This is a genomic window from Mesorhizobium sp. M1227 (assembly GCF_040318315.1).
Taxonomy (GTDB): Bacteria; Pseudomonadota; Alphaproteobacteria; order Rhizobiales; family Rhizobiaceae; genus Mesorhizobium.
The window spans coordinates 1-53,621 of record NZ_JAMYLZ010000026.1 but is presented as its reverse complement, the minus strand read 5'-3'; the positions used below and the strand labels follow the sequence as shown (position 1 = coordinate 53,621).

Below are 53,621 nucleotides of genomic sequence, written 5' to 3'. Positions count from 1 at the left end.
CGGCGCGACCCATCGAGCCGTCTTCGAGCACGACGTCGACCTCGACGGTCGGATTTCCGCGGCTGTCCAGGATTTCACGCCCGACAATGTCGATGATGGCCGTCATTGCGATGTCCCCGATTGATCGATTGAAGCGTCGCGCACCTCTTAGCCAAAGCGCCGCAAAACGCAATCGGGGCACTTGCAAATATTGCCCGTGCGCTACGGATTCACGAAGCACGAAGCGCTGTCATCATTTGTCATACGCGGCATGCCGGTTTCTGGTTTATGGCTGTTGTCGCGCGGGGCGAAACAGGAGGAGTTTCGCCATGTCCCAGTTGAGCGGTATTGTGAGTTTGTTCCTGATCGCGGCTGCGTTCCTGACGTCGTGCGACAATCAGCAACCCCCGCAGGGATCGTCGCCTTTGCCGGCCCTGCAGATTGCGCAGTAGCATCCCGCCACATCGAAAGGCCCCCGATTTCCCGGGGGCCTTTTTGATTCCAGGAGACTTAGTCAGTGCCAGTAAGGTCAGTGCCAGTAAGGCTCGACCTTGTAGTAGTTGTATGAGGCATCACGCGCGGCCTCGCCGTCGGCGCCGGTCAACTCGTTGATCGAATAGGAAGGAGCGGCCATCAGCTGGTCTTTGGTGAACGGCACGACATAGCCGCCCTTGTTCTCGTCATAGTCAAGGCTCGCCCACGGAATGGCGTGGTATTTCTCGCCGATGCCGAGAAATCCACCAAAACCGATCACGGCAAACATGATTCCGTTCGACAGTTTGTCGAGCATGACGTCCTCGATGTCGCCGATATGCGTGCCTTCCGTATTGTAGACCGATGTGCCGATAACCCGCGAAGCGGCGATGGCTTCGGTGTGTCCCGTCTGGGTCGTCATGGTGTGCTCCTCGTCGTCGTTGACATTAGATTTTGACAATGATGGCCGCGGGCTAAGGTTCCAGGCAGGTTCGAAATTCTTCAAAGTTTTCCTGGCGGCGCTGCTGTGGCGCAACTGCTGGTTCAACCCACGCTTTTGGCAATGCGATCGAACGCCATCAGCCGTTCAAGCAATGCGGGAAGATCCTTTAGCGGCACCATGTTGGGACCGTCGGAAGGCGCGTTGTCGGGGTCCTGGTGCGTCTCGATGAAGACGCCGGCGACGCCAACCGCGACGGCCGCGCGCGCCAGCGTCTCGACAAAGCGCCGGTCGCCTCCAGACGAACCGCCCTGCCCACCCGGCTGCTGCACGGAATGGGTGGCATCGAAAATCACCGGCGCGCCGATCTCGGCCATGATCGGCAGCGCCCGCATGTCAGACACCAGGGTATTGTAACCAAAGGATGCGCCGCGCTCGGTGACCAAGACATTGGCATTGCCGGAGCCAATGATTTTGGCGACGACGTTCTTCATGTCCCACGGCGCGAGGAATTGCCCCTTCTTCACATTGACCACCTTGCCGGTTTTTGCCGCAGCAATCAGCAAATCGGTCTGGCGGCTGAGGAAGGCAGGAATCTGCAGGATATCGGCATGAAGCGCGACGATCGCGCATTGTTCCTCAGTGTGGACGTCGGTCAGGATCGGCAAGGCAAAATTCTTGCGCAAGTCGTCGAAGATCGGCATTGCCGCTTCAAGTCCCGCGCCGCGCGTGCCGCCAAGCGAGGTGCGATTGGCCTTGTCGTAGCTGGTCTTGTAGACGAGCCCAATGCCGAGCCTGTCGGTCAATTCCTTTAGCGCACCGGCCATGTCGAAAGCGTGCTGCCGCGATTCCAGCTGGCATGGACCAGTGATCAGCGATAGGGGCGCGCTGTTGCCGAAAATGACTTTGCCGACCGCAACGGAAGAGTTCGGCATCAGTGGATTGAGCTTGTTCATGCGATCTCCCGGAAAATGAAGGCTGCGCCCTGCCCTGGCGCGGCACGATGGTATCACCGCCGCGCATGTGGTGTTCCACAGAATTGGCTGCAAGCAGCTTGGCGACGGCATCGCCGTGCCTAATCGAAAAGACGATCCCAGCAAAGCGGAGTTCAGATGGTGCGCCGGCAGGAATGCCGAAGCGTGCCGAATAGGCTGCAGGATCCAGAACGGTCACGACGGCATTCGGCAGCTCATAGACAGTGCCGCCGCCCTGCGCCTCGATTCCGGCTGCGATCGAAATCAAACGGCCTTGTTCGAAAGGTTCGCCAGTGACTGCCACGACTTCGACAATGCCGGTTGCGCCATTAGCGTGGGCCTGCAACGCAGTGCGGTCGACGTTCGGCGCATTGATCCGCTCGCAGGCGAAGAGAAAAGCGTCCGCTGTCTTGCCTGTAGCCGCGAAGGCCAGTTTGAACGATGCGGTATCGCTCTTTCCCGCCGCATCGGTGAAGGCGCGCGAAAAGCTTAGCGCGTCTCCCGCCGACAGACCGGCTTCCATGTAGCGCGCGTGGTCCGCGGCGGCGCTTTCGGTGCCCAGCGCCACGGCAGAAAATCCTTCATCGCCGTTTTCTTCGCGATACGTGCGATCACGCACGACAAAGACATTGCGGTTCGCGATCGCCGTTGCCACGGCCTGCCGGTCAGCGACCGCGAGCGGCTCGAGATAGGTGCCGTCGGTGAGAAAGACACAGCAGTTTTGCGTTCCGAAAGGGTGGATACCTGTCGGCGCAACGGTAAAGCCGAGCAGGGCCAAGCGCGCCCGCGCAACATCGAGGCTTGCTGTCGGCAGCACCAGGTGATCGAGCGGATGAGGCCTTGCGGGGGTGTTTTCGGTCATGTCCCGCGCGATGTGCCTCATTCCTGAAAATGGTTCAAGGGCTTAGCCGGTGCCTCAGCGGCGATCGCAGGCCTCGGCCGCGAGGAGCCGACTTGCCGCCCGCAAAAATCATCCTAGCTCATTGCCATGGGAAGAGACCTTTTCATCGCCCTAGCCGTTATTGCGATAGCAGTTATCGCCGTGCTGATCTGGAACGCGCCAAAGCGGCCGGGCGTCGATCCGACCGAAACCTCCGCGGCTCAGACGGAGTGAAGCGGGCTACGGCGCGGAGCCCCTCCGCGACGTCAAATCTGCCTTGGGAGGCGGTCAACTTGCAACGATGTCGGCCGAATAGCGTAATTCGCGCAGAGGTTTGACCCGGCTGGTCGTCTCTGCATAGAGCGGATGCGCCTTGTAGGCGGCGAGCGCCGCTTCGTCCTCGAACTCGGCGTAGACGACCACATCGATCTCATCCGAGAGCGGGTCGACCTTGGTGTTGAGCGTTACCTCGAAATGACGCGAATGAGGTATCTTGCCAAGCGCCAGGAGGCCCGTGCGCACTGCCTCGACATCCGCTTTATGCCGTGCGCTGAAGAAAACGATATGCCGGATCAACCCAGCCTCCTCGACCGTTGGACCGGCGTTCTTTTGTGTCAGCGGCAGCGTGCCGTCAATCGGCAGGTTTGTCGCGTCTGCGAACCATAGCTGCGAAGAGAAACTACACCATGCTCGTTACATAGTGCACGATGCGGGTCACCTCCCTGACCGTCCTATCGAGGTAGCGGCCTTGGTTGTAAATGCCGTCCCAGATCAGGAAAAAGGTGACGGTCGTGATGACGATGACATAACGCATGACTAAAACTAGCGCATATGGACGGTTGCAACCATAGCGATTCCAACGCTGCTGGGGACCCTTCCCGAATTTTAATGGCCTTTGTGGTCTGTCTGCTGCGATGCTTGCTGGCCAGAATGGCGCTACCGCCACAGGGCGCCTTGGAAAGATAACCCGCTCGGCTTCGACGACCGCTCCCCGCCTCGATCGACCGACTGCCACACGATTATTCCGGCGGGATTTCGACGGACGCGCTGGATCTGGTCATGCCGCCGTCAAGCGGCGTTTCGCACCACCTGCTTGAAGAGGCCCCCTGTCTCAAACGGATTGGCCTCATCGGGGCAGTATCTTAACGCTGAGACAGTTTCGAGCCGACGTTCAAATCCTCGCCTCAAAGAGTGATGCGGTATTTTGCAAAGCCCGCTTCGCCCTCGCCCGCCGGCTCGATCTTCAGCGACGTCACTTGCGCAATAAACTCCTTCGCCTTGGCGCCGGTCTCGAATACGACGCTGGTTCCCGGCAGTGGCGCAAACGACCAGTTGGCGTCCGCCGACGGGTTGATGATGCCTTTGCTGACGATATAGCGCACGATCACATCGCGGTTGGTATCGGGCGCTTCGTAGATGATCTTCGAGGCATTGATCTCCGGGAAATTGCCCCCGCCGCCGGCTCGGTAGTTGTTGGTGGCGACGACGAATTTCCGCTTGGGATCAATCGGTTTGCCGTCGAACATCAAGTCAATGATGCGGGTCGAGCCAGCATTCACCAGCCCGCCCTTCGAATCATATTTCGGTGGCTGCGACAGATCGATCTTGTATGTGACGCCGTCGATCACGTCGAAATTATACGATGGGAAGTCAGTGTTGATGAGCGCCTGGTCGGCTTTGCCCGGTTCGATCCGGTTGAAGATGCCGGCCGACATTTCCAGCCATTCTTTCACCTCTGCCCCGGTGATTTCAACGGCGCGCACCGTGTTTGGATAGAGGTAGAGGTCGGCGACGTTCTTGATGGCGATATCGCCCACCGCCACGTCGGTGTAATAGTCGGCGCCGTTGCGCCCGCCCGCCTTGAACGGTGCCGCCGCCGACAACAGCGGCATATCCTTCCACTCTGTGTTCTTCAGGATGTCCTTCAAGTACCAGTTCTGCGCCTGGCTGACGATCTGCACCGATGGATCATCGGCGACCAGCGCAAAATAGGAATAGAGCGGCGCCGAGGTTTTGCCGACCGGCCGGCGCACATAGGCAAGCGTCGCCTCGTGGTCCGGTTTGAGCGCGTCGATGATGCGCTGGTCGTCCGCGACGGTCGGCTTGTTCGTTTTGTCGACCCGCTCAAAGATCGGCCTGGCCTCAGAGGTCGCCGAGACGATTTTCCACGTCGATCCGTCGCGCTCCAGCAACAGATCGATCAGCCCCATGTGCGAGCCCCAGAAGCCGGCCATGACGGCGGGCTTGCCTTGCAACGTGCCTTTCGCCGTATCGACGGCTTCCAGCGACTGAAAGTCCTTCTTGCCGGGGAAGACCAGATGCTGGTGACCGGTGAACACCGCATCGATACCTTCGACACCGGCAACGAAGAAGGAGGCGTTCTCCATCGTGTCACTTTGCTTCACGTCGATGCCGGAATGGGAGAGCGCAATGACGATGTCGGCGCCTTCTTCCTTCATTTGCGGCACCCACGCCTTGGCCGCCTCGACGATGTCGCGTGTTTTGACGCTGCCCTCGAGATTTTTCAGGTCCCAGACCATGATCTGCGGCGGCACGAAGCCGATGATGCCGATCCTGATCGGTTGCTCGGCCCCCGACCCGTCTTTGATCTTCCTGTCGAGGATGACGTAAGGCTTGAGATAAAGCCTGTCGTCGCGCGGGTTCGCGGCGAGCTCCGTGCCGCGGATCAAATTCGCGCAGACAAATGGGAAATTGGCACCGGCCAGCACCTTGTCCATGAACGACAGGCCGTAGTTGAACTCGTGGTTGCCGAGGGTCGAGCATTCGTAGCCGAGCAGGTTCATGCCCTTCATGACCGGATGCAGATCGCCATCCTTCATCCCCCTCTCGTAGGCGATGTAGTCGCCCATCGGGTTGCCTTGCAGAAGGTCGCCATTATCGATCAGCATCGCGTTGGTTGCTTCCTTGCGCACGGCTTCAATCAACGATGCCGTTCGCGACAGCCCCATCGTGTCGTTAGCTTTGTCGGCGTAGTAGTCGTAAGGCAGCACATTCACGTGGATGTCGGTCGTCTCCATAATCCTCAGATGCGCCTGATTGGCTTGAGCCCGGGCGGAGAACGGGTGCAGCATGATCAGCGCTCCGCTGGCGGCGACGCCGGCGAGGAAATCGCGGCGTGAGACGAGGTGGCGCAATTGGGACATTCGTTTTCTCTTTCTTCCACGACGTGACAAGTCCTGCCCGAAGCAAAGCTTCGCGCCGAAATCCAGTCGAGTCCAGAAGCCGATTCCATCAAGAGGAGGTGACGCGCCGATGAATGTCCGGCAGCGAACAATCAGCCCTTGTCGTCGTCGCCCTGCGTGATCAGCCGCGCGCTGCGCTGACCGGTGAAGTAGATCCATAGCCAACTCAGGGAAACCGCAAGCCGGTTACGAAAGCCGATCAGGAAGTAGATATGCGCCAAGCCCCATAGCCACCAGGCAAGCCGGCCGGTAAGCTTGATCCAGCCGAAATCGATGGCCGCGGCGCGCTTGCCGATCGTCGCCAGGTCGCCGTCATGCCTGTAGCTGAAAGGACGCGGTGTCGTGTCACCGGTAAGCCTTGCCTTGATCGTCGCGGCGACATGCCGTCCCTGCTGCTTGGCGGCGGGCGCGACGCCCGGCACCAGCCGGCCATCCGGCCGCAGGACGTGCGCTGCGTCACCGATGACGAAAATCTCCGGGTTTCCCGGCACACTCAAGTCGGGCTCGACAAGCACCCTGCCCGCGCGGTCCGCTGCTGCGCCGAGCCATTCGGCGGCCGGCGAAGCGGCGACGCCCGCCGCCCACAGGATTGTCCTGGCCGGCAAATGTGTGTCGCCGAAGACGACACCCTCGGCATCGCAGCGCGTAACCGCCCGGCCGAGTTCGACGGTCACGCCGAGCCGTTCGAGCGCCTTCGTTGCATAATCGGAGAGTTCGGGAGCGAAATTGGTGAGGATGCGGTCACCGGCCTCAATCAGCACCACACGCGTCTGCCGCGTGTCGATGTTGCGGAACTCGCCGCGCAGCGTGTCGTGCGCCAGCTCGGCAATGGTGCCGGCCAGTTCCACGCCGGTCGGCCCGCCGCCGACGATCGCCAGGGTCAGCAATGCCTGGCGCTGGGCGGGATCGGTTTCCCGCTCGGCCTGCTCGAAAGCCAAAAGAATACGCCGTCGAATGGTGGTGGCGTCCTCCAGCGTCTTCAGGCCAGGGGCGAACGGTTCCCATTCGTCATGGCCGAAATAGGCGTGCCGCGCGCCGGTGGCCAGCACCAGCGTGTCGTAAGCGACCGTGCCGCCGTCCTGCAGCAGCACGCGCTTGCCGGTGCGGTCGATGCCGGTAACGGTGGCGAGCAGCGTCGTCACGTCCTTGCGCCTGCGCAGAAGATGGCGGATCGGCCAGGCGACTTCGGAGGTGGCCAGCGCCGTCGTCGCCACCTGGTAGAGCAGCGGCTGAAAAAGGTGATGATTGCGCCTGTCGATCATCGTGATACGCACCGGCGAGCCGGCTAGTGCGCGGGTGAACTCGAGGCCGCCGAAACCGGCACCTACGACGACGACGTGATGGTTGGCTGTGTTCATCTCGCTCATCCCTCTCGCCAAGGCTGATGTAAGTATCGTTGTGCAGTGCAGCAATGCCTGCGCTGCAACTACCTGGGAGTCGTCGCTTGATGTCGTGAATACGCATGCTGCGGACTCGTTCCCGGATATAGCCTGCGTCCAGGATACTACTTGGTTGGAACTGTATATTGCAGGTGAAGCATGGCTAGCGATGAAGACGAAGGCTCAGCGCAGTACGCCTCGCCGCCTTGTTTTATGCACGAGCTCGATCCGGAGTTCCAAGCGCCGCTATCCGACTGGACCGACGTAAGGCGCTGGCGCAAGGCCGAGCGCGAGCGGTTGATCGCATCCCGCCTTGCCGTTTCAGCCGACACGCGCGCAGCTATGTCGCAGCGTATTGCCGAAGGGCTCGACGCGGTGATCGGCGACATCGCCGGCCGTTTGGTCAGCCTCTACTGGCCGTTTCGCGGCGAGCCGGACCTGCGCCCTTGGATGGAAACCGTTAACGCGCGAGGCGGGCGCACGGCGTTGCCCGTCGTCGTCGAGAAAGACCGGCCGCTTGTCTTTCGCGCCTATGCCCACGGAGACCGGCTGGAGAAGGGCGTCTGGAATATCCCGATACCGGCTGACGGTGATCCGGTGTTGCCCGACGTCGTCATTTCGCCGATCGTCGGCATCGATCCCGGGCAGTTCCGCTTGGGTTATGGCGGCGGCTTCTTCGATCGCACGCTTGCCGCGATGCCGTTCAAGCCGCTGGTCATCGGCGTCGGCTACGAGTTGCAGCGCATCACCACCATCTACCCGCAGCCGCACGATATTCCGATGGACCGTGTGGTGACTGAGGCATCCAAGGCCTAGGCGAGTTCGGGGCCTAGGCGAGTTCAGGCTTCATTCCCACGGCTGTGCGATCGACGATTTCGCGCAAGGCAAAGGACGAATTGATCTTCGTCACATGCGGCATTGCCGACAGCCACTCCTTGTGGATACGTTCGTAGTCGACGAGATCCTTTGCCGCTATGCGCAGGATGTAGTCATATTCGCCCGACATCAAATGGCAGGACAAGACGTTCGGGCAGCGCTTTATCGCTGCCTCGAAATCCGACAACGTCTTCTCGAATTGCCCGGACAGCGATATATGCACGATCGCCGTCATCTGGTGCCCAAGTGCAGCGTTGGACAGCCGGGCGTGATAGCCGCGGATGGTTCCGGATTTCTCCAGATTGTCCAGCCGCCGCGAGCAGGCCGACTGGGACAGGCCGACCTTCTCGGCGAGCGCTGCGTTGGGTATCCGCCCATCCTTCTGCAACGTCTCGAGAATGGCGATATCAATCCTGTCGAGCGGCATTTTTGCGGGTTCCTGCGACAATTCTAATGTTTCGCGCAACGATTATCGAACAGTGGCTTCTCAGGCAAGCGCATTCGCAAACACTTACCGAACGATTCGTGGTTCACTATCTCTAGACAGGGAACGAGCCCCAAAGGGCCGGATCAGGAGAAGAACGATGCGCATCGGCTGCCCCCGGGAAATCAAGAATCACGAATATCGCGTCGGCCTGACGCCGGGTTCGGTCCGCGAATATGTCGCGCATGGCCATGAAGTGCTGATCGAGACCGGCGCCGGCGCCGGCATCGGCGCCGACGACAACGCGTATCGTGCCGCCGGCGCCACGATCGCCAAGACGGCAGCCGACGTTTTTGCCAAGTCCGACATGATCGTGAAGGTCAAGGAGCCGCAGCCCAACGAATGGGTTCAGCTCCGCGACGGCCAGATCCTCTATACCTATCTGCATCTTGCCCCGGATCCGGAGCAGACCAAGGGCCTGCTGGCCTCCGGCGTGACCGCGATAGCCTACGAGACCGTCACCGACGAGCGCGGCGGTCTGCCGCTCTTGGCGCCGATGTCGGAAGTTGCCGGCCGCCTGTCGATCCAGGCGGGTGCAACGGCGCTGCAAAAGGCCAATGGCGGCCGCGGGGTGCTGCTTGGCGGCGTGCCCGGCGTGCTCCCGGGCAAGGTAACCGTGCTCGGCGGCGGCGTCGTCGGCCTGCATGCTGCACGGATGGCCGCCGGCCTTGGCGCCGACGTCACCATCATTGACCGCTCGATCCCGCGCCTGCGTCAGCTCGACGACATCTTTGGCGGCCGCGTCCACACCCGCTACTCGACCGTCGAGGCGCTGGAAGAAGAATGTTTTTCGGCTGACATCGTCGTCGGCGCCGTGCTGATCCCGGGGGCAGCAGCGCCCAAGCTGGTGACGCGCGAGATGCTGTCGGGCATGAAGAAAGGCGCCGTGCTGGTCGACGTCGCCATCGACCAGGGCGGCTGCTTCGAGACCTCGCACGCCACCACCCATGCCGAGCCGACCTATGAGGTCGACGGCGTCATCCACTATTGCGTCGCCAACATGCCGGGTGCGGTGCCGGTCACCTCGGCCCACGCGCTCAATAATGCGACGCTGCATTATGGCCTGCAGCTCGCCGACAAGGGCCTCAAGGCGCTGGTAGACGACCACCATCTGCGCAACGGGCTGAACGTCCACAAGGGCAAGATCACGAATCGCGCGGTGGCCGAAGCGCTCGGTTACGAGCTGGTCGAGCCGAAGGCCGTTCTCGCCGCCTGAGCTTCCGAATCTGCCTCTCCAGTGCCCGTCGGATTCGTCCGACGGGTTTTTCTTATGTCGAAAAACTGAAAAGTGTCGGGCGCGCGGAATAACCGGACAACAAAAAAGCGGAGCCAAAGCCCCGCTTCCTCGGTTGTCGAAAATTCCCGCCGGTTCATCCGCGGTCGGCAAATCGATCGACAGTCTCTTTCTACCGCTGGTATGCGACGGGAGTACGACAGCCAAGCCGGTGCAGCCTGTCCGGTTACGCGCGGTCGATCCGGCACTGATAGCAATTGTTGCGCGCCGAGCGGATGTGGACGTAAGCGATGTCGTCGCGTTCGAACAACGTCTCTGCCCGTGCGGCAATGGCGTCGGTCGGAATGACGCCGCCGCTGCCGTAAACGATGCGGTCGTCCTTGCCATAACCGCGCACAATGTAATCGCTGCTTTCGAGCATTTCGGGAAGCATTTTCCCCTCGGCGGCGCGTTCGCATTCTTTCGCATGCAGAAAGATCGGCCCCGTTTCGGCATAAGGCTGCAGCTCCGGAAAAGGTCGATAGGCCAAAACAAGATAGGCTTCTCCCAAAGCAATATTTTTCAAGCAATGACGGCAAGGCACGCCGTCGCCATCCGAAATTTGCCGCTCTGGCTTCAAGCCATAAGCATCCGGCCCGCCGCGCTGAAGTGCCCGGACAGCATTGGTTGGCAAGGCTTTGAATTTTAGCGTCATGGCAAAATCTCCGGTGTCGTCGACCGGAAATTATGCTCGCAAGACAGCGTTTCCCACCCGATTCCTGCCGAAATGGATCAATCCATCAGCGCGTCGAGACCACGAACCAGACCTTTGATCTGCTGTACCCGTCTGATGGCGAGCAGCGTGCCCGCCACGTAAGGCGCCGCGGACGAGCCGGCGTCGTGGCGTATGGTCAGCCGCTCGTCTGGCAGACCGAACAGCGCCTCGCAGGACAGGATGTAGGACGGCAGGCGAAGCGCGTGCACTTGCACCCCCTCGCCTGCGCCGACCGCACCACCGCGTGTGGCCGGCACGCCGGAGACCTCGGAGACCGGCTTTGCCGTTGAGGCCTTGCGGATGTCGGCCAGCGCTTCAGCAAGCTCTCGTGCGGTTCCGGAGGGCGCGTCGGGCTTCTTTGCACTAGCATAATCGATGACCTCGACATCCGGCACGTATTTTGCCGCCATAAGTGCAAACCGCTTCATCAGCGTGGCGGTGATGGAAAAGTTGCCGGCGGCAACGACGCCGACGCCATTAGCGCGCGCCGCGGCGTCGATCTCGGCATAATCGGCAGCTCCCAGTCCCGACGTGCCGATCACCGTATGCCGTCCGTTGTCGATGGCGAGCAGCACATGGTCTTTCACGACAAGCGGCTTGGTGAAGTCGACCAGCACGTCCGACGGCGCCTCCAGCGCCTCGGCCAGCGAGGCCGAAACGGCAATACCATTAGCCGGCATACCAACCAGCAGACCGGAATCCTGCCCCGCGCCGCTGCGTGATACAGCCCCGGCCAGCGCCATGTCGCCCTGCGCCCCGATCGCCGGAACCAGCGCTTTGCCGACCCAGCCGGTCGCGCCGGCCATTACCACGCGTATTGCCATCGTGCGATCCTCCATCACCCATCGGTTTTTAGACGATAGCGATATGGAAAGAGCCAAGCTCATTCAAGTCGGGCTCGCCTTTGAGTGTTGATCCAGAGACTCTGGGACATTGCAAGACAAGCTGAAGCTCGGATGAACGGGCCTGAAAATCAGGGCCGCATGACGCTGGCCGCGCGCTCGGCAAAAGACATCGGATGTACGACCTCCTTTTTTTGCGCCACTGGCGTAAAGCCGAGTTTTTGATAGAGCGGCAGTGCTGCTGGGTGATCGAGGGTGCAGGTCTGCACCGTCACCCGCTTTGGCCCGTGCGACCATGCCGCGGCGATTGCCGCACCAAGGAACCAGCGGCCGATGCCTTGCCCGGTCGCGTGCTCCATCATTCCGAAATAAGCGAGTTCCACTTCCTCCGGCAAATGCGGCTTGAGGTCGAAGAAGCCGGCCGGCGCACCATCCAGATAAAGCACCCTGATGTCGCGGTCCTCGCGGTGGATGCCCGCCGCAAGCTCCTCGTCGCTCAGCCTCAGCACATTGACCCAGTGCCATTTGCGGCCCACCCGATCCATCAAATAGCGGTAGAAATGCAGCGGAATGTCTTTGGTCTTGAGCAGCGCGATCTGGCGGTTGTACGGCAGCGGCGGCGAATACGCAGGCGGCACATGCATTTCGAGAAACGTCACGGTGACGTCGATGTCTTCCAGCGATCCGTCTTCCATCCCCGTCAGTCCTTGCCCGTCACGACGGGCGTGTCGGAAAGCCCGCCCCATTCGGTCCATGAACCGTCATAAAGCCTGTTGTCGGCATGGCCAAGCGTCTCCAAAGCCAGCGTGACAGCTGCCGCGGTGACGCCCGACCCGCAGGAGGTGACGACCGGCTTCGACAGGTCGATGCCGGCTCCTTCGATCACTTTGCGCAGCCTGTCCTTCGGCAACAATTCGCCGTTTTCCGAAAGCGCCGAAAATGGCACGTTGTGCGCGCCCGGCATATGGCCGGAGCGGATGCCGGGGCGCGGCTCCGGCTCGGTGCCGGCAAAACGGCCAGGCGAGCGCGCGTCGGCGATCTGGCTCTCCCCCGTCTCGACGATCCGGCGCATGTCGGCAAGGCTGGCGACGCGGGCGGCATCGAAGTTGGCATAAAACACGCAAGGCGCGATCTTCGTCGGCTCCGCCGTCACCGGCCGTCCGGCGGCTTTCCAACGATCGAACCCGCCGTCGAGTATATAGACCTGGAACACGCCCATGACGCGAAACAACCACCAGGCGCGCGGTGCAGAAAAGAACCCTGGCCCGTCATAGACAACAATCGTGTCATCGGCCGAAATACCCATCGCGCCGACATATTGCGCGAAATGCTGCGGCGACGGCAGCGTGTGCGGCAGAGCCGCGTCGGGGTCCGAAACCGCATCCTGGTCGAGGAAGCGGGCGCCTGGAATATGCGCTACGTCGTACTCGGCGCGCGCGTCACGCTTTTGCGCCGGCAGATACCAGGACGCGTCGACAATCGTCAGGCCGGGTTCGCCGAGCCGCTTCTGTAACCAATCGGCATCGATGGTGAAAGGACTGTCGTCGGCCATCTTTTCTCTCCTGTCCCGCCCGTCGCAGTCCTATATCAGGCTGGCGGCATAGGACCAAAGCGAATGCGGAAGCGCCGGTTCTCGCGGCCCTTCTTCTCGATCTTGCCGATATGGATCTCGCCGATTTCGCTGGTGCTCTTTACATGGGTGCCGCCGCAAGGCTGGCTGTCGATCGAAGCGTTCTCGCCGATGCAGACCAATCGGATCCTTCCCGTGCCGGCCGGGGGCCGCACATTCTTGGATTTCACCAAGCCCGGATTGGATGCCAGTTCCTCGTCGGAAATGAGCCGGGTGAAGATCGGGTGGTCGGCTCGCACCAGTTCCATCAGTCTGGCCGTCACGTCTTCCTTGGTAAAGCCGGCATCCGGGATGTCGAAATCGATACGGCTGTCGTCCTCGGAAACCGCGGCGCCGGTGATCGGGAACGGACAGACGACGGTAAGCAGGTGGCAGGCAGAATGCATGCGCATCAGCAACTGCCGCCGCGGCCAGTCGATGGCGAGCCTCATGCGCTCGCCCACCTTTGGAACTGCCTGCTCCGGCGCCGGCACATGGATGATCTCGTCCTTGGTTTCGCCGGTGATCGTAGCGGCAATCGCTATGCCGGTGCCGTCGGCGCGTTCGAGGCTGCCGGTGTCGCCCGGCTGCCCGCCCGATGTGGCGTAAAACACCGTCCGGTCCAGAATGATGCCGCCGCGATCATTGACTGCGACGACGGTGGCGTCGGCCGTCCCCAGATAGGCGTCGTCACGAAACAGCGCTTCGGTCTTGTGCGCCATCACGCAACCCTTTCGAACGGTACTGAAATCGTGCTCTGTTGCTCCATCCACCCCGGCACCGGCAGCTTCTTTTCGCGCAGGAATTCAGGATTGAACAGCTTCGACTGGTAGCGCGTGCCGTAGTCGCAAAGCATGGTCACGATAGTGTGGCCGGGGCCTAGCTCGCGCGCCAGGCGAATGGCGCCGGCAATGTTGATGCCCGTCGAACCGCCAACGCAAAGCCCCTCCTCCTGGATCAGGTCGAATACGATCGGCAGCGCGTCCTCGTCGGGGATCTGGAAGGCAAAATCGGGTGTAAAGCCTTGGAGGTTGGCGGTGATCCGCCCCTGCCCGATGCCTTCGGTGATCGAACTGCCCTCGGATTTCAGCTCGCCGCTGGTGTAGAAGGAATAGAGCGCTGCCCCCAGCGGATCGGCCAGCGCGATCTTGACCTGGTTGTTTTTGGCCTTCAGCCCGAAACCGACGCCTGCCAGAGTGCCGCCGGAACCGACCGCCGACACGAAACCATCCACCTTGCCGTCGGTCTGGTTCCAGATTTCTTCGGCCGTGGTGCGGATATGGCCGTCACGGTTGGCGACATTGTCGAACTGGTTGGCCCAGATCGCGCCGTTCGGCTCGCTCTTGGCCATCTGCTCGGCCAGCCGGCCCGACAGCTTCACGTAGTTGTTCGGGTTCTTGTAAGGCACGGCGGGCACTTCGATCAACTCGGCGCCGAGCAGTTTGATCGTATCCTTCTTCTCCTGGCTCTGGGTGTCGGGAATGACGATCACCGTGCGGTAGCCGAGCGCCTTGGCAACCAGTGTCAATCCGATGCCGGTGTTGCCAGCCGTCCCCTCGACGATGACGCCGCCGGGCCGCAGCAGCCCGCGCTGTTCCGCATCGCGGATGATAAACAGGCCGGCGCGGTCCTTTACCGACTGCCCGGGATTCATGAATTCGGCCTTGCCTAGGATCTCGCAGCCGGTTGCTTCCGAGGCCTTGTTGAGGCGGATCAGGGGCGTGTTGCCGATCACGTCGATCACAGAACGGGGCATGGAGATTCCTTTGTGGGTGCGGCGAAACCCTAGAAACCCGAAGCTTCGGTTTCAAGGCAAGAATTTGCCTGGTCCAGTCGCATTTCGCACACTGCAATTCCTGCAGCCAGGAGCGCCCGACCGGTATTCATTTCAACCATGTACCGAAAAGCACTCTTTTCATTCGATTTCTTCACCGGTAGAGCACAGGCTAAGAAGAGCCGGCGGGGCGCAACATGACACTCTATCGGGCCAATCCGAAGCATGGCGTCGCCTGGATTACGGGCGGCAGCAGCGGTATCGGCCGTTCGCTGGCCAAGGATCTTGCCGCTCGGGGCTATGTCGTCGCGGTGACTGCGCCAGATGACCATCCGATCGATACGCTCATCGTCGAAACGGCGCAGATGGCGGGCCGTGTCGCAGCCTATCCTTGCGACGTGACCGACGAAAAACGCATGGCGAAGACGGTTGCAGCGATCGAGAAAGATCTCGGTCCGATCGTGTTGGCAGTGTTCAACGCTGGAAGCTATATCGCAACGCCGGGCGAGGATCTTGTGGCGCGCAATTTCCGTCGGTCTTTCGAAGTCAATTATTTTGGCATCATCAATGGCCTGCTGCCGGTCATCGAACGCATGCGCGTGCGCTCGCGCGGCCATGTCGTGCTGATCGGTTCGGTCACCGCCTATTTCGGCTGGCCCACCACCGCCGCCTATGGCGGCACCAAGGCGGCGGTCAATATCCTGGCCGAGTCGCTGAAATACGATTTCGACAAGATGAACGTCCGCATCCAGGTGATTAATCCGGGCTTTGTCGACACGCGGCTGACCGAAAAGAACTTCCTGCCGATGCCGGGCTTGATGCCGGTCAATCTGGCCTCGCGCCGCATCGCGCAAGGCATCGAATACGGCGGCTTCGAAGTCACTTTCCCACGCCGCCTGAGTTGGACGCTGAAACTGCTCAGGATGCTGCCGAGGCCGTTCTGCCGATGGGTGATCAGCACGGTCACCCGCTGGAACGCGCGGCCGCTGAATTTCGACCGCAAGCCGCCAGTCGAGTAGGATCGGTGATGGCGAGCGATCGTGCTTGCGGGTCGCTGGGGCGTCGCACATGAATTGGTGCCGGTCGACGATACCGGCGACCCGGACAACCACGTCATTGCCGGCGACGCGCTGTCGCCATCGACCACGGCTTTCCTCGCGCAGCGGATCGTCGTGTGGGTCGAGGCGGTGGTAAGTGAACCAAAGCCCCAAGCAAGAGGGCGACCGAAGCATCGCTCCGGTCGCCCTCTTCAATCGTATTCGACCAAGCCAGGCTTGGCTGACCGCAACACGGTCAGATTATGCGGCCCGCGCTGCTGGCCGCTTGCCGCCGAAGCGGCGTTTGTTATTGCCCTTGAAGGGCTTGGCGCCTTCCGGCTTGCGCTCGCCCGCAAAGGCCGGCTTGTCGCCGAACCGCTTCTTGCCGAAGCCGTTGTTTGCGCCGCTGGGCCGCCTGCCGTCGCGACGGCCATTGTGGTCGTTGCGATCATTGGCCGGTTCGAAGCTGCGCTCATTCTTCTCGGCGGGATTGCGCTGCGGATCGGGGCTGCCGAGATGGTCGGCAATGATCGGCAGCTTGGTGCGGATGATGCGCTCGACCTGACGCAGCTTGCTGTTTTCAGACGGGTCGCAGAGTGTGATGGCGATGCCGTCCATGCCGTTGCGGCCGGTGCGGCCGATCCGGTGGACATAGCTCTCCGCCTCGTCCGGCAGGTCGAAATTCACCACATGGCTGATGCCGGGCACGTCGATGCCGCGTGCCGCAATGTCGGTCGCCACGAGAATGCGCACCGAACCCTCACGGAAATCGTTGAGTGCCTTCTGACGGGCATTCTGCGACTTGTTGCCGTGGATGACGGCGGCCTTGAAGCCGTCGCGCTCGAGATCCTTGGTCACCCTGTCGGCGCCATGCTTGGTGCGCGAGAAGATGATGACGGACTTCATCGCCTCACCGGCAAGCATGTTGGCCAGCACCTGGCGCTTCTGCTTGGTGCGGGCAAAGACGACACCCTGCACGATCTCGGCTGCCGCGGTGCTGTGAGGAGCGACTTCGACGCGGATCGGGTTCTTCAGCAGGCCTTTCGCCAGTTCGGCGATCTCGGCCGGCATGGTCGCCGAGAACAGCACCGTCTGACGGTCCGGCGCCGTCGCCTTGGCGATGCGCTTCACGTCGTTGATGAAGCCCATGTCGAGCATGCGGTCGCCTTCATCGAGCACCAGCCATTTGGTGTCGGCAAGCATCAGGTCGCCTTCACGCACAAGGTCGGTCAGCCGACCGGGCGTTGCGATCAGGATGTCGACGCCGGGCGCGACCTTCTTCACCTGGCTGAAGCGCGAGACGCCGCCCAGCACGAGCGCGGTCGATACATGCGCGCCCTTGGCGAGCAGCTTGATCATCTCCTCGATCTGCACCGCAAGTTCACGTGTCGGCGCCAGGATCAGCGCTCGGGCCGTCTTCGGCCGGCGCTTGGTACCAAGTGCGATGATCTTCGACAGGATCGGCAGCGCGAACGCCGCCGTCTTGCCCGAGCCGGTCTGGGCGATGCCGAAAATGTCGCGGCCTTCGAGCTGCGGCGGGATCGCCTGGGCCTGGATCGGCTTCGGATCGGTAAAACCGGCGGCATTGGTGGCCTTGAGCAGTGCGCCGGTGATTCCAAGTGCGGCGAAACCGTTCGGTTCCGCAGTGTCCTTACCGGTCAAAGTGTTTTCATTGGTCAAAATATTCTTCTTTCATGCGGCTCCTGGCCGCAAACATCGATGGCGGCAGGGCGCAACCTGCCGTCGAAAATTGTCATGAAACGACAAGGCGGGCGGACGTCATCGTCCGCACGGCTGCGCTGTCGTGCCCGCAGGCTTCATGCCACGGGGCTTTTTCGCCACCTTGCCGATATGTCGGGAAGAGGGAAAACAGACGCAACCAGTCTCATTCATCGAGAAGGCCGGACTATCCCGGCCCAAGCGCCTATGCCGCCGCATATGGCCCAGTTCGCATCGAAATGCAAGGGGCCTGATGTTGCAGCGCAGCAAAAGCCATGAGGAAGCGGCGCTTGCGCTCTCTCGCGGGCATGATTACCACAATGCAGCTTTCCGTTTCGGGGACCGGTCATGAAGGACGTGCTGAAGGAACTCGAGCGCCGCCGCGAGATCGCCCGCATGGGCGGCGGCCAGGCCCGCATCGACGCCCAGCACAAGAAGGGCAAGCTGACCGCCCGCGAACGCATAGACGTCTTTCTCGACGAGGGCTCGTTCGAGGAGTTCGACATGTATGTCGAGCACCGCTCGACCGATTTCGGCATGGAGAAAACCAAGATCGCCGGCGACGGCGTCGTTACCGGCTGGGGCACCGTCAACGGTCGCCCGGTCTATCTTTTCGCCAAGGATTTCACCGTGTTCGGCGGCTCGCTGTCCGAGGCCCATGCCGAAAAGGTGGTCAAGGTCCAGGAGATGGCGCTGCGCAATCGCGCGCCGATCATCGGCCTTTACGACGCCGGCGGCGCCCGCATCCAGGAAGGCGTGGCGGCGCTCGGCGGCTATGCCGAGATCTTCCAGCGCAATGTACTGGCCTCCGGCGTCATCCCGCAGATTTCACTGATCATGGGCCCCTGCGCCGGCGGCGATGTCTATTCGCCGGCGATGACTGACTTCATCTTCATGGTTCGCGAAACCTCCTACATGTTCGTCACCGGGCCGGATGTGGTGAAGACCGTAACCAACGAGACGGTCACCGCCGAAAGCCTCGGCGGCGCTTCTATCCACACGACGAAGTCCTCGATCGCCGACGGAGCCTACGACAATGACGTCGAGGCGCTGCTGCAGATGCGCCGGCTGGTCGATCTGCTGCCCGCTTCCAACACGGCGGAAATTCCCGAGATCGAATGCTACCAGTCGGTCACCGATCACGATCTGTCGCTCGACAGGCTGATCCCCGACAATGCCAACAAACCCTACGACATCAAAGAGTTGATCCTTAAAGTTGCCGACGAGGGTGACTTCTTCGAGATCCAGCAGAATTTTGCGAAAAACATCGTCACCGGCTTCGGCCGTATCGAGGGCCGCACCGTCGGCTTCGTCGCCAACCAGCCGATGGTGCTGGCCGGCGTGCTCGATTCGGATGCCAGCCGCAAGGCGGCTCGTTTCGTGCGCTTCTGCGACTGCTTCTCGATCCCGATCGTCACCTTCGTCGACGTGCCGGGCTTCCTGCCCGGCACCGCGCAGGAATATGGCGGGTTGATCAAGCACGGCGCCAAGCTTCTGTTCGCCTATGCCGAAGCGACCGTGCCAAAGATCACCGTCATCACCAGAAAGGCCTATGGCGGTGCCTATGACGTCATGGCGTCAAAGCATTTGCGCGGTGACATGAACTATGCGTGGCCAACGGCGCAGATTGCGGTGATGGGCGCCAGGGGCGCAGTCGAGATCATCTATCGCAAGGATATCGGCGACGCGGAGAAAATTGCAGCGCACACAAAAGCTTACGAGGATCGCTTCCTGTCCCCCTTCGTTGCCGCCGAGCGTGGCTATGTCGACGAGGTGATCATGCCGCATTCAACCCGCCGCCGCATCGCCCGCGCGCTCAGGATGCTGCGCAACAAGGATATGCAAAACCCCTGGAAGAAGCACGACAACATTCCGCTGTGAGGGGTTGATGTCGCGCCTGGTCTTCTACATGGGAGCGCGCTTCGGCAGGTTTGCCGTCCTGCTTTTCGCTCTGCCGCTGTTCTGCCCAACAGTCTTATGGTTCTGGTTTCTCGACCGGCATCCGCTCGCCGTCATCGCGGCTGGCGTTGTTGCGATCCCAGCTGCGATGCTGGGCATGGTTCTGTTGATCGGGACATTGTTCGCCGGTTTTCGACCCAGCAAGGTGGACGGGATCACTCGGGAATCAGCCCCGAAATTATGGGCCATCTGGGAGAGTATTGCCGGCAAACACCGCGCCAGCCGGACTACCATCGTGCTGAGCCCCGATCTCAACGCTAGCATCGGTGAAGAGCGGCCGTTTGTGGGCCTGCTTGGTCGCAGGGCAATTCTCACCGTGGGCCTGCCGCTGCTCGCAGTGACCGACCAAAAGGGGTTTGCGGCGATCTTGGCCCATGAGGACGCCCATCTGAAAAATAAAGATACAAATGGCGGGCTCAACCTGGCCGAACTCGAAAAGAGCTTCGATCTAATCTTTGACTTCGCCCCACCGGGAAAAACAGTTTCGGGCAGCCTGTTCTACTGGATGCTTGGCCCGCTGTCGCGCACGCTGGAGCGCGAAGAAATACGGTTGTCGCGGCGGGCGGAAATTGACGCGGATCGTCATGCAGCGATGTCCGGCGATGCATATGAAGCGGCCCGCGCCCTGCTGCTGGTCGGTGCCGCCAGTGCGTTCTTCGATGACCAAGTGTATATTCCGCTTAAACGTGAACTGCTTGGCACCATGGTACCGCCTCGTCCACCACTCGAAAGAATTCTGGCGGCCGCCAGTCACCTGTCGAGGCTTCCCATCCTGCAAGAATATGCGCAAAAGGCCTGGGACGCGCCAGATAACGAAAGCGCGGATCATCCGCCCTGGTCCGAACGTTTGACTGCTCTTGGATTTAGCTCGGCTCCAGAGATAGAACCAATTCTGGTTTCCGCCTTGTCGAGCCTGCTGAGCGATGAGATCGTCGCCGAACATGTCCGCCATTTCGACGGCGAATGGACATCGAAGATCGCCGACTATCTCGATCGATAGCTATCCACCTGAAACTATAGCGGCTAATGCCCAGTCGGCGCAGGCTATTCCGCTTCCGCCGCTCCGAACCCGCCCCCCCTCGTCGCGCGGACAGCGCCCGACCATGGCGTGGCGTGATTGTCGATGCGCATCTGGAAGATAAAATAAGTCGGCGAGCAGAAGCCGATGCCCTTCACTTTGCCGATACCGGGTGTATCCGGCGGCAGCGACTGACACATGTAATCCTCTCGGCAGAAATGGTCGGCCGAGCAGGCAGGACGATTGCCGCGATTGACGGCGCCGCCCAGGCACTGGTCGAAATTATTGGTCGCCACGCAGGTGTCGAATTTCTTGCCGCCAACCAGCCCGCAAATCTCGTTCGGCATCGGCTTGCCCGTCTTGAAGGCGGCAAAGCTGCGATCCCGGTCATCGCAGCCGCGATAGGCGATACCCGCCGGCACACCGATCTTCGGCGGTCGGCAGGTGTAGGCGACGCGCGAAATGCCTGGCGCGAACGCGGCGAACTGACCGGTGATGGTATACCGGTCATTGAAAGGCCGTGCCGGGTTGCTGGCGATGGATCCCGTTAAACAAGGGTGGCCGGAAAACATGTCTTCGCTGTCCTTGGGCAACAGGCATTGCGCCAGCTTGGTGCGCACGCCGGACGCGGTGGTCAACGGCGTGCAGACGGTGCCGCCACCGCATTGCCATGTCGCGCCGAAGCGGGCCGCATCTTCCGGCATGAAGCACGGCATCGCCATTTCGGCCGGCGAATAGGCAATTTCGCCGGCATCGTTCCATGTCGCCGGCGGCGCGAAGGACAGCGGGCGGAAGCGGTTCGGTTCCTTGCCGTCGGCAGTCGCGTGCAGCCAGGCGACGCGGCGCGGGATGTCGGCGTGGAGATGCGGCGAGATGCCGACCTCGATGCGGTTGAGCGGCGAGGTTGTCTTGTCGTCAAGTCCGATAAAATGGAAGCCGGCGGTCGAGCCCGCCTGATGGCAGCCCTGGCAGGCGCCGTTGTCCAGCCGCTCGGCCAGTGCCTCCGGCGTGCGCACCAGCTTCAGCGCGGAGAAATCGACACCAGCGAAATCCGCGGGCTGGAACAGTGGCGTGAACGGGTGGTTGGCCTGCCTTGCACTGCCGAAGGTCGACCACGAAATGACCTTCCTTGCCAAGAATTCATCGGGGATTTGGTAGACGCCGAGATCGACCGCCGCGACATTGGGGCGGACATAGTTGGCAAGTCTTGCTTTCAGCGCAGCGTCTTCGGCGAGACGTGCCGTGTCGGGCGTGTTTTCCAGCGGCTTTTCGCTGACAGCCGCTCCGTCGATGCCGAAGATACGCATGAGATAGGCAGCCTGCCCGCCGAATTCGGTCTCCTGGCCGGAGGGGAAGCGCACCACTTGCGCATTGAGCTCGAGCTGCTTGAAGGTGAGCGCCGTCCTTTCCAGCGGCCCACCGGTCAGCCAGCCGGCATCGACGCTCTCGTCGAGTTGTGGTGCCCAGCGTCCGGCGACGCCGACACAACCGCCGTCGGCATCCGGCGCGGCATCGTAGACGGCACTGAAATTGAACGGCAGGCGCGAGGCCAGAACCTTGCCGTTCTTCTTGAAGCCGTAGGCGAGGCGATAGATGAAGCGCACTTCGCCGCAACTCGTGTCGCCTTGCAAGGCGGCGAAGTCGCGCCGGTCGAGCCGGTTGACCACGCCGACAAGGCGGAAGCGTGCGGCCTCGGTCCTCAGCCAGCGCATGTCCATGACGCGGCCAACATTGCCGTCGGTCACCTCGTAAAGCGGCCGGCCGCCGGCCTTCATCTCGGCCCGCAATGCCGCGACGTCGCTTGCAATCGTTTCGACGATCGCGTGGTAAGCGGGCGCCTTATCATAAAGCGTCTTCAAATCGCCGTTGCCATCGACGCCGAAAATGCCGGCGAACCCGTAACCGTTGCTGTCGAGAGCGGCGAGAACGGCCGGGTCGTCGACGATCGTCAGCGGAGTTTCGGCGTTCGCAGCCTGCGCCATGAATACGGCGCCGACGATCGCAACGAGCAGCGCGAACATGCGGTTCATTCGGCAGCTATCCCGCGACTTTCGATAAGCTCGCGCAGGACCGGCACCAGCGCCAGCGGCAGGTCCTCGGCGATCAGCCCCGGTCCGAAACGGCTGCCGGCCTCGGCATGGATCCAGACTGCCGCACAGGCCGCTTCAAAGGCCGGCATGCCCTGCGCCAGCAGCGCGGCGATGATACCCGACAGCACGTCGCCCGAACCGGCGGTGGCCAACCAAGGCGCGCCATTGCCGTTGATCGCTGCCCGGCCATCGGGGGCCGCAATCACAGTGTCGGCACCCTTGTAGACGAGAGTGGCGTTGGCCCGTTCGGCTGCGGCGCGTGCCTTGGCGAGTTTGGACAGGTCCTTGTCCTCGGCGATATCTGAAAAAAGCCTGGCGAATTCGCCGTCATGCGGCGTCATCACCAGAGCCGGCGCGCTCGGCCGGCTGGCGGCTTCGAACAGGGCATCCGGCGCGTCGCGAAACGAGGTGACGCCGTCGGCGTCGAGCACCAAGGCCTCAATCCCGCCGCCCTGCCCATGGGCGCCATTCAGCACGGCCAGGGCGAATTCGCGCGTCTTCTCACCAATGCCAAATCCCGGGCCGAGCACGAAGGCCGATGGCCGGCGGCTGCCGACGAATTCGTCCACATCCGCGACAGTGTCTAGCTTGCGCAGCATGATCGAGGTCAGATGCGCCGCGTTCACATGGATGGCGTTCGCCGGCGACAGCAAGGTGACGGCCCCTGCCCCGCTCCTGGCCGCGGCAAGCGCCGACAGCCGCGCAGCACCCGTCGCCGACGGCCCGCCGGAAAAGACGCCGACATGGCCGCGTTTATACTTATGGGCGTCGACGGCCGGAACCGGAAAGCGGCCAAGCCAGAGCGCCGGAATGTTCTCGAATGTTCGTGGTTCAAGCTGCGCAACAACACTGTCGCTTATGCCGATATCAGCGAGCACGATTTCGCCGCACAGCTCGCGCCCCGGTAACAAAAGATGGCCTGGCTTTTTTCGCGCAAAGGTCACGGTGATTCGGGCGTGGAAAGCCTGACCGAGGACATTGCCGCTCTCACCGGAGACGCCCGACGGCAGGTCGACCGCGACGACCGGCGAATTCAACTCCGCCACATTATCGATCGCCTTGGCGGGGTCGCCGGATAGCGGCTTGGACAGCCCCGCCCCGTAAAGCGCATCGACCACGATCGAGCCCGTCTCGGCAACGAAATCCGACAGCGGCCGAGCTTCAACCGGGCACTCCGAGGCAGCGACTGCCGCATCGCTGCCGCCTTTAGGCGATCCGGACGCCCATACCGAGACGTCGACGGCGCTCTCCCGAAGGATGCGCGCCACGACATAGCCGTCGCCGCCATTGTTGCCGGGGCCGCAAAGCACATGGACGCGCGTTGCGTTCGGGTAGCGCTTGAGTACTACGGCAGCAACCGCAGCACCGGCATTGCGCATCAGGCCGATGCCGTCGAATGGACCAGCGGCAATCGCCAGCCGGTCGGCCTCAGCCATTTCGGACGGAGACAGAAGTTCATTGCTCATGCGGGCGACATGCACATCATTTCCCCAAGCATTGTCCAGTTTTTGATCCGACGCAAACCACGAAGGTCCCCAAGCAATTTGGCGGCGTACATCGTTCGGGACGGCGCGCAGCTGCCCATGAAATACCCGATCTGCCCAATTTTTGTGCGGACGGCAGGACCGGCGGTGTGTAGGCTCGCGGCATTCATGGCGCATCCAACGCTGCGAATGACGCGAATGTACATTCCCGCGTGGCATGGTATCCAAATCATGTGAGGCCGTTCGGCGCCCCATCAATTGGCACAGTTCGTGCTTGATTGAGGCGCAAGCGGGGCTCACAACCCGTCTTTTTTGGCAGTGGAGGCCACTTTTTACATGAAAAAGATCGAAGCGATCATCAAGCCGTTCAAGCTAGACGAAGTGAAGGAAGCGCTTCAGGAGGCCGGCCTGCAAGGTATCACCGTTACCGAGGCCAAAGGGTTTGGCCGCCAGAAGGGCCATACCGAGCTTTATCGCGGCGCCGAATATGTCGTCGACTTCCTGCCGAAGGTGAAAATCGAAGTCGTGCTCGGCGACGATGCGGTCGAAGCAGCGATCGAAGCCATCCGCAAGGCGGCCCAGACTGGCCGCATCGGCGATGGCAAGATCTTCGTCTCCAATATCGAGGAAGTGGTGCGCATCCGCACCGGCGAAACCGGCATGGACGCCGTCTGAATTTTCCCGTTAAAAGGCCATGTTCAAACGTCATCACATAGGGAAGCAGGGACATGACGACAGCCAAAGACATCATGAAGCAGATCAAGGACAGCGACGTTAAGTTCGTCGATCTGCGCTTCACCGATCCGAAGGGCAAACTGCAGCACGTTACGATGGATGTCGTCGAGGTCGAGGAAGACATGTTTGCCGATGGCGTCATGTTCGACGGTTCCTCGATCGCCGGCTGGAAGGCGATCAACGAGTCCGACATGGTGCTGATGCCGGATTCCGATACGGTGCATATGGACCCGTTCTTCGCGCAGTCGACCATGGTCATCCTGTGCGACATCCTCGATCCGATCTCCGGGGAGTCCTACAATCGCGACCCGCGCGGCACCGCTAAAAAAGCCGAGGCCTACATGAAGGCCGAAGGCATCGGCGACCAGATCTTCGTCGGCCCGGAAGCCGAGTTCTTCGTCTTCGACGATGTCAAGTATAAGGCCGACCCCTACAACACCGGCTTCAGGCTGGATTCCACCGAACTGCCGTCCAATGACGATACCGACTACGAGACCGGCAACCTCGGTCACCGGCCGCGCATCAAGGGCGGTTATTTCCCGGTGCCGCCGGTCGATTCGGCACAGGACATGCGCTCGGAAATGCTCACCGTGCTCGCCGAGATGGGCGTGCGCGTTGAAAAGCACCATCACGAAGTGGCCGCCGCCCAGCACGAGCTCGGCATCAAGTTCGACACGCTGGTCCGCAACGCCGACAAGATGCTGATCTATAAATATGTCGTGCACCAGGTCGCCAACGCCTATGGGAAGACGGCCACTTTCATGCCGAAGCCGGTGTTCGGCGACAATGGCTCGGGCATGCATGTCCACCAGTCGATCTGGAAGGAAGGCAAGCCGACCTTCGCCGGCAACGAATATGCCGGCCTGTCGGAAAGCTGCCTGTTCTATATCGGCGGCATCATCAAGCATGCCAAGGCGATCAACGCCTTCACCAACCCGCTGACCAACTCCTACAAGCGCCTGGTGCCGGGCTATGAGGCGCCGGTGCTGCTCGCCTATTCGGCACGCAACCGCTCGGCCTCCTGCCGCATTCCATTCGGCTCATCGCCGAAATCCAAGCGCGTCGAGGTCCGCTTTCCCGATCCGGGCGCGAACCCCTATCTCGCCTTCGCCGCCATGCTGATGGCCGGCCTCGACGGCATCAAGAACAAGATCCACCCGGGACAGCCGATGGACAAGGATCTCTACGATCTGCCGCCGAAGGAATTGAAGAAAATCCCGACCGTCTGCGGCTCGCTGCGCGAAGCCCTGCAGAGCCTCGACAAGGACCGCGGCTTCCTGAAGGCCGGCGGCGTCTTCGACGACGACCAGATCGACAGCTACATCGAGCTCAAGATGGCCGAGGTGATGCGCTTCGAAATGACCCCGCATCCGGTCGAATACGATATGTATTATTCCGTGTGATCTGGATTGTTGCAGCCAATAGAAAAAACCCCGGCAGAGACGCCGGGGTTTTTTATTGTGATGCGATTGGAGAGAAAGTCACAGCGCAGACCTGAGGTCCACGCCGTGACGAATGCTCAAGCCGCGGCCGAAACCTCGGCGCTGGTCGGGACGGAGGCGATCGTCTTCAATATCTGCGAGGCGATCTGGTAGGGGTCGCCCTGCGAGTTCGGCCGGCGATCCTCGAGATAGCCCTTGTAGCCGTTGTTGATGAAGGAGTGCGGCACGCGGATCGAGGCGCCGCGATCGGCGATGCCGTAGCTGAACCTGTTCCACGGCGCAGTCTCGTGCTTGCCGGTCAAACGCTTGTCGTTGTCCGGCCCGTAGACGGCGATGTGATCCATCAGGTTCTTGTCGAAGGCCGCCATCAGCGCTTCGAAATAGGCCTTGCCGCCGACTTCGCGCATATAGGCTGTCGAGAAGTTGGCATGCATGCCGGACCCGTTCCAGTCGGTGTCGCCGAGCGGCTTGCAGTGGTATTCGATGTCGACGCCGTATTTCTCGGTCAGGCGCTGCATCAAATAGCGTGCCATCCACATCTGGTCGGCGGCCTTCTTGGAGCCCTTGCCGAAGATCTGGAATTCCCACTGGCCTTTGGCCACCTCGGCGTTGATGCCTTCATGGTTGATGCCGGCGGCAAGGCAAAGGTCAAGATGCTCCTCGACGATCTGCCTAGCGACGGAGCCGACATTGCTGTAGCCGACGCCGGTGTAGTACGGGCCTTGCGGCGCCGGATAGCCACTCTCGGGGAAGCCGAGCGGACGGCCGTCCTTGTAGAAGAAATATTCCTGCTCGAAGCCGAACCAGGCGCCCTCGTCGTCGAGAATGGTGGCGCGCTTGTTGGACGCATGCGGCGTCACGCCGTCCGGCATCATGACCTCGCACATGACGAGCGCGCCATTAGTGCGGGCGGGATCCGGATAAACGGCGACCGGCTTCAAAACGCAGTCGGAGCTGTGGCCCTCGGCCTGCATGGTCGAAGAACCGTCGAAGCCCCACAGCGGAAGCTGGTCGAGCGTCGGAAACTCGGCGTAGTCCTTGACCTGCGTCTTTCCGCGAAGATTGGGAACCGGGGTGTATCCATCGAGCCAAATGTACTCGAGCTTGTATTTCGTCATTCTAGCCTCTCGTTGCTTGATCACCGAACCCTGGATGGCGCCGGGGCGAGCCGGCCTATCCAGCAGCCGACCTGCCGGATTACTAAAATGCAATTCGTGTGCCATTCTCGCCGGCGATGGATGCGGCAAAAGTGAGGTTGTATCCGCCCAAAATCGCTGGTCCGCTGTCATGCTGCGTTCGGATCATCCACAAGCACATTTTGCACAAATAATATGCAAGTACTGATCTTTTCGTAATCATATTGCCTATTTCGATTGCTGAACCTATGTTGGGGAAAGGTTGAATCGGCAAGGTTCTGTCGAAGAAAGGAAACCGACAATGGAAATCACTTCCACTCGTCAGTCGGCCAAAATCCTGATGTTCCCGGTGGCAGCGCGCGCTTCTGCCTCAAATTTAAGCGGAAAGGCTAAGTTCGCGGCAGAACTTGCTTCGTTGCGCAACCGCACGGATTTCGGAAGTGCCTGGTATCATGAGGCAGCGATCGAGGAAGCGAACCAGGATCGGAAGAGCTAAGCCCTGCGCTCGATAAATTGAAAAAGCCCGGCGCGATCGCTCGCGCCGGGCTTTGCTTTGAACCGGACAGGCCGGCTTACTGTTTGGTGTGCAGGTCCGTTCCGAGCGTATCCCTGACAAAGATCATGCCGATGATCAGCGACATCGCCGCGATCACCACCGGGTACCAGAGTCCGTAGTAGATATCGCCCTTGTAGGCGCTGAGCGCGAACACCGTCGCCGGCAGCAGCCCGCCGAACCAGCCATTGCCGATATGGTAGGGCAGCGACATGCCGGTGTAGCGGATGCGGGTCGGGAACATCTCGACCAGGATCGCGGCGATCGGCCCGTAGACCATCGTGACGAAGATCACGAGGATGAGCAGGATGCCGATCGTCATCGGCCAGTTGACCGCCGCCGGGTCGGCGAACATGGCGAAGGGACCGCCGCCCGGTACGGTGTAGACGGTGACCTCGGGAGCTCCCGCAGCCTGATCGGCAGTCAGCAGCTTGTCCTTGATCGCCTGGTCGGTCGGAACCATGGCCTTCTCGCCGGCGCGGATCGCGGCCGCATCGAGCTTCAGTTCGGGATTGGCCGCGATGAAGGCTTCGAGCTTCTGATCCGGCACCTTCGCCGCTGCCCGTTTCAGCGGATAGCCGCCGTCCTGAAGCGCCGTGTTTACCGCCTTGGCGAAAACAGCGTCCTTGGCCTTGGCTTGATCGCCGGCTGCGGTGGCGTCATACGACTCAACCGTCTCGTTGCCGATTTTGACCGACGCAGCAGTGCCGGGCGCTGCCGTGGCCACTACGTCATAAGGCACCGAGTTCTTGGTCAGAAACGAGGTGGCGATATCGCAGGACGTGGTGAACTTCGCCGTGCCCACCGGGTTGAACTGGAACTTGCAGTCTCCCGGTGCCGCGGTCACCGTCGCACGGGTGTTCTGCTGCGCGGTGGCGAGCGCCGGGTTGGCTGCCCAGGTCAGCGCCTTGAACAACGGGAAGGTGCAGACGATCGCCAGTGCAAGGCCGGCCATGATAATCGGCTTGCGGCCGATCTTGTCGGAGAGCCAGCCGAACACGACGAAGAAGATCGAGCCAACAGCCAGAGCAATCGCGATCATGATGTTGACCGATTGCGGATCGACCTTGAGCACGTTCTGCAAGAAGAACAGCGCGTAGAACTGGCCATTGTACCAAACTACGGCCTGACCGGCTGTGAGGCCGAGCAGCGCCAGCAGCGCGATCTTGGCGTTCTTCCACTGACCGAAGGCTTCTGACAGCGGCGCCTTGGAGCCTTTGCCTTCGTCCTTCATGCGCTGGAAGGTCGGCGATTCAGAAAGCGACAGCCGGATCCAGATCGAAATGCCGAGGAGGAGGAAGGAAACGATGAACGGAATGCGCCAGCCCCAGGCGGCGTAGGTTTCCTTGGTCATCGACCCCTGGACGATCAGGATGACGATCAGCGACAGGAACAGGCCGAGCGTTGCCGTCGTCTGTATCCACGATGTGTAGTAGCCGCGGCGATCGTCGGGTGCATGCTCGGCGACATAGGTGGCGGCACCGCCATACTCGCCGCCGAGCGCCAGGCCTTGCAACATGCGCAAGATGATCAGGATCACGGGAGCGGCGATGCCCAAAGTCGCATAGCCAGGCAGCAAGCCGACCAGGAAGGTCGACAGGCCCATGATCGTCATGGTGACAAGGAAAGTGTATTTACGGCCGACAAGGTCGCCGATGCGGCCGAACAGCAATGCGCCGAACGGGCGCACGAGGAAGCCAGCGGCAAACGCCAGCAGCGCGAAAATATTGCGCGTCGCTTCCGGAATGGTTGGACTGAAAAAAGTCGAACCAATGAACACTGCCAGCGAGCCGTAGAGATAAAAATCGTACCATTCGAAAACGGTGCCGAGCGAGGAAGCGAAGATGACCTTCTTCTCCTCGCGCGTCATGCCGCGGCTTGTTTTGCCGGCGGTCGATGCCATTGCCATGAGCGTATCCTCCCGTGTGATTCCGTCAGTCCTCGATGCTGCGCGTCATCGTCCGCGTTTCCTCGGAACGCAGACTCAGTGCAGCCACCAGTACAAAAAATGACAGAAAGCGCCGTCCAGAGGCAGACCGTCTTTGGGATTATGACTTTGGTCTAATGTGCAGTGCGAAATAGAAACGACGGTGCGGTCAGCCTTTGAGAGCTTCGAGCAGCGTGACTGCCGCCATCATGTCGCGCTTGCGGGCCGCGCGGTGCGCGACGGCCTCGGCATCATGGCCCCATTGCTCGGCCTGCCAGTCCTCGTCGACATGACCGGCAGCCCAGGCCGCCTCGCCGTCGAGCTCGCCGAAGTCGACGGCCAGCGCCAGCAGCGCCGATCCGGTCAGCGACGTCATGACGTGGATGGCGGCAAGGCGCAGCGGATCGGCACGTTGGGCAAGATGCTGGCCAAGCAGCGCGATACTCTCGCGCGGCTGTTCGACATGGATCACGCCTTCGGCAAGATGGAACCGGGCGCCGAGAGCGCTGCGCACCCAGTCGATGACCGGATCCCAAAGCTCGTTCTGCCGGTCGACGAGTCCTTGGGGCGCATCGGCGCGGTAGCAGAGCAGATCGGACGAGGCAAAGCGCAGGATGTCCTCCAGCACGGCCTGGGGATCACTGGCGACGCCATCGATTGCCGTATTGACCAGACGCATCACCGGCATCGTCACCGGGTTGATGGTCTCCTCCTGTGCGGCGAATTCCTCGGCGACCAGAGCAGCCGCCTTTTCGGTCGGCAGCGCCAGCAGCGCCTTGGCCGGCGTGCGGACGGGCTTGCCATCGAGATGGACGGCAAAACCGTCTTCGACCGGTGCTACCGCGACGGTCTTGTAGAAGCGCTTCGGCAGCGGCGTCTTCATCTGGATCTGGGCGCGACGCACCGGGTCCGGATCGGAGAGCTGCTTTCCAGCTTCGAGGTCGTTCAATATATCGCGCATGCTCATCCGGGACTTTGTTTTCGGACCGGCCGGTTGACGATGATGAGACCAGCCGCGATCAGGGCGAGTGCCAGGAAGATACGAACGGTCAGCGGCTCATTCAAGAACACGGCGCCGCACAGCACACCAAACACCGGCGACAGGAAAGTGAAGCTCGACAGTCCAGATGCAGGGTAGCGCCGCAGCAGCCAGAACCACAGCACATAGGTGAAGGCGACGACGTAGACGGCCTGGAACAACAGCGCCAAGGTCGGCAGAACGGCAAAGCTGCGGACCGGCGGCCCGGCAAAAGGCATCACCAAAATGCCGATGACGGCGGCCCCGGCCAGCTGATAGAGCAGCAGCTTTTCGGCGCTGGCCGTCACCAGCTTCGACCGCTTGATGACGATATTGGTCACGGCCCACAGAATGCCGGCACCGAGACTGAGCAAATCGCCGCCCAATGTTGCGCCGCCATTGGCGCTCAGTTTATCTGAAAACACCGCGATCAGTCCGGCGAAAGCGAGCAGAAGACCAACGAGCTTGCGTACCGTGATGCTTTCGCCCAGCAGGAAATGACCGCCGACCAGCATCCAGAACGGCATGGTGTTGACCAGCAAAGTGTTGCGCACGACAGTGGTGTGCTCGAGCCCGACATAGAGAAACAGGAACTCGAAACCGAAAAGCGCGCCGGCCAGAATGCCGGCGACGAGGGTCTTGTCGGGCGTGAACAGCGCAATGCCGCGCCAGCGGCACCAGCCGAAAACACACAAGCCGCCGATCACCGAGCGGGCGATCGACAGGAAAACGGGATCGTAGCCGGCATAGGAGATCTTGGCGGCGACGTAGTTCAGCCCCCAGGAAAAAGTCAGCCCAACCATGATGGCGGCTGCCGCCAGATCGACCGCGTCACGGCGGTCGAGGGTTTCTGTGGCGACGCCCACCAGCGCTAGTCCTCGGCACTCTGCTCGTCGAAACCGAGCAGGTTCCAGCTCTGGCGCATATGCGGCGGCATCGGTGCGGTGACGTCGACAAAGCCCTTGTCGGGATGCGGGATAACGATGCGGCGCGCGTGCAGATGCAGCCGGTTCTGCATGCCGCCTGGAAAATCCCAATTGGTGTCGGCCTCGAAATATTTGGGGTCGCCGATGATCGGGCAACCGATATGGGCGGCATGGACGCGAAGCTGGTGGGTGCGCCCGGTGTAGGGTTCCATTTCCAGCCAGGACAGCGTCTGCGCCGCCTGCTCGACTATGCGGTAATAGGACACGGCGTGATCGGCGCCCTTTTCGCCGTGCTTGGCTATGCGCACACGATCGCCGTCGGGCGTCGGTTCCTTGATCAACCAGGTCGAGATCTTGTCCTCGCGCTTCGGCGGCACGCCCTTGACCAGCGCCCAGTAGGTTTTCTTCGTCTCACGCGCCCGGAACGCTTCGGCGAGCTTCATGGCGGCGAGCCTTGTACGGGCGACAACCAGCACGCCCGACGTATCGCGGTCGAGCCGGTGCACCAGGCGCGGCTTCTCGCCCTTCTGGTTGCGCCAGGCTTCCAGCATGTCGTCGACATTGCGGGTGACGCCCGAGCCGCCCTGCACTGCCAGGCCGGCCGGCTTGTTGAAGACGAAGACCTTCGGGTCCTCATGGATCAGCATCTTTGCCAAAACGTCGGCGTCGCCCTGGTTGCGGATCGAATGACCGGTGAGCGGGCTTTCGCCTTTCTTGTCCACTTCGAGCGGCGGCACACGCACCGTCTGGCCGGCTTCGACGCGGGTATCGGCCTTCACCCTGCCGCCGTCGACGCGGATCTGGCCGGAACGCAGCAGCTTCTGCAGATGACCGAAACCGAGACCGGGGAAATGGCTCTTGAACCAGCGATCGAGCCGCATGCCCGCCTCGCCGGCGTCCACTGTGATCTGTTCAACGCCTGCCATGATTCCAATCGCCGTTTTGCAGGCATGCAACGGCATTCGCCGGTACCCGCAATCTCACTCGCTTATTCGTTGTCGGTTCCATATTGCAGAACCTGAACTTTCTCCAGCGTAATCAAACCACTTGTCATGATTGTTTCAAGCACGGGCAGGAAAGCGGCCAATTTTCCTCGTCATCGACGATCTCGATGACGAGTGGCAGATCCTCCGATAGGCGGAGGATCTTCGTGGTGTGAAGCCGGCTGGAATGGCCGAACCCCATCGCGCCGCGCAGGACGGTCGCGCCGGCTATCTGCATTTCGCGGGCCCTCAGCACAATAACCTCATACAGCGGACGGCCATCTGCCCTGTCGTTTTCGCCGATAAAGATGCGCAGCAATTGTGCCTGTGTTGGTATCTTCATTGCCTGGACCCTCTCAGCCGGTTGAGCCGAACTGCAAAGATGTGGCCAAGCCAGACGGCGGCAAGCCAGGCCACCACGGAGATCGCGATATTGAGTCCCGCCGCCACAAACCTCCCGCCTTGCGCGAGGATGAGTGTTTCAAGGCTGAAAGCGGAGAAGGTCGTCAGGCCGCCGCAGAAGCCGGCCATGAAGAATTGACGTTGCAGCGGACCGGCGAAGACGCGACCATCCGGTCCCGTCAATGTCGCGTAGAAGCCGATGAGGAACGAGCCAACAATATTGACGAGGAGCGTGCCGAAGGGAAATCCAGCGCCCCACAGGGCAGTGCTCGTCGATGAGGCAAGCGCCCGCAACACACCGCCGATCATGCTGCCTGCGGCCACGGTCGCATAGAGCCGAACCGTTTCGTTGGTTCTGCGACGGCCAATGAGGCGCGCCGCCTGCCCTGCCGCGGCAGCGTCCGTCCCGTCGTGGCGGAGCTTCCGCGGGCCGCTCACCGCGCCCCGCTGCCAATCAGAAGACTTCCGGCGGCAAAGCCCAGCGTCACGCCGCCGAGGCTTAGAAAAACCGAAAGCAGCACATTTCCGCCGGCGCGCCGCCATTCGCCCTCGCGCGCCAGCGCCAGCGTCTGCAGGCTGAAGGAAGAAACCGTGGTATAGCAGCCGAGGCCGCCGGTAACGGTAAAGGCCCAGATGGCGGGCATGCCGTCGCGCGCCACCGCATGCGCAACGACGCCGATTGCAAACGCTCCCGAGACATTGACGGCCATAGTGCCCCAGGGAAAGGTCTCGCCGACCCGGCGGGCGACGAAGCCGGACAGGAAGAAGCGGGCCATTGCACCGATCGCGCCACCAAGGCAGACAAGCAACAGATGATACATCGTGCTCCCTCGCGCCGGTCACACCATGGTGTCAGGCGGCTCCGGCCTTCTTCGGCTTGCTGGAGCCGATCATCTTCCAGTTCTTGTAGAACATGGCATTGATGCGCTCGACGCTGACCGAAACGATGGCGAGAAGAGCGGCGATCATGCCGGGAAATGGCGATGGCCGGATGATGTCCATGAACACGCAGTAGCGGCGCCCATCATATTCGTTGACCGATCGGTGCAGCAGCGTGTCGTCGAAAATATAGAGCGGATTGTCGTGCCAGTAGTTCCTGGCGTTGTTGCACTCGACGAAAACCTCGGCCTTCACCGGGAGAAGATTGTAGAGAATGCGCAGGCTGAGCCGCAGCGGTCCGAAATGCCAGGAGGTCGATTCCCTGCCCCTGAACACCGACACGGCGATGGTCTTGATGTATTTGAAATCCTTGTTGAATTCGGCAACGTTGTCGATTTTGTGCTTGCCATACCACTGGTAGACATACATGCCGCGCCGGCCGCTGCCGAAATTGGCGTCGATATCGGCGATGATCTCGTCCTTGCGCGCTTTGAAGACGTCCAGAACCTCGTTGACCTCACGCTGATAGTCCGGAGGAAACTGGTCCAGTTTCCAGACACCGCGGTTTCTGTAGCACAGCAGATCGACCAGCAGATTGAAGGGCGAAAGCAGCCAGGTGAAGATGCCGTTGCCGAGGAAATAACCACTGAACAGGGCCCAGTTCTTGTTGTCGTTGCGCAACACGTCGATCAGGCCGAGGACAATGAAAATTGTCGTCAGGATGGGAATGAAATAGAAGCCGAGCGCCAGCAGCGGGATCGCTATGGCGAACTTCCGGAGGGTCTTGCGAGTTCTTTTTGTCATTTTTCCACGCGCCAGGCGCGATTCCGTTCTGAATATCGTCGGTACGTTTCTGGCCTGTCCGCCGGCCGAAGGCGCACCTTGATAGGGTTTTTTATCCCGCCAGACAACGGCGATCACACCAGTGTGCGACTGGCAGCTACTTTTCCCGCTCGCTGCGCAGCTTCGCCCAATAATCCAGCCGCTTCCTGATATCGCGCTCGAAGCCGCGCTCGGGCGGGTCGTAGAATGTCTGCCTTCCCATCTTCTCCGGAAAATAGTCCTGGCCGGAAAAAGCGTCGGGCTCGTCGTGGTCGTAGCGATAGCCGGCGCCGTAATCTTCCTGTTTCATCAGCTTGGTCGGAGCATTGAGAATGTGCTTGGGCGGCAGCAGCGAACCGAATTCCTTCGCCGCCTGTGTGGCGGCCTTGAACGCGGTATAGACTGCATTGGATTTCGGCGCGGTGGCGAGATAGACGGTCGCCTCGGCGAAGGCCAGTTCGCCCTCGGGCGAGCCCAGATAGTCATAGGCGTCCTTGGCGGCGTTAGCGACGACGAGCGCCTGCGGGTCGGCCAGCCCGATATCCTCCATCGCCATGCGCACCAACCGGCGCCCGAGATAAAGCGGATCTTCGCCGGCGTCGAACATGCGGGCCAGATAGTAGAGTGCCGCGTCGGGGTCGGAGCCGCGCACCGATTTGTGCAAGGCGGAGATCAAATTGTAGTGGCCGTCCTGTCCCTTGTCGTAGATCGGCGCGCGGCGCTGGACGATGCGCTGCAGGGCTTCGGCGCCGAACACCTCCTTTGATTTCGCTGCGCGCCAGACCTCTTCGGCGAGCGTCAATGCCGCGCGGCCGTCGCCGTCGCTCATGCGGATGAGCATCGCCTGCGCGTCTTCATCGAGCGGCAGCGGCCTGCCCTCTGCCTGTTCGGCCCGCGCCAGCAGCTTGGCAATACTGTCCTCGCCGAGTGAGTGAAAGACCAGCACACGCGCGCGCGACAAAAGCGCGGCGTTAAGCTCGAAGGACGGATTCTCCGTGGTGGCGCCGACCAGCACGACGGTGCCGTCTTCCATCACGGGCAGAAAACTGTCCTGCTGGGCGCGGTTGAATCGATGGATCTCGTCGACGAACAGCAGCGTCTGGCGGCCGTTCGAGCGGCGCAGCTTCGCTGCCTCGAACACTTTCTTCAGGTCGGCAACGCCGGAAAACACCGCCGATATCTGTTCGAAGGCGAGGCTTGTCTCGCCGGCAAGCAGCCGTGCGACCGTGGTCTTGCCAGTGCCGGGCGGGCCCCAGAAAATCATCGAGCCGAGCGAGCCGGAACCGATCAGCCGCGTCAGCGCGCCGTCGGGTCCGGTCAGATGCTCCTGGCCGACGACCTCGCCAAGGTTCTTCGGGCGCAGACGGTCCGCCAGCGGCCTGCCGGGCGGCGTCTTTTCCGGTTCGTCGACACTGAACAGATCGGCCATGCAACTTCTTCTGCCTGGAGTCCGATCATGCTGACGGTCGGGCTCAGTAACGCAACACCTGGCGCAGTATCTGCCCGCCGCGCTCGACGGTAAAGCGCCACCAGCGCGTATCCTGCTGGGCTACCTGTTCCAGGGTCGCCGCCTTGTCGATCGTCAGGCCATTGACCTCACGCACGATGTCGCCTGGCTGGAAGCCAAAATCGGCAGCAGGCGAATCGCGGTTGATGTCGACCACGGTGACGCCTTTGACATCGGTGCGCAGACCGAGCCGTTGGGCAAGCCGTGGCGACAGTTCAGCAACCTTGGCACCGGAGAACGGGCTGCGGCCGCGCAATGTGAGTTCCGCAGCTTTGGCGCCCTCAGGCGGCCGTTCCAGCGCGATGTCCATCGTCGCCTGCTGACCCTTGCTCAGAACGCCGAAGCTGGCATTCGTACCAATCGACAGCGTCGCCATCCGGTAGTCCAGCGCCCCGACGCTCTCGACCGGCTTGCCGTTGAGTGACAGCACTACGTCGCCCGGCTTGAGCCCTGCCTTGGCGGCGGGTCCCGCCTCTTCGACCGAAGAAACCAGCGCACCGGTCGGTTTGTCCATGCCGAGCGATTCGGCAATCTGCGGCGTCACCGCCTCGAACTCGGCACCGGCATACGGCCGCTCGAAGAAGTCGAGCCCGGCCTTGGCCGCGTCGGCGAAGGCGCGAACCATGTTCGAAGGGATGGCAAAGCCGATGCCGATCGAGCCGCCGCTACGGCTATAGATCGCCGTGTTGATGCCGATCAGCTGCCCTCCCATGTTGACCAGCGCGCCACCGGAATTGCCGGGGTTGATGGCGGCGTCGGTCTGGATGAAGAAGCTGGAATCGGAGACGCCGATATGGCTGCGCGCCACGGCCGAAATGATGCCGCTGGTGGTGGTCTGGCCGACACCGAACGGATTGCCGATCGCCAGCACCAGATCGCCGACCTCGAGCGCGTCGGAATCGCCGATAGCGATCACCGGGAACGGCTTGTCAGAAGAAATCTTGAGCACGGCGAGGTCGAGCGTCTCATCCTTGAGCAGCACCTTGCTGTCGAATTCGCGCCCGTCGGCGGTCGCTACCTTGACCTGGTCGGCGTTCTTGACGACGTGGAAATTGGTGACCACGACGCCGGTGGGATCGACCAGCACCCCCGAACCGAGCGAAGACTGCGCGCGCGGCTGCGAGCGGCCGAAGAACTCCTCGAAGAACGGATCGCCGTCGAAGGGCGACGTCACCTTGGCGGTTTGCGAGGCGTAGACATTGACCACGGCCGGCGCTGTCTGCTTGACCAGCGGCGCGAAGGACAGTTGCACCTCCTCGCGGCCGAACGGCACGCGCTTGTCGGGGCCGGAAGTGGCGTTTTCGCCTTCGACGCCATGCAATAGATCCGTCAGCACGTCGGACAAACCGGGGTCTGGCTTGTTCTCCTCCGCCAGCGCGTGCCTGGCCGCCGGCACGATGGCCAGCGCCATCAAGGCGCAGATCAGAACAAGGGACAGCCGTTTAACGCGCATTCCGAATCCTCCAAGTCGGGCGCCATTGTCCTGACGATTGTGCAAAATGAAAGGCTAAGCCGCTGAAATCCGATTATTTTGGGCGGCAAAGCGGTTATAGGTCGAGGTGAAACCGGAAAGCCGTGTCGGCAAATGAAAAAACAGCTCGTTTCATTCCGTGATTTTTTGGTGACCGGCACTTTGGGGCCTGTTATCCCCGGCATGAAAATGATCGAAATTGCCGAAGCGTTCGGCGCGCCGGATGATTGGATCACCAAGTATGCCGAGACGATTCCCGTCTATTGGATATATGGTCAGCTCGAAGCTTCCTTTGATAACGAGCCGCCTTACGATCTGAATTGGTTTCAGATCGAACATGTGCATGCCATCCGCGGCAAGACCGAGCGCATAACCGACCAATTTGCTCTTTCAATGGATGGGTTCGACAGCAGAACAAAGCCATCGGAATTCCTGAACGCGGGCCTGTGGACACCAGAAGAAGCTATGGTCTTCTACATCGCATCGAGGAACGACATCGACCTGAACATCTGCGCGGGTCCGATCCAGATTTATTTCCGCGTTGATACCGACTTCATCGAAGATCGGGACGCCGAAAAATATCTGAACGGCGTGACTGTGTCCCAATTGATAAGCGATATCGATCACCGAACGGAGATCGACAGTGTTTATTCCTATTCGCATCCCGCAATCGAGCAAATAACAAAGGCGATTGATTGGAAGTCAATAAGCGGAAGAAACTACCTCAACTTTGCTCGGCAAGAGGTAGCCGCCCCAATGAAAAAGGGGCCGCAGGCCCCTTAAACTCACTCAGAAAAACCAAGCCTTATGCGGCTGCGGCTTCCTCTTCGGTGCCTTCGGCCTCGATGCGGGCGCGATCGCCGGCGCCCTTGGCAGAGGTGTCGCGGTCGACGAATTCGATGACGGCCATTGCGGCATTGTCACCGTGGCGGAAGCCGGCCTTCATGATGCGCAGATAGCCGCCGTTGCGGGTGGCGTAGCGCGGCGCGATGGTATCGAACAGGCGCTTGACGACGCCTTCATTGCCGATCTGGGCAATAACCTGGCGGCGGGCGTGCAGGTCGCCGCGCTTGCCGAGCGTCACCAGCTTTTCGACGATCGGACGCAAATCCTTCGCCTTCGGCAGCGTGGTGAGGATCTGCTCGTGCTCGATAAGCGACACGGCAAGGTTGGCAAACATCGACTTGCGATGGCTTATGCTGCGGGCGAACCGGCGGCCTTTAAATCCGTGGCGCATGGCTCTTCTCCTTCATTGCGGTTTCAAGAGGCCTGAGCCTCAGTTGGTTAGCCGCATGATCTTGTCCGAAAGTCTGCAACTTTTTGCTGCGCTGACCTTCGGTTCGGGATCATGCTTAATATTGATCTTCGTAACGCTTGGCGAGGTCTTCGATGTTTTCCGGCGGCCAGTCCGGTACTTCCATGCCGAGATGAAGGCCCATCGCCGCCAGGACTTCCTTGATCTCGTTCAGCGATTTGCGGCCGAAGTTCGGGGTGCGCAGCATCTCGGCTTCGGTCTTCTGGATCAGGTCGCCAATATAGACGATGTTGTCGTTCTTCAGGCAGTTGGCCGAACGCACCGAAAGCTCGAGTTCGTCGACCTTCTTGAGCAGCGCCGGGTTGAAGGCAAGCTCGGTAACCTGTTCGGCGGCGACTTCCTTCTGCGGCTCGTCGAAATTGACGAATAGGCCGAGCTGGTCCTGCAGGATGCGAGCGGCGAAGGCCACCGCGTCCTCGCCCGAAATCGAACCGTCGGTCTCGATGGTCATGGTCAGCTTGTCATAGTCGAGAACCTGGCCCTCGCGGGTGTTCTCGACCTTGTAGGAGACCTTCTTGACCGGCGAATACAGGCTGTCGACGGGGATCAGCCCGATCGGCGCGTCCTCGGCGCGGTTACGGTCGGCCGGCACATAGCCCTTGCCGGTATCGACGGTGAATTCCATGCGGATTTCAGCGCCTTCGTCCAGCGTGCAGATGACGTGGTCGGGATTGAGGATCTCGACGTCGCCGACCGTCTGGATGTCGCCGGCGAGAACCGCGCCCGGTCCCTGCTTGCGGACGACCATGCGCTTGGGGCCGTCGCCTTCCATGCGGATGGCGATTTCCTTGATGTTCAAAACGATGTCGGTCACGTCCTCGCGGACGCCGGCGATGGACGAGAATTCATGCAGAACGCCGTCGATCTGCACGGCGGTTACAGCCGCGCCACGCAGCGAAGACAGAAGCACCCGGCGCAGCGCGTTGCCTAGGGTGAGGCCGAAGCCGCGCTCGAGCGGCTCGGCGACCAGCGTGGTCAGCGTCTTCTTCTTCGACGAGAACTCGATCTTGTTCGGCTTGATCAGTTCTTGCCAATTTTTCTGGATCATAGTGCTTTCCTTCCGTTGTCCCGCCACCATCCAATCGTGGCGGGCGACCTGGAATGCCGTGGAGGAGCGCCCTTGAGGCGCTCGCGCGGCGTTCGGTAAATTCTTTAGACGCGGCGCTTCTTGCGCGGACGGCAGCCGTTGTGCGGGATCGGCGTCACATCACGGATCGAGGTGATGGTGAACCCTGCTGCCTGCAGTGCGCGCAACGCCGATTCACGACCGGAGCCGGGTCCACAGACCTCGACCTCGAGCATGCGCATGCCGTGTTCCTGAGCCTTCTTGGCAACATCTTCGGCAGCCATCTGGGCAGCGAAAGGGGTCGACTTGCGCGATCCCTTGAAGCCTTGTGCTCCGGCCGACGACCAGGCAATCGAATTGCCCTGTGCGTCGGTGATGGTGATCATCGTGTTGTTGAAGGTCGAATTGACGTGGGCAACGCCCGACGAGATATTCTTGCGTTCGCGACGGCGAACACGAGCGGCTTCCTTGGCCATGATAGTCCTTTCAGTTGATCTCTACACCGCCGTAATGCCAGCGGCTCCACCAGGGAGAAGGCAGTAGGGGAATATGGCAGTAGGGCAGTATGTCTGCCGCCCCTATTGCCTTACTGCCCTACCCCCTTACTGCCCTAAATTACTTCTTCTTTCCGGCAATCGACTTGGCCGGGCCCTTACGGGTGCGCGCATTGGTGTGCGTGCGCTGGCCACGAACCGGCAGCGAGCGACGGTGACGCAGGCCGCGGTAGCAGCCGAGGTCCATGAGCCGCTTGATGTTCATCGACACTTCGCGGCGCAGGTCGCCCTCGACCTGGTAGTCGCGGTCGATGGTCTCGCGGATCTGCAGCACTTCCGCGTCGGTCAGTTGGTTGACGCGGCGCTCGGCCGGGATGCCGACCTTGTCGACGATCTCCTGGGCGAACTTCTTGCCAATGCCGTGAATGTATTGAAGCGCAATGACAACGCGCTTGTTGGTCGGAATGTTGACGCCGGCTATACGAGCCATGTTCTTCTCTTCTCCATATAGGCCGGGCGAGCCGGCGCTTCAAGTTGCCCCGCGTCCGGTGGAGGCCGGCCCTTGCGGGAGTTTCCAGTTCAAAGCGGCCTGCCTTGCCCTTGCGGACAAGCAAGCCTCATGCCTGATAGGAAGACGGGCCGCCATACCCCAGCGGACCGCTCCAGTCAAGCGCAATCGTTCGATTCTCTAGCCGGCCGCCTGGCCAACCCGCCGGGTCGTCGCCCTGAGCACCGCCTCGATCTGCTGCGTCACCGCATCGATGTCGGCCATGCCATCGACGCCCCTGAGTTTACCCTTGGCGTAGTAGTAGCCGATCAGCGGCGAGGTTTTCTTGTAATATTCCCTCAAGCGTTCTTCGAACACCGCTGGACTGTCGTCCTTGCGCACCGGCAGGCCTGCGGCCTTGGCTTCTTCGGCGCGCTTGACGATTCGGCCAACCAGCGCCTTGTCATCGACGACAAATTCGATGACCGCATCTAGCTCCAGTCCGCGATCCGACAGCATTTCCTCAACGGCGTCCGCTTGCACCAGAGTTCGGGGATACCCGTCAAGGATGAAGCCGTTTGCGCAATCAGCTTGATCGATGCGCTCGGCCACAATGGCGTTGACGATAGCGTCGGACACCAGTTCGCCAGCGTCCATCACCGCTTTGGCGCGCTTGCCGACTTCGGTGCCGGCCTGGACAGCAGCACGCAGCATGTCCCCCGTGGAAAGCTGTGGGATGCCGTGTCGTTCTACCAGTCTCAGTGCTTGTGTCCCCTTGCCCGCCCCCGGCGGTCCAAGCAATATCAACCTCATCTGGCCTTTTTCCCCCCGCGCAGCTTCGACTTCTTGATCAGGCCCTCATACTGGTGCGCGATCAGGTGACCCTGAATCTGCGCCACCGTATCGAGCGTTACACTGACCACGATCAGGAGCGAAGTGCCACCAAGGTAGAACGGTACGCCAGTCGCTGAAATCAGGAACTCGGGCAGCAGACACACCAGCACCAGATAGATGGCGCCGACGACTGTGATGCGGGTGAGCACATAGTCAATATAATCCGCGGTACGCTCGCCCGGGCGATAGCCCGGGATGAAGCCCGAATGCTTCTTCAATTGGTCCGCGGTGTCCTTCGGGTTGAAGACGATCGCCGTGTAGAAGAAGGCGAAGAACACGATCATCGCCGCGTAGAAGGCCATGTAGAGCGGCTGGCCATGACCGAGCGACGCCAGGATGGTGCTGGCCCAAGCGGGCATGTTCGTTGTCTGCGAGAAACCGGCGACGGTCGCCGGCAGCAGCAATAGCGACGAAGCGAAGATCGGCGGAATGACGCCGGATGTGTTGAGCTTCAGCGGCAGATGCGAGGTATCGCCCTGGAACATGCGATTGCCGACCTGGCGCTTGGGGTACTGAATCAGCAGGCGGCGCTGGGCGCGCTCGAAAAAGACGATCAGGCCGATAACGATAATGGCGAGCACGATGATCGCCAGGATCAGGCCGGTCGACAGCGCTCCGGTGCGGCCTAGCTCCAAGGTACCCGAGATGGCGCGCGGCAGGCCGGCGACAATGCCGGAGAAGATGATCAGCGAAATGCCGTTGCCGATGCCGCGGGCGGTGATCTGCTCGCCGAGCCACATCAGGAACATGGTGCCGCCGACCAGCGTGACGACGGTCGAGATGCGGAAAAAGATGCCGGGATCGTTGACGATGCCGTTTCCGCCCTCGAGCCCGACCGAAATGCCGTAGGCCTGGACCAGCGCCAGAAGCACGGTCCCGTAGCGCGTATACTGGTTGATAATCTTGCGGCCCTGCTCGCCTTCCTTCTTCAGCGCTTCCAGCGACGGAATGACCGAGGTCATCAGCTGCATGATGATGGAGGCGGAGATATAGGGCATGATGCCGAGGGCAAAGATCGCCATGCGCTGCACGGCACCGCCTGCAAACATATTGAACATGCCAAGCACGCCCTTGCTCTGCGACGAGAAGGCGTGGGCAAAGGCGTCCGGATTGATGCCGGGCAGCGGGATATAGGTGCCAAGACGGTAGACGAGCAGCGCGCCGATGGTGAACCAGATGCGCTTCTTCAGATCCTCGGCCTTGGCGAAGGCCGAAAAATTCAGATTCGAGGCTAGTTGTTCAGCAGCCGAAGCCATGCCTGATTCTCCGCTTGGTCACGCTCGATGCCCGCAGCTCAGGCGGCGCGTGTCACCGAAACTCACGAGATAAGCTCCGGACTGCAAACATGCAAGCGGCCGCGTTGATGCGGCCGTCACATCTATCGGATCAAAGCACGACCGCAGGCAAAACCGAATTCCACCTTTGCCGGCCGTGCTTCAAATTGCCGTTACTCGGCGGCTGCCTTCTCAGGCAGCTTCACCGAGCCGCCGGCCTTTTCGATCTTCTCGATCGCGGCCTTGGAGGCTCCGGCCACGTCGAAGGCAAGCTTGGCCTTGATGTCGCCGTCTGAAAGGATGCGCACGCCGTCCTTGACGCGACGGATGACGCCAGCCGCAACCAGCGCCTCGGCCGTTACAACTGTCTTGGCGTCGAGCTTCTTGGCATCGAGCGCCGCCTGGATGCGGGCCAGCGACACGACGGTGAAGCTCTTGGCGAAGATATTGTTGAAGCCGCGCTTCGGCAGGCGGCGGTAGAGCGGCATCTGGCCACCCTCGAAGCCGTTGACGGCGACGCCGGAGCGCGCCTTCTGGCCCTTGACGCCGCGACCGGCGGTCTTGCCCGAACCGGAGCCGATGCCACGGCCGAGACGCTTCTTGGAGTGCGTCGCGCCGTCCTTGTCACGCAGATCATTGAGTTTCATCTGGGTTCTCCTGCGCTCTGGTTCAGCCCTCGTCCACGACGCGGACGAGATGCTGGACGGCAGCGATCATGCCGCGCACCGAGGGCGTATCCTCCAGCGTGCGCTGCTTGTGCATCTTGTTGAGGCCGAGGCCGACCAGCGTTGCGCGCTGCTCCTTCGGCCGGCGGATCGGCGAACCGATCTGCTCGACGGTGATGGTCTTGGTTGCTTTCTTGGCCATGGTCAAATCCCTGGTCAGCGTCGACTATTCTTCAGCCGCAACGGCGGTGCCGCGGCGGGCCTGAAGGGTCGAATACTTGATGCCGCGCGCTGCAGCGACATCCTTCGGATGCATCTGGCTCTTCAGCGCGTCGAAAGTGGCACGAACCATGTTGTAGGGGTTCGAAGAACCCATCGACTTGGCGACCACGTCATGCATGCCGAGCGTCTCGAAAACGGCGCGCATCGGGCCGCCGGCGATGATGCCGGTACCTTGCTTGGCGGCGCGCAGCAGAACGCGTCCCGCACCCCAGCGTCCCTCGACGTCGTGGTGCAGCGTGCGGCCTGAGCGCAGCGGCACGAAGATCATGTCGCGCTTGGCCGATTCGGTCGCCTTGCGGATCGCCTCCGGCACTTCGCGCGCCTTGCCGTGGCCGAAGCCGACGCGGCCCTTCTGGTCGCCGACGACAACAAGTGCCGCAAAGCCGAAGCGCCGGCCGCCCTTGACGACTTTGGCGACACGGTTGATGTGGACGAGCTTGTCGACCATGCCGTCGTCGCGCTCTTCGCGATCACGGCCGCGGCCGCCATCCCTACGTTCCTGTGCCATATCCTGTTCCTTGTTTTTTTCCGGAAGCACGGTTGATGATGATATCCGGCGCCTCTGTGGGTCGCCGGGGGCGAATTTCGTTTTTAGAAGCTCAGACCACCTTCACGGGCAGCCTCGGCAAGCGCCTTGACACGGCCGTGGTAGATGTAGGCGCCGCGGTCGAAGACGACTTCCTTGACGCCGGCCTTCGAGGCACGCTCGGCGATCAGCTTGCCGATGGCAGCGGCCGCCGCCGTGTCGGCGCCGGTCTTGAGCGAACCCTTGAGCTCCTTCTCGAGCGTCGAAGCAGCCGCGATCGTGTGGCCCTTGGCGTCGTCGATCACCTGGACATAGATGTTCTTCGACGTGCGATGGACCGACAAGCGCGGACGATCGCCGGCAACCTTCTTGATCTGGCGGCGGACGCGCTGGGCGCGGCGTTGGGTGGATTCTTTCGAGCCCATGATATCAGTTCCTTGCCTTCAAAAAACGGGGGCAACCATATGCGGTAGGACGAGCCTCCCGCGACCGCTCCCCGCGGCGTTAAAATTACTTCTTCTTGCCTTCCTTGCGGACGATCTTCTCGCCGGCATAGCGGACACCCTTGCCCTTGTAGGGCTCGGGGCTGCGATACTCGCGGATCTCGGCGGCAACCTGGCCGACCTGCTGCTTATCGATGCCGGTCACCGTGATTTCCGTCGGCTTCGGCACCGAAATCGTCACGCCCTGCGGCGTCTCGTAGACGACGTCATGGCTGAAGCCGAGCGCCAGCTGCAGGTTCTTGCCCTGCATGGCGGCACGATAGCCGACGCCGGTGATCTCGAGCTTCTTTTCGAAGCCGTCCTTGACGCCCTGCAGGATGTTGACGATCTGCGTGCGCGACATGCCCCACTTGGAACGGGCAGTCTTGGTCTGGTCGCGCGGCTGGACAGCGATCTCGCTGCCTTCCATCTTGACCAGCACTTCGTCGTTCACCACGAACTTCAGCTCGCCCTTCGGACCCTTCGCCGTCACGGTCTGGCCGTTGACGGTCGCGGTCACGCCCTGCGGCAGCGAAACGGGTTTCTTTCCAATACGAGACATTTTGTTGTCCTCGTCACTTCTCTTGTTTCAGGTCTCGGCTTTCGGGACTAGATCCCGAAAACCTGTTTCCAACCGGGTCACATACCAGATCAGAAGATCTGGCAGAGGATTTCCCCGCCGACATTCTGTTCACGCGCTTCGTGGTCGGCCATCACGCCCTTCGGCGTCGAAAGGATGGCGATGCCGAGGCCGTTGGCGACGTGCGGTATCGACTTGGCCGAAACGTAGACGCGGCGGCCGGGCTTCGAGACCCGAGCGATTTCGCGCACCACCGGCGCACCATCGAAATACTTCAGCTCGATCTCGATTTCGGACTTGCCGTTGTCGAAGTCGGTCTGGCTGTAGTCGCGGATATAGCCTTCCGCCTTCAGCACGTCGAGGACGCGGGTACGCAGGCGCGAGGCCGGCGTCGAAACGCTCGACTTCTTGCGGCCATACGCGTTGCGGATGCGGGTCAGCATATCGCCGAGAGGATCGCTCAATGACATGTTATGTCCTCCTTACCAGCTCGACTTGACCAGGCCCGGGATCTGGCCGTTATTGCCGAGATCACGAAGCGCGATACGCGATACTTTGAGCTTGCGATAATAGGCACGCGGACGTCCGGTGACTTCGCAGCGGTTGCGGATGCGGGTCTTGGCCGAGTTGCGCGGCAGCGCCGAAAGCTTCAGCTGGGCGCGGAAGCGCTCTTCCATCGGCTTGGACTGATCCATGATGATCGCCTTGAGCACCTCGCGCTTGGCAGCGAACTGGTCCGCAAGCTTGCGGCGCCTGTTGTTCTTCTCGACTGAGCTGGTCTTTGCCATTTCAGATTTTTCCTTTTCTCGCTGCCGTTACTGGCGGAAGGGGAAGTTGAAGGCCTTGAGCAATGCCCTGGCTTCGTCGTCCGTCTTCGCAGTCGTACAAACGATGACGTCCATGCCCCAGATCTGATCAACCTTGTCGTAGTTGATCTCCGGAAACACGATGTGTTCCTTGATGCCCATGGCATAGTTGCCACGGCCATCGAAGCTCTTCGGATTAAGTCCGCGGAAGTCGCGGACGCGCGGCAGTGCGATGTTCACGAGGCGGTCGAGGAACTCGTACATGCGTTCCTTGCGCAGCGTGACCTTGGCGCCGATCGGCATCTTCTCGCGGACCTTGAAGCCGGCGATCGAGTTGCGGGCGCGGGTGACGACGGCCTTCTGGCCGGCGATCATCGCAAGGTCTTCCGCCGCGATCGAAGGCTTCTTCGAATCGCCGGTCGCCTCGCCGACGCCCATGTTCAGCACGATCTTGTCGATGCGCGGAACCTGCATCTCGTTCTCGTAGCCGAACTGCTCCTGCAGCGCCTTGCGGATGGTCTCGTTGTAGACCTGCTTGAGGCGCGGCGTGTTCTGGGCAGTTGCCTGCTTGGTTTGAGCCTTAGCCATTGATGACTTCTCCCGAGCGCTTGGCGACGCGCACCTTCTTGCCGTCCTTCTGGAAGATGAAGCCGACCCGGGTCGGCTTGCCATCCTTGGGGTCGGCCAGCGCGATGTTCGACAGCTGGATCGGCGCTTCCTTGGTGATGATCCCGCCCTCTTGGGACTGGGACTGCTTCTGGTGACGACGGATCAGGTTGACGCCGCGCACCAGCGCGGTGTCGTCCTTCGGCTGTACCGAGAGGACTTCGCCCGAACGGCCCTTGTCCTTGCCGGCCAGCACGACGACCTTGTCGCCTTTTCTAATCTTCTGCATTGGTCCGGCTCCTTACAGCACTTCAGGCGCGAGCGAGATGATCTTCATGTGGTTCTTGGCGCGGAGTTCGCGCGGAACCGGTCCGAAGATACGCGTGCCGATCGGCTCTTTCTTGTTGTCGACGAGAACGGCTGCGTTCTTGTCGAAACGGATCACGCTGCCGTCCGGGCGGCGGATGTCCTTGGCCGTGCGAACCACGACCGCCTTCATCACATCGCCCTTCTTGACGCGGCCGCGCGGGATGGCTTCCTTGATCGACACCACGATGATGTCGCCCACGGAAGCGTATTTCCGCTTCGAGCCGCCCAGCACCTTGATGCACATGACACGACGGGCGCCGGAATTATCCGCGACGTCGAGGTTTGTTTGCATCTGAATCATGACTGGCCGCCTTCTTCTTTTCTAACGGGACGGGTTTCTCACCCCTCCCCGGTCTGTCCAAAATTCGTTTCGTTGGCCCTGATCAGGCCTGGTCCGAAGACACCACGACCCAGCGCTTGTCCTTGGAAATCGGCTTCGATTCCTGGATGAACACCTGATCGCCGACCTTGTGGGCGTTGTTCTCGTCGTGCGCCTTGTACTTCTTGGTCATGCGCACGGTCTTCTTCATCACGGGATGCGTGAAGCGCCGTTCGACCTTGACGACAACCGTCTTCTCGTTCTTGTCGCTGACGACGGTGCCCTGCAGAATGCGCTTTGGCATGGTTTTCGTCCTTAAGCCTTCTTGGCCGCGGACTTTTCCGCAGCGATGGTCTTGATACGCGCAATGTCCTTGCGGACCTGCCTCACGCGCGCGGTCTTCTCAAGCTGGCCGGTGGCCTTCTGAAAGCGCAGGTTGAACTGCTCCTTCTTCAGGCTGGCCAGGTCGTCGGTCAGCTGGTCCTGGGTCTTGGTCCGGATGTCTTCGGCTTTCATGATCAGCCCGTCCTTATTCTGCGATGCGCTGTACGAAGCGCGTCCTGACCGAGAGCTTGGCCGCGCCGAGACGCAGCGCCTCACGGGCGGTTTCCTCGTTGACGCCGTCGATCTCGAACATGATGCGGCCCGGCTTGACGCGTGCCGCCCAGTAGTCGACCGCGCCCTTGCCCTTACCCATACGGACTTCGGTCGGCTTCGACGTCACCGGCACGTCCGGGAAGATACGGATCCACACGCGGCCGGCACGCTTCATCTCGCGGGTGATCGCGCGGCGGGCCGCCTCGATCTCACGCGCGGTGACGCGGTTCGGCTCAAGCGCCTTCAGCCCGAAACCACCGAAATCCAGGTTGGTGCCGCCCTTGGCGGTACCGTGGATGCGGCCCTTGAACTGCTTGCGGAACTTTGTGCGCTTTGGCTGCAGCATCGTTCTAACTCCAAATTCCTAAATGTCTTACGCGTTTTCGCGACGGCGACCGCGTTCGCGCTCACCACCACCGCCATGCGCATGATCGCCCTCGGTGGCGCGGCGCTCCGAAGCCATCGGGTCGTGCTCGAGGATTTCGCCCTTGAACACCCAGACCTTGACGCCGCAGATGCCGTAGGCCGTATTCGCCTCGGCCGTGCCGTAGTCGACGTCGGCACGCAGCGTATGCAGCGGCACGCGGCCTTCGCGATACCATTCCATGCGCGCGATCTCGGCGCCGCCGAGACGGCCGGCGCAGTTGATGCGGATGCCTTCGGCACCGAGGCGCATCGCCGACTGCACGGCACGCTTCATGGCGCGGCGGAACGCGATGCGGCGCTCGAGCTGCTGGGCGATCGACTGGGCGACCAAGGTCGCGTCGATCTCCGGCTTGCGCACTTCGACGATGTTCAGATGCGTCTCGGACTTGGTCATCTCCATGAGCTTCTTGCGAAGCTTCTCGATGTCAGCGCCCTTCTTGCCGATGATCAGGCCCGGACGCGCCGCATGGATGGTGACGCGGCACTTCTTGTGCGGACGCTCGATCACGACTTTCGAGATCGCAGCCTGCTTGAGTTCCTTCTCAAGATATTTGCGGATCTTGATGTCCTCGTGCAGCAGCTTGCCGTACTCGCCGGTGTTCGCGAACCAGCGCGAATCCCAGGTGCGGTTGATGCCGAGACGCAGACCGATCGGATTGACTTTCTGGCCCATTATGCGGCCTCCCCTTTTTCTTCGACTTCACGAACGACGATCGTGAGGTGCGAGAACGGCTTCTCGATACGGCTGGCGCGCCCACGGCCACGGGCATGGAACCGCTTCATGACGATCGACTTGCCGACATAGGCTTCCGCCACGATCAGCGCATCGACGTCGAGGTCGTGGTTGTTTTCCGCGTTGGCGATCGCCGATTCCAGCGTCTTCTTGACCGTGCCGGAAATCCGCTTGGCCGAGAATTCGAGGTCGGAAAGCGCTGTCGCGACCTTCTTGCCGCGGATCAGCGCGGCAACCAGGTTCAGCTTCTGCGGGCTGATACGGATCGTGCGCAACACGGCGCGCGCTTCGTTGTCAGCAAGCCTGCGCGGAGCTTTGGCCTTGCCCATGATTATTTCCTCTTCGCCTTCTTATCCGCGCCGTGACCGTAATAGGTCCGGGTCGGAGCGAATTCACCGAACTTGTGACCGACCATGTCCTCGTTCACCGAGACGGGAACGTGCTTCTGGCCGTTGTAGACACCGAAGGTGAAGCCGACGAACTGCGGCAGGATGGTGGAGCGGCGGCTCCACATCTTGATCACCTCATTGCGACCACCTTCACGAACCTTGTCCACCTTCTTCAGAAGGTAGCCGTCGATGAAGGGGCCTTTCCAAATCGAACGAGTCACTTGGCGTTACCTCTTCTTAGCTCTTGCGCTGATGGCGCGAGCGCAGGATGAACTTGTCGGTCGCCTTGTTGGACCGCGTCTTCTTGCCCTTGGTCGGCTTGCCCCAGGGCGAAACCGGATGGCGGCCACCCGAGGTGCGGCCTTCGCCGCCGCCATGTGGATGGTCGACCGGGTTCATGGTCACGCCGCGATTGTGCGGACGTTTGCCGCGCCACACGGTGCGGCCTGCCTTGCCGTCATTGATGTTGCCGTGGTCCGGGTTGGACACGGCGCCGACAGTGGCCATGCAGGAGCCGTGGACGACACGCTGCTCGCCCGAATTGAGGCGCAGGATCGCCATGCCCTGGTCGCGGCCGACGAGCTGGCCATAACCGCCGGCCGAACGGGCGACCTGAGCGCCCTTGCCGGGCTTCAGCTCGATATTGTGGACGATCGTGCCGACCGGCATCGAGGCCAGCGGCATCGCGTTGCCCGGCTTCACGTCGACCGATTCACCGGCCACGATCTTGTCGCCGGGAGCCAGACGCTGCGGGGCGATGATGTAGGACAGCTCGCCATCGTCATACTTGATCAGCGCGATGAAGGCGGTGCGGTTCGGATCGTACTCGATACGCTCGACCGTGCCGACGACGTCGAACTTGCGGCGCTTGAAGTCGATGATGCGGTAGGTGCGCTTGTGACCGCCGCCGATGAAGCGGGCTGTGATGCGGCCGTAATTGTTGCGGCCGCCCGACTTGGTCAGGCCTTCGGTTAGGCCCTTGACGGGCTTGCCCTTGTAGAGGCCCGAGCGATCGACGATGACCAGCTGACGGGTGCTCGGCGTTACCGGGTTGAATTTTTTCAGTGCCATTGTTCTGTCCTCGCGACCTTGCTCAGAGACCCGTCGCGACGTCGATCGACTGGCCTTCGGCCAGCGTCACAACCGCCTTCTTGACGTCGCTCTGGCGGCCGATCGTGCCGCGGAAGCGCTTGATCTTGCCCTTGCGGACAAGCGTGTTCACGGCCATCACCTTGACGCCGAACAGCGCTTCGACGGCGGCCTTGATTTCCGGCTTCGACGCCTTCTTGGCGACATTGAAGACGACCTGGTTCTGCTCGGAAGCCATGGTCGACTTTTCAGTGATCGCCGGCGAGACGATCACGTCGTAATGACGAAGGTCGGTCATTTGAAGCGCTCCTCGAGAGCCTCGACGGCGGCCTTGGAAAGGACCAGCGTGCCGCGGCGCAGAATGTCGTAGACGTTGATGCCCTGGATGGGCAGCACGTCGATGTTCGGGATGTTGGTCGCCGCCAGCTTGAAGTTCTTGTCAAGCTCGGCGCCGCCGATCACCAGGGCGTTGCTCAGGCCCAGCGTCGCGAAATTCGCGATCAGCGCCTTGGTCTTGGCCTCGGTCAGCTTCAGCTCGTCGATGATGATGATCGACGCGCTCTTGGCCTTGGCCGAGAGGGCATGCTTCAGGCCGAGCGCACGCACCTTCTTAGGCAGATCGTGCTCGTGGCTGCGCACGACCGGGCCGTGGGCCTTGCCGCCGCCGCGGAACTGCGGAGCGCGAGCCGAATGGTGACGGGCGCGGCCCGTACCCTTCTGCTTGTACATCTTGGCGCCGGTGCGGGCGATTTCCGCGCGACCCTTGGCCTTGTGCGTGCCCTGCTGCTTCTTGGCAAGCTGCCAGCGCACGACGCGCTGCAGGATGTCCTCACGCGGATCGAGGCCGAAAATCTCTTCGGAGAGCTTCACCTTGCCGGCGTCCTTGCCGCCAAGCGTTGTAATCTTGAGGTCCATTATTCCGCTCCCTCTGTGGCCGGGGCCTCGTTCGTGGCGGCACCGTCAGTCGCAAGGGCGCGGATCGCGGCGGGCTTCGGCGCATTGGCCGGAAGCGCCACCTTGGCCGCGTCGCGGACCAGGATCCATGCACCCTTCGAACCCGGGACCGCACCGCGGATCAGGATCAGGCCGCGATCGGCGTCGGTCGAGACGACCTCGACATTCTGCGTGGTGACGCGGGTGTCGCCCATGTGGCCGGCCATATGCTTGCCCTTGAACACCTTGCCCGGATCCTGGCGCTGGCCGGTCGAGCCGTGTGTACGGTGCGACACCGAGTTGCCGTGCGTTGCGCGGCCGCCACCCATGTGGTGCCGCTTGATGACGCCCTGGAAGCCCTTGCCGATCGTGGTGCCCGTCACATCGACCTTCTGGCCGACGACGAAGTGCTCGACGGTGATCTCGGCGCCAACATCGATCATGTTGTCGGCAGAGACGCGAAACTCGGCAACCTTGGCCTTGGGCTCGACGGAAGCGGTCGCGAAATGGCCGCGCATCGCCTTCGACGTGTTCTTCACCTTGGCAAGGCCAACGCCGAGCTGGACGGCGGTATAGCCGTTCTTCTCCTGCGTGCGCTGCGCCACGACCTGGCAGTTCTCCATCTGGAGAACAGTGACGGGAACATGTTCCCCGGCATCGTTGTAGATGCGGGTCATTCCCACCTTCTTTGCAATCACACCTGAACGCATCGGTTCAATTCCTTTAGAGTTCCCTGTCGGGGCTGTCGCCCCTCCACGCCTCTTGTTCCTTCAGAGTTCCGGGTCGCCCCGCTGACCTCTGGTTCCTTACAGCTTGATCTCGACGTCGACACCGGCGGCCAGGTCGAGCTTCATCAAAGCATCGACCGTCTGCGGGGTCGGGTCGACAATGTCGAGCAGACGCTTGTGCGTGCGCATTTCGAACTGCTCGCGGCTCTTCTTGTCGACGTGAGGCGACCGGTTGACCGTGAACTTTTCGATCCGCGTCGGCAGCGGAATGGGGCCGCGGACGTTGGCGCCGGTGCGCTTGGCGGTCGACACGATTTCCCGTGTCGAGGCGTCGAGCACCCGGTGATCAAACGCCTTCAGGCGGATGCGGATATTCTGTCCGTTCATGCGTCACTTCCTTGTTCTGGCGCGGCGCGGGCCGCGCCCGCGACAGATCGGTTTAAGTCCAAATTACTCTGTGATGGTGACGACGATGCCGGCACCGACGGTGCGGCCGCCTTCACGGATGGCGAAGCGCAGCTTCTCTTCCATGGCGATCGGCACGATCAGCTC

65 protein-coding genes and 3 pseudogenes (1 of these 68 running past the window's edge) are annotated in these 53,621 nt (G+C 61.6%); 11 read left to right on the top strand and 57 right to left on the bottom strand.

The features are described from left to right. Window positions 1-106: the 5' portion of a phosphopyruvate hydratase gene (gene eno, locus NKH28_RS24605; protein WP_352502935.1), read on the bottom strand. 1,169 nt of this gene lie to the left of the window's left edge; only the first 106 of its 1,275 coding nucleotides appear in the window; its start codon is at window positions 104-106; the stop codon falls past the left edge of the window. Between the two features lie 202 nt (window positions 107-308). Between eno and NKH28_RS24600 the strand changes: the two genes are divergently transcribed. Continuing rightward, the gene (locus tag NKH28_RS24600; protein WP_084642452.1) at window positions 309-431 is read left to right on the top strand and encodes a hypothetical protein; all 123 of its coding nucleotides are present in this window, start codon (window positions 309-311) and stop codon (window positions 429-431) included. 77 nt (window positions 432-508) lie between these two features. Here NKH28_RS24600 and NKH28_RS24595 read toward each other — a convergent pair whose 3' ends face one another. From NKH28_RS24595 to NKH28_RS24565, 7 genes and pseudogenes are all read right to left on the bottom strand, one after another. Further along, on the bottom strand, window positions 509-874 hold the full coding sequence (locus NKH28_RS24595; RefSeq protein ID WP_023675091.1) for a PRC-barrel domain-containing protein: 366 nt from the start codon (window positions 872-874) through the stop codon (window positions 509-511). 122 nt (window positions 875-996) lie between these two features. Then, window positions 997-1,848 (bottom strand): 3-deoxy-8-phosphooctulonate synthase, encoded by an 852-nt coding sequence (gene kdsA / locus NKH28_RS24590; RefSeq protein WP_352502936.1) that lies wholly within the window; start codon window positions 1,846-1,848, stop codon window positions 997-999. Between the two features lie 361 nt (window positions 1,849-2,209). Then, a pseudogene (locus NKH28_RS24585) lies at window positions 2,210-2,728 on the bottom strand (VOC family protein); the annotation flags it as partial. A gap of 306 nt (window positions 2,729-3,034) precedes the next feature. Then, entirely contained in the window at window positions 3,035-3,322 is a 288-nt protein-coding gene (locus NKH28_RS24580) for a Dabb family protein (protein ID WP_254817185.1), read from the bottom strand. 103 nt (window positions 3,323-3,425) lie between these two features. Then, the gene (locus NKH28_RS24575) at window positions 3,426-3,560 is read right to left on the bottom strand and encodes a hypothetical protein (protein WP_292655342.1); all 135 of its coding nucleotides are present in this window, start codon (window positions 3,558-3,560) and stop codon (window positions 3,426-3,428) included. 370 nt (window positions 3,561-3,930) lie between these two features. Further along, on the bottom strand, window positions 3,931-5,910 hold the full coding sequence (locus NKH28_RS24570; protein ID WP_352613580.1) for a bifunctional 2',3'-cyclic-nucleotide 2'-phosphodiesterase/3'-nucleotidase: 1,980 nt from the start codon (window positions 5,908-5,910) through the stop codon (window positions 3,931-3,933). A 131-nt stretch (window positions 5,911-6,041) separates the two neighbouring features. Further along, on the bottom strand, window positions 6,042-7,307 hold the full coding sequence (locus tag NKH28_RS24565; protein ID WP_352613578.1) for an NAD(P)/FAD-dependent oxidoreductase: 1,266 nt from the start codon (window positions 7,305-7,307) through the stop codon (window positions 6,042-6,044). Window positions 7,308-7,487: 180 nt separating this feature from the next. Between NKH28_RS24565 and NKH28_RS24560 the strand changes: the two genes are divergently transcribed. After that, window positions 7,488-8,144 (top strand): 5-formyltetrahydrofolate cyclo-ligase, encoded by a 657-nt coding sequence (locus tag NKH28_RS24560; protein WP_352471829.1) that lies wholly within the window; start codon window positions 7,488-7,490, stop codon window positions 8,142-8,144. Window positions 8,145-8,157: 13 nt separating this feature from the next. On the opposite strand, the gene NKH28_RS24555 is transcribed toward NKH28_RS24560, so the two are convergent. Next, window positions 8,158-8,631, bottom strand: coding sequence for an Lrp/AsnC family transcriptional regulator (locus NKH28_RS24555; protein ID WP_023675099.1), 474 nt, complete (start codon window positions 8,629-8,631; stop codon window positions 8,158-8,160). Window positions 8,632-8,788: 157 nt separating this feature from the next. On the opposite strand from NKH28_RS24555, the gene ald reads away from it, so the two are divergent. Beyond that, on the top strand, window positions 8,789-9,904 hold the full coding sequence (gene ald / locus NKH28_RS24550) for an alanine dehydrogenase (protein ID WP_352502940.1): 1,116 nt from the start codon (window positions 8,789-8,791) through the stop codon (window positions 9,902-9,904). A 244-nt stretch (window positions 9,905-10,148) separates the two neighbouring features. Here the strand turns inward: ald and NKH28_RS24545 are convergent, their stop codons facing one another. The 6 genes from NKH28_RS24545 to NKH28_RS24520 all read right to left on the bottom strand — a co-directional run bounded on the left by NKH28_RS24545 (window position 10,149) and on the right by NKH28_RS24520 (window position 14,883). Continuing rightward, window positions 10,149-10,616, bottom strand: coding sequence for a DUF1203 domain-containing protein (locus tag NKH28_RS24545; protein ID WP_352471826.1), 468 nt, complete (start codon window positions 10,614-10,616; stop codon window positions 10,149-10,151). Between the two features lie 77 nt (window positions 10,617-10,693). After that, window positions 10,694-11,500: a 4-hydroxy-tetrahydrodipicolinate reductase gene (dapB, locus tag NKH28_RS24540; RefSeq protein ID WP_352928669.1), complete on the bottom strand. Its 807-nt coding sequence runs from the start codon at window positions 11,498-11,500 to the stop codon at window positions 10,694-10,696. A 149-nt stretch (window positions 11,501-11,649) separates the two neighbouring features. Beyond that, window positions 11,650-12,213 (bottom strand): GNAT family N-acetyltransferase, encoded by a 564-nt coding sequence (locus NKH28_RS24535; RefSeq protein WP_352448953.1) that lies wholly within the window; start codon window positions 12,211-12,213, stop codon window positions 11,650-11,652. Window positions 12,214-12,218: 5 nt separating this feature from the next. Then, window positions 12,219-13,070: a 3-mercaptopyruvate sulfurtransferase gene (sseA, locus tag NKH28_RS24530; protein WP_023675104.1), complete on the bottom strand. Its 852-nt coding sequence runs from the start codon at window positions 13,068-13,070 to the stop codon at window positions 12,219-12,221. A gap of 35 nt (window positions 13,071-13,105) precedes the next feature. Next, on the bottom strand, window positions 13,106-13,849 hold the full coding sequence (locus tag NKH28_RS24525) for an alanyl-tRNA editing protein (RefSeq protein ID WP_023675105.1): 744 nt from the start codon (window positions 13,847-13,849) through the stop codon (window positions 13,106-13,108). Continuing rightward, window positions 13,849-14,883 (bottom strand): cysteine synthase A, encoded by a 1,035-nt coding sequence (locus tag NKH28_RS24520; protein WP_023675106.1) that lies wholly within the window; start codon window positions 14,881-14,883, stop codon window positions 13,849-13,851. Before NKH28_RS24520 ends, NKH28_RS24525 begins: the two co-directional genes overlap by 1 nt. Window positions 14,884-15,098: 215 nt before the next feature. Here NKH28_RS24520 and NKH28_RS24515 point away from each other — a divergent pair, with 215 nt between their 5' ends. Both NKH28_RS24515 and NKH28_RS24510 read left to right on the top strand, forming a co-directional pair. Continuing rightward, window positions 15,099-15,920, top strand: a complete 822-nt coding sequence (locus NKH28_RS24515; RefSeq protein WP_352457508.1) for an SDR family oxidoreductase — start codon at window positions 15,099-15,101, stop codon at window positions 15,918-15,920. 24 nt (window positions 15,921-15,944) lie between these two features. Beyond that, window positions 15,945-16,091, top strand: a pseudogene (locus NKH28_RS24510) (alpha/beta hydrolase); the annotation flags it as partial. Window positions 16,092-16,199: 108 nt separating this feature from the next. Here the strand turns inward: NKH28_RS24510 and NKH28_RS24505 are convergent. Beyond that, window positions 16,200-17,618, bottom strand: coding sequence for a DEAD/DEAH box helicase (locus tag NKH28_RS24505; RefSeq protein ID WP_352980623.1), 1,419 nt, complete (start codon window positions 17,616-17,618; stop codon window positions 16,200-16,202). Between the two features lie 387 nt (window positions 17,619-18,005). Between NKH28_RS24505 and NKH28_RS24500 the strand changes: the two genes are divergently transcribed. Together NKH28_RS24500 and NKH28_RS24495 are read left to right on the top strand one after the other, a co-directional pair. Next, window positions 18,006-19,538 carry an acyl-CoA carboxylase subunit beta gene (locus NKH28_RS24500; protein ID WP_352471824.1) on the top strand — a complete coding sequence of 511 codons (1,533 nt, stop codon included), beginning with the start codon at window positions 18,006-18,008 and terminating at the stop codon, window positions 19,536-19,538. 7 nt (window positions 19,539-19,545) lie between these two features. Next, window positions 19,546-20,616 (top strand): M48 family metallopeptidase, encoded by a 1,071-nt coding sequence (locus NKH28_RS24495; protein ID WP_352471823.1) that lies wholly within the window; start codon window positions 19,546-19,548, stop codon window positions 20,614-20,616. 44 nt (window positions 20,617-20,660) lie between these two features. Here the strand turns inward: NKH28_RS24495 and NKH28_RS24490 are convergent, their stop codons facing one another. Both NKH28_RS24490 and NKH28_RS24485 read right to left on the bottom strand, forming a co-directional pair. After that, window positions 20,661-22,664 (bottom strand): hypothetical protein, encoded by a 2,004-nt coding sequence (locus tag NKH28_RS24490; RefSeq protein ID WP_352541995.1) that lies wholly within the window; start codon window positions 22,662-22,664, stop codon window positions 20,661-20,663. Next, window positions 22,661-24,190 (bottom strand): NAD(P)H-hydrate dehydratase, encoded by a 1,530-nt coding sequence (locus tag NKH28_RS24485; protein WP_352980622.1) that lies wholly within the window; start codon window positions 24,188-24,190, stop codon window positions 22,661-22,663. The genes NKH28_RS24490 and NKH28_RS24485 overlap by 4 nt, the downstream gene beginning before the upstream one ends. 354 nt (window positions 24,191-24,544) lie before the next feature. Between NKH28_RS24485 and NKH28_RS24480 the strand changes: the two genes are divergently transcribed. Both NKH28_RS24480 and glnA read left to right on the top strand, forming a co-directional pair. Further along, window positions 24,545-24,883 carry a P-II family nitrogen regulator gene (locus NKH28_RS24480; protein WP_019857988.1) on the top strand — a complete coding sequence of 113 codons (339 nt, stop codon included), beginning with the start codon at window positions 24,545-24,547 and terminating at the stop codon, window positions 24,881-24,883. Between the two features lie 53 nt (window positions 24,884-24,936). Then, complete coding sequence (gene glnA, locus NKH28_RS24475; protein WP_352980621.1) at window positions 24,937-26,346, top strand: type I glutamate--ammonia ligase; 1,410 nt, start codon at window positions 24,937-24,939, stop codon at window positions 26,344-26,346. 116 nt (window positions 26,347-26,462) lie between these two features. Here the strand turns inward: glnA and NKH28_RS24470 are convergent, their stop codons facing one another. Further along, window positions 26,463-27,503 carry a glutamine synthetase beta-grasp domain-containing protein gene (locus NKH28_RS24470; protein WP_352980620.1) on the bottom strand — a complete coding sequence of 347 codons (1,041 nt, stop codon included), beginning with the start codon at window positions 27,501-27,503 and terminating at the stop codon, window positions 26,463-26,465. 319 nt (window positions 27,504-27,822) lie between these two features. Between NKH28_RS24470 and NKH28_RS24465 the strand changes: the two genes are divergently transcribed. Next, window positions 27,823-28,017, top strand: a complete 195-nt coding sequence (locus tag NKH28_RS24465; RefSeq protein WP_352451032.1) for a DUF2735 domain-containing protein — start codon at window positions 27,823-27,825, stop codon at window positions 28,015-28,017. A 76-nt stretch (window positions 28,018-28,093) separates the two neighbouring features. Here NKH28_RS24465 and NKH28_RS24460 read toward each other — a convergent pair whose 3' ends face one another. The 10 genes and pseudogenes from NKH28_RS24460 to NKH28_RS24415 form a co-directional block, all read right to left on the bottom strand. Further along, complete coding sequence (locus NKH28_RS24460; RefSeq protein WP_352980619.1) at window positions 28,094-29,983, bottom strand: MFS transporter; 1,890 nt, start codon at window positions 29,981-29,983, stop codon at window positions 28,094-28,096. Between the two features lie 187 nt (window positions 29,984-30,170). After that, window positions 30,171-30,962, bottom strand: a complete 792-nt coding sequence (locus NKH28_RS24455; RefSeq protein ID WP_352919803.1) for an ATP12 family chaperone protein — start codon at window positions 30,960-30,962, stop codon at window positions 30,171-30,173. A gap of 2 nt (window positions 30,963-30,964) precedes the next feature. Then, entirely contained in the window at window positions 30,965-31,822 is an 858-nt protein-coding gene (locus NKH28_RS24450; protein ID WP_502898883.1) for a DMT family transporter, read from the bottom strand. Window positions 31,823-31,890: 68 nt separating this feature from the next. Further along, entirely contained in the window at window positions 31,891-32,871 is a 981-nt protein-coding gene (locus NKH28_RS24445) for an RluA family pseudouridine synthase (protein WP_352451037.1), read from the bottom strand. 62 nt (window positions 32,872-32,933) lie between these two features. Then, window positions 32,934-33,271, bottom strand: a pseudogene (locus tag NKH28_RS24440) (DUF190 domain-containing protein). Continuing rightward, entirely contained in the window at window positions 33,268-33,639 is a 372-nt protein-coding gene (locus NKH28_RS24435; protein ID WP_352451039.1) for a CrcB family protein, read from the bottom strand. The pseudogene NKH28_RS24440 and the gene NKH28_RS24435 overlap by 4 nt, the downstream one beginning before the upstream one ends. Before the next feature lie 125 nt (window positions 33,640-33,764). Then, window positions 33,765-34,151, bottom strand: coding sequence for a fluoride efflux transporter CrcB (gene crcB / locus NKH28_RS24430; RefSeq protein WP_352451040.1), 387 nt, complete (start codon window positions 34,149-34,151; stop codon window positions 33,765-33,767). 31 nt (window positions 34,152-34,182) lie between these two features. Next, window positions 34,183-35,013 (bottom strand): aspartyl/asparaginyl beta-hydroxylase domain-containing protein, encoded by an 831-nt coding sequence (locus NKH28_RS24425; RefSeq protein WP_352451041.1) that lies wholly within the window; start codon window positions 35,011-35,013, stop codon window positions 34,183-34,185. 136 nt (window positions 35,014-35,149) lie between these two features. Then, window positions 35,150-36,460, bottom strand: a complete 1,311-nt coding sequence (locus NKH28_RS24420) for a replication-associated recombination protein A (RefSeq protein WP_352815508.1) — start codon at window positions 36,458-36,460, stop codon at window positions 35,150-35,152. A gap of 43 nt (window positions 36,461-36,503) precedes the next feature. After that, on the bottom strand, window positions 36,504-37,991 hold the full coding sequence (locus tag NKH28_RS24415; RefSeq protein ID WP_352541987.1) for a DegQ family serine endoprotease: 1,488 nt from the start codon (window positions 37,989-37,991) through the stop codon (window positions 36,504-36,506). Window positions 37,992-38,123: 132 nt separating this feature from the next. Between NKH28_RS24415 and NKH28_RS24410 the strand changes: the two genes are divergently transcribed. Beyond that, window positions 38,124-38,792 (top strand): hypothetical protein, encoded by a 669-nt coding sequence (locus tag NKH28_RS24410; protein ID WP_352980618.1) that lies wholly within the window; start codon window positions 38,124-38,126, stop codon window positions 38,790-38,792. A gap of 22 nt (window positions 38,793-38,814) precedes the next feature. On the opposite strand, the gene rplQ is transcribed toward NKH28_RS24410, so the two are convergent. The 28 genes from rplQ to NKH28_RS24270 all read right to left on the bottom strand — a co-directional run. Further along, a complete protein-coding gene (gene rplQ / locus NKH28_RS24405) occupies window positions 38,815-39,246 on the bottom strand; it encodes a 50S ribosomal protein L17 (RefSeq protein ID WP_023675127.1) in 432 nt (143 codons plus the stop codon). Window positions 39,247-39,361: 115 nt separating this feature from the next. After that, window positions 39,362-40,372, bottom strand: coding sequence for a DNA-directed RNA polymerase subunit alpha (locus NKH28_RS24400; protein WP_023675128.1), 1,011 nt, complete (start codon window positions 40,370-40,372; stop codon window positions 39,362-39,364). A 104-nt stretch (window positions 40,373-40,476) separates the two neighbouring features. Beyond that, complete coding sequence (rpsK, locus tag NKH28_RS24395; protein WP_006205444.1) at window positions 40,477-40,866, bottom strand: 30S ribosomal protein S11; 390 nt, start codon at window positions 40,864-40,866, stop codon at window positions 40,477-40,479. 139 nt (window positions 40,867-41,005) lie between these two features. Then, entirely contained in the window at window positions 41,006-41,374 is a 369-nt protein-coding gene (gene rpsM, locus NKH28_RS24390) for a 30S ribosomal protein S13 (RefSeq protein WP_006205445.1), read from the bottom strand. A 198-nt stretch (window positions 41,375-41,572) separates the two neighbouring features. Next, entirely contained in the window at window positions 41,573-42,184 is a 612-nt protein-coding gene (locus NKH28_RS24385) for an adenylate kinase (protein ID WP_352471809.1), read from the bottom strand. Next, window positions 42,181-43,521: a preprotein translocase subunit SecY gene (gene secY / locus NKH28_RS24380; protein WP_352471807.1), complete on the bottom strand. Its 1,341-nt coding sequence runs from the start codon at window positions 43,519-43,521 to the stop codon at window positions 42,181-42,183. The genes NKH28_RS24385 and secY overlap by 4 nt, the downstream gene beginning before the upstream one ends. Window positions 43,522-43,712: 191 nt before the next feature. After that, window positions 43,713-44,186, bottom strand: a complete 474-nt coding sequence (gene rplO / locus NKH28_RS24375) for a 50S ribosomal protein L15 (RefSeq protein ID WP_292660428.1) — start codon at window positions 44,184-44,186, stop codon at window positions 43,713-43,715. A gap of 22 nt (window positions 44,187-44,208) precedes the next feature. After that, window positions 44,209-44,406, bottom strand: coding sequence for a 50S ribosomal protein L30 (gene rpmD / locus NKH28_RS24370; protein ID WP_006205449.1), 198 nt, complete (start codon window positions 44,404-44,406; stop codon window positions 44,209-44,211). A gap of 24 nt (window positions 44,407-44,430) precedes the next feature. Beyond that, the gene (gene rpsE, locus NKH28_RS24365; protein ID WP_006333394.1) at window positions 44,431-44,994 is read right to left on the bottom strand and encodes a 30S ribosomal protein S5; all 564 of its coding nucleotides are present in this window, start codon (window positions 44,992-44,994) and stop codon (window positions 44,431-44,433) included. Between the two features lie 83 nt (window positions 44,995-45,077). Beyond that, window positions 45,078-45,437, bottom strand: a complete 360-nt coding sequence (gene rplR, locus NKH28_RS24360; protein WP_023675132.1) for a 50S ribosomal protein L18 — start codon at window positions 45,435-45,437, stop codon at window positions 45,078-45,080. An 85-nt stretch (window positions 45,438-45,522) separates the two neighbouring features. Next, a complete protein-coding gene (rplF, locus tag NKH28_RS24355; protein WP_023675133.1) occupies window positions 45,523-46,056 on the bottom strand; it encodes a 50S ribosomal protein L6 in 534 nt (177 codons plus the stop codon). A gap of 89 nt (window positions 46,057-46,145) precedes the next feature. Beyond that, window positions 46,146-46,544, bottom strand: coding sequence for a 30S ribosomal protein S8 (rpsH, locus tag NKH28_RS24350; RefSeq protein WP_006205453.1), 399 nt, complete (start codon window positions 46,542-46,544; stop codon window positions 46,146-46,148). A 12-nt stretch (window positions 46,545-46,556) separates the two neighbouring features. Further along, window positions 46,557-46,862, bottom strand: a complete 306-nt coding sequence (gene rpsN / locus NKH28_RS24345; RefSeq protein ID WP_352451046.1) for a 30S ribosomal protein S14 — start codon at window positions 46,860-46,862, stop codon at window positions 46,557-46,559. A 27-nt stretch (window positions 46,863-46,889) separates the two neighbouring features. After that, window positions 46,890-47,468 (bottom strand): 50S ribosomal protein L5, encoded by a 579-nt coding sequence (gene rplE, locus NKH28_RS24340; protein ID WP_008875670.1) that lies wholly within the window; start codon window positions 47,466-47,468, stop codon window positions 46,890-46,892. Further along, window positions 47,461-47,775 (bottom strand): 50S ribosomal protein L24, encoded by a 315-nt coding sequence (gene rplX / locus NKH28_RS24335; protein WP_254817150.1) that lies wholly within the window; start codon window positions 47,773-47,775, stop codon window positions 47,461-47,463. The genes rplE and rplX overlap by 8 nt, the downstream gene beginning before the upstream one ends. Before the next feature lie 12 nt (window positions 47,776-47,787). Next, window positions 47,788-48,156 (bottom strand): 50S ribosomal protein L14, encoded by a 369-nt coding sequence (rplN, locus tag NKH28_RS24330; protein ID WP_006205457.1) that lies wholly within the window; start codon window positions 48,154-48,156, stop codon window positions 47,788-47,790. An 82-nt stretch (window positions 48,157-48,238) separates the two neighbouring features. After that, entirely contained in the window at window positions 48,239-48,478 is a 240-nt protein-coding gene (rpsQ, locus tag NKH28_RS24325) for a 30S ribosomal protein S17 (RefSeq protein ID WP_023675136.1), read from the bottom strand. An 11-nt stretch (window positions 48,479-48,489) separates the two neighbouring features. Beyond that, complete coding sequence (gene rpmC, locus NKH28_RS24320) at window positions 48,490-48,690, bottom strand: 50S ribosomal protein L29 (RefSeq protein WP_006205459.1); 201 nt, start codon at window positions 48,688-48,690, stop codon at window positions 48,490-48,492. A gap of 13 nt (window positions 48,691-48,703) precedes the next feature. After that, the gene (gene rplP / locus NKH28_RS24315; RefSeq protein ID WP_006205460.1) at window positions 48,704-49,117 is read right to left on the bottom strand and encodes a 50S ribosomal protein L16; all 414 of its coding nucleotides are present in this window, start codon (window positions 49,115-49,117) and stop codon (window positions 48,704-48,706) included. Between the two features lie 27 nt (window positions 49,118-49,144). Continuing rightward, complete coding sequence (gene rpsC / locus NKH28_RS24310) at window positions 49,145-49,870, bottom strand: 30S ribosomal protein S3 (protein WP_023675137.1); 726 nt, start codon at window positions 49,868-49,870, stop codon at window positions 49,145-49,147. Then, window positions 49,870-50,259: a 50S ribosomal protein L22 gene (gene rplV, locus NKH28_RS24305; protein ID WP_006205462.1), complete on the bottom strand. Its 390-nt coding sequence runs from the start codon at window positions 50,257-50,259 to the stop codon at window positions 49,870-49,872. Before rplV ends, rpsC begins: the two co-directional genes overlap by 1 nt. 2 nt (window positions 50,260-50,261) lie before the next feature. After that, on the bottom strand, window positions 50,262-50,540 hold the full coding sequence (gene rpsS / locus NKH28_RS24300; protein WP_006205463.1) for a 30S ribosomal protein S19: 279 nt from the start codon (window positions 50,538-50,540) through the stop codon (window positions 50,262-50,264). A gap of 16 nt (window positions 50,541-50,556) precedes the next feature. Then, window positions 50,557-51,390, bottom strand: a complete 834-nt coding sequence (gene rplB, locus NKH28_RS24295; RefSeq protein WP_023675138.1) for a 50S ribosomal protein L2 — start codon at window positions 51,388-51,390, stop codon at window positions 50,557-50,559. Window positions 51,391-51,412: 22 nt separating this feature from the next. Further along, entirely contained in the window at window positions 51,413-51,706 is a 294-nt protein-coding gene (locus tag NKH28_RS24290) for a 50S ribosomal protein L23 (protein ID WP_023675139.1), read from the bottom strand. Further along, on the bottom strand, window positions 51,703-52,323 hold the full coding sequence (rplD, locus tag NKH28_RS24285) for a 50S ribosomal protein L4 (RefSeq protein WP_008875667.1): 621 nt from the start codon (window positions 52,321-52,323) through the stop codon (window positions 51,703-51,705). Before rplD ends, NKH28_RS24290 begins: the two co-directional genes overlap by 4 nt. Next, window positions 52,323-53,051 (bottom strand): 50S ribosomal protein L3, encoded by a 729-nt coding sequence (rplC, locus tag NKH28_RS24280; protein WP_352451050.1) that lies wholly within the window; start codon window positions 53,049-53,051, stop codon window positions 52,323-52,325. Before rplC ends, rplD begins: the two co-directional genes overlap by 1 nt. 96 nt (window positions 53,052-53,147) lie before the next feature. After that, complete coding sequence (gene rpsJ, locus NKH28_RS24275; protein WP_006205468.1) at window positions 53,148-53,456, bottom strand: 30S ribosomal protein S10; 309 nt, start codon at window positions 53,454-53,456, stop codon at window positions 53,148-53,150. A 63-nt stretch (window positions 53,457-53,519) separates the two neighbouring features. Continuing rightward, window positions 53,520-53,621: EF-Tu C-terminal domain-related protein (locus NKH28_RS24270; protein WP_502896533.1), on the bottom strand; the 102-nt coding region annotated here is incomplete at its 5' end.

Coding starts and splice junctions, on each gene's coding strand:
- NKH28_RS24600 (WP_084642452.1), top strand. CDS start 309: ATGTCCCAGTTGAGCGGTATTGTGAGTTTGTTCCTGATCGCGGCTGCG.
- NKH28_RS24595 (WP_023675091.1), bottom strand. CDS start 874: ATGACGACCCAGACGGGACACACCGAAGCCATCGCCGCTTCGCGGGTT.
- kdsA (WP_352502936.1), bottom strand. CDS start 1,848: ATGAACAAGCTCAATCCACTGATGCCGAACTCTTCCGTTGCGGTCGGC.
- NKH28_RS24575 (WP_292655342.1), bottom strand. CDS start 3,560: ATGCGTTATGTCATCGTCATCACGACCGTCACCTTTTTCCTGATCTGG.
- NKH28_RS24570 (WP_352613580.1), bottom strand. CDS start 5,910: ATGTCCCAATTGCGCCACCTCGTCTCACGCCGCGATTTCCTCGCCGGC.
- NKH28_RS24565 (WP_352613578.1), bottom strand. CDS start 7,307: ATGAACACAGCCAACCATCACGTCGTCGTCGTAGGTGCCGGTTTCGGC.
- NKH28_RS24560 (WP_352471829.1), top strand. CDS start 7,488: ATGGCTAGCGATGAAGACGAAGGCTCAGCGCAGTACGCCTCGCCGCCT.
- NKH28_RS24555 (WP_023675099.1), bottom strand. CDS start 8,631: ATGCCGCTCGACAGGATTGATATCGCCATTCTCGAGACGTTGCAGAAG.
- ald (WP_352502940.1), top strand. CDS start 8,789: ATGCGCATCGGCTGCCCCCGGGAAATCAAGAATCACGAATATCGCGTC.
- NKH28_RS24545 (WP_352471826.1), bottom strand. CDS start 10,616: ATGACGCTAAAATTCAAAGCCTTGCCAACCAATGCTGTCCGGGCACTT.
- dapB (WP_352928669.1), bottom strand. CDS start 11,500: ATGGCAATACGCGTGGTAATGGCCGGCGCGACCGGCTGGGTCGGCAAA.
- NKH28_RS24535 (WP_352448953.1), bottom strand. CDS start 12,213: ATGGAAGACGGATCGCTGGAAGACATCGACGTCACCGTGACGTTTCTC.
- sseA (WP_023675104.1), bottom strand. CDS start 13,070: ATGGCCGACGACAGTCCTTTCACCATCGATGCCGATTGGTTACAGAAG.
- NKH28_RS24525 (WP_023675105.1), bottom strand. CDS start 13,849: ATGGCGCACAAGACCGAAGCGCTGTTTCGTGACGACGCCTATCTGGGG.
- NKH28_RS24520 (WP_023675106.1), bottom strand. CDS start 14,883: ATGCCCCGTTCTGTGATCGACGTGATCGGCAACACGCCCCTGATCCGC.
- NKH28_RS24515 (WP_352457508.1), top strand. CDS start 15,099: ATGACACTCTATCGGGCCAATCCGAAGCATGGCGTCGCCTGGATTACG.
- NKH28_RS24500 (WP_352471824.1), top strand. CDS start 18,006: ATGAAGGACGTGCTGAAGGAACTCGAGCGCCGCCGCGAGATCGCCCGC.
- NKH28_RS24495 (WP_352471823.1), top strand. CDS start 19,546: ATGTCGCGCCTGGTCTTCTACATGGGAGCGCGCTTCGGCAGGTTTGCC.
- NKH28_RS24490 (WP_352541995.1), bottom strand. CDS start 22,664: ATGAACCGCATGTTCGCGCTGCTCGTTGCGATCGTCGGCGCCGTATTC.
- NKH28_RS24485 (WP_352980622.1), bottom strand. CDS start 24,190: ATGAGCAATGAACTTCTGTCTCCGTCCGAAATGGCTGAGGCCGACCGG.
- NKH28_RS24480 (WP_019857988.1), top strand. CDS start 24,545: ATGAAAAAGATCGAAGCGATCATCAAGCCGTTCAAGCTAGACGAAGTG.
- glnA (WP_352980621.1), top strand. CDS start 24,937: ATGACGACAGCCAAAGACATCATGAAGCAGATCAAGGACAGCGACGTT.
- NKH28_RS24470 (WP_352980620.1), bottom strand. CDS start 27,503: ATGACGAAATACAAGCTCGAGTACATTTGGCTCGATGGATACACCCCG.
- NKH28_RS24465 (WP_352451032.1), top strand. CDS start 27,823: ATGGAAATCACTTCCACTCGTCAGTCGGCCAAAATCCTGATGTTCCCG.
- NKH28_RS24460 (WP_352980619.1), bottom strand. CDS start 29,983: ATGGCAATGGCATCGACCGCCGGCAAAACAAGCCGCGGCATGACGCGC.
- NKH28_RS24455 (WP_352919803.1), bottom strand. CDS start 30,962: ATGCGCGATATATTGAACGACCTCGAAGCTGGAAAGCAGCTCTCCGAT.
- NKH28_RS24450 (WP_502898883.1), bottom strand. CDS start 31,822: ATGGTTGGGCTGACTTTTTCCTGGGGGCTGAACTACGTCGCCGCCAAG.
- NKH28_RS24445 (WP_352451037.1), bottom strand. CDS start 32,871: ATGGCAGGCGTTGAACAGATCACAGTGGACGCCGGCGAGGCGGGCATG.
- NKH28_RS24435 (WP_352451039.1), bottom strand. CDS start 33,639: ATGATCGGCGGTGTGTTGCGGGCGCTTGCCTCATCGACGAGCACTGCC.
- crcB (WP_352451040.1), bottom strand. CDS start 34,151: ATGTATCATCTGTTGCTTGTCTGCCTTGGTGGCGCGATCGGTGCAATG.
- NKH28_RS24425 (WP_352451041.1), bottom strand. CDS start 35,013: ATGACAAAAAGAACTCGCAAGACCCTCCGGAAGTTCGCCATAGCGATC.
- NKH28_RS24420 (WP_352815508.1), bottom strand. CDS start 36,460: ATGGCCGATCTGTTCAGTGTCGACGAACCGGAAAAGACGCCGCCCGGC.
- NKH28_RS24415 (WP_352541987.1), bottom strand. CDS start 37,991: ATGCGCGTTAAACGGCTGTCCCTTGTTCTGATCTGCGCCTTGATGGCG.
- NKH28_RS24410 (WP_352980618.1), top strand. CDS start 38,124: ATGAAAAAACAGCTCGTTTCATTCCGTGATTTTTTGGTGACCGGCACT.
- rplQ (WP_023675127.1), bottom strand. CDS start 39,246: ATGCGCCACGGATTTAAAGGCCGCCGGTTCGCCCGCAGCATAAGCCAT.
- NKH28_RS24400 (WP_023675128.1), bottom strand. CDS start 40,372: ATGATCCAGAAAAATTGGCAAGAACTGATCAAGCCGAACAAGATCGAG.
- rpsK (WP_006205444.1), bottom strand. CDS start 40,866: ATGGCCAAGGAAGCCGCTCGTGTTCGCCGTCGCGAACGCAAGAATATC.
- rpsM (WP_006205445.1), bottom strand. CDS start 41,374: ATGGCTCGTATAGCCGGCGTCAACATTCCGACCAACAAGCGCGTTGTC.
- NKH28_RS24385 (WP_352471809.1), bottom strand. CDS start 42,184: ATGAGGTTGATATTGCTTGGACCGCCGGGGGCGGGCAAGGGGACACAA.
- secY (WP_352471807.1), bottom strand. CDS start 43,521: ATGGCTTCGGCTGCTGAACAACTAGCCTCGAATCTGAATTTTTCGGCC.
- rplO (WP_292660428.1), bottom strand. CDS start 44,186: ATGAAACTCAATGATCTGCGTGACAAGGACGGCGCGACGCACTCCAAG.
- rpmD (WP_006205449.1), bottom strand. CDS start 44,406: ATGGCCAAGAAAGCAACCAAGACCATCACCGTCGAGCAGATCGGTTCG.
- rpsE (WP_006333394.1), bottom strand. CDS start 44,994: ATGGCACAGGAACGTAGGGATGGCGGCCGCGGCCGTGATCGCGAAGAG.
- rplR (WP_023675132.1), bottom strand. CDS start 45,437: ATGGGCTCGAAAGAATCCACCCAACGCCGCGCCCAGCGCGTCCGCCGC.
- rplF (WP_023675133.1), bottom strand. CDS start 46,056: ATGTCTCGTATTGGAAAGAAACCCGTTTCGCTGCCGCAGGGCGTGACC.
- rpsH (WP_006205453.1), bottom strand. CDS start 46,544: ATGTCATTGAGCGATCCTCTCGGCGATATGCTGACCCGCATCCGCAAC.
- rpsN (WP_352451046.1), bottom strand. CDS start 46,862: ATGGCAAAGACCAGCTCAGTCGAGAAGAACAACAGGCGCCGCAAGCTT.
- rplE (WP_008875670.1), bottom strand. CDS start 47,468: ATGGCTAAGGCTCAAACCAAGCAGGCAACTGCCCAGAACACGCCGCGC.
- rplX (WP_254817150.1), bottom strand. CDS start 47,775: ATGCAGAAGATTAGAAAAGGCGACAAGGTCGTCGTGCTGGCCGGCAAG.
- rplN (WP_006205457.1), bottom strand. CDS start 48,156: ATGATTCAGATGCAAACAAACCTCGACGTCGCGGATAATTCCGGCGCC.
- rpsQ (WP_023675136.1), bottom strand. CDS start 48,478: ATGCCAAAGCGCATTCTGCAGGGCACCGTCGTCAGCGACAAGAACGAG.
- rpmC (WP_006205459.1), bottom strand. CDS start 48,690: ATGAAAGCCGAAGACATCCGGACCAAGACCCAGGACCAGCTGACCGAC.
- rplP (WP_006205460.1), bottom strand. CDS start 49,117: ATGCTGCAGCCAAAGCGCACAAAGTTCCGCAAGCAGTTCAAGGGCCGC.
- rpsC (WP_023675137.1), bottom strand. CDS start 49,870: ATGGGCCAGAAAGTCAATCCGATCGGTCTGCGTCTCGGCATCAACCGC.
- rplV (WP_006205462.1), bottom strand. CDS start 50,259: ATGGGCAAGGCCAAAGCTCCGCGCAGGCTTGCTGACAACGAAGCGCGC.
- rplB (WP_023675138.1), bottom strand. CDS start 51,390: ATGGCACTGAAAAAATTCAACCCGGTAACGCCGAGCACCCGTCAGCTG.
- NKH28_RS24290 (WP_023675139.1), bottom strand. CDS start 51,706: ATGACCGACCTTCGTCATTACGACGTGATCGTCTCGCCGGCGATCACT.
- rplD (WP_008875667.1), bottom strand. CDS start 52,323: ATGGACCTCAAGATTACAACGCTTGGCGGCAAGGACGCCGGCAAGGTG.
- rplC (WP_352451050.1), bottom strand. CDS start 53,051: ATGCGTTCAGGTGTGATTGCAAAGAAGGTGGGAATGACCCGCATCTAC.
- rpsJ (WP_006205468.1), bottom strand. CDS start 53,456: ATGAACGGACAGAATATCCGCATCCGCCTGAAGGCGTTTGATCACCGG.